Consider the following 55524-nt stretch of genomic DNA (forward strand, 5'->3'; position numbering starts at 1 on the left):
GACCACCGGCGAGGCCGACAGCAGGGCCGCGTCGGCGATCATGAGGGCGCGGGTCTGGCCGCCCGAGAGCTGGGTGACCGAGACCTCGGGGGCGAACTTCTCGCCGGTGAGGTCGTTGGCGCAGGCGATGACCTGCTCGGCCATGGCCTCGGGGTCGGCCACCATGCGGCAGCGGGCGTGCATGTCGATGAACTCGCGCACCGTCAGGTCGACCACGAAGTTCATGTTCTGGGACAGCTGCGCCACCAGCTTGCGGTCCAGGGCGTAGCGCCGGTCCTCGGCCGGCAGCGCGCCGTCGACCAGGACCCGGCGCCCGGTCGGCGTGTCGGCCTGGGCCAGGCATTCGATGTCGGCCAGGAGCCGGCTCTTGCCCGAGCCGGTGGGGCCGACGATGCAGACGATCTCGCCGGCCCGCAGGGTCAGCTCGACGTTCTCCGGCCGACCGCTCTTGTCGCGCCCGCCCATCAGGGTCAGGCTGGCGACCCGCTCGCCGGCGTGCCGGGCCATGGCCGCCACCTCGTCGATCAGGCGGCCGATGTGGGCGAGCATCTGGTCGCGCTCCATGCCGGCGTCGAACACCGCCTCGTCGGGCAGGCGCGCCAGCCAGGTCCCGAGGGGCACCGGCGCCGGCGCGGCGGCCAGGCCCAGGGAGGCGATGAAGTCGGCGACGCAGGCGTGCTCGGCGAGCAGGGCGTCGAGGGGAATCCGGGCCAGCTGGGCGGCGGCGGTCCGGGTCGGGATGGCGGCGTTCATGGCGCCACCTCGGCGAGGTCGGCGAAGCGCATCTTCTTGACGTTGCCCTTCTGGTGGTTCTCGCCGATGGCGGTCTCGCCGACGCAGTAGGGGCACACCGCGGCCGGCATGGGGAAGCGCAGGCGCTGGCCCTCCAGGGCGTCGGTGGCCGGCGCGCGCAGGACCTCGCGGGCCAGGTCGGCGGCGCCCTGGCCGGTGATGCCGTTGCAGAACAGGGCACGGGCGCCGGGGTTGGCCAGGCGCACGTGGTAGGCGAACACCTCGCGCTCGACCTGGGAGACGATGTCGCCCTTGGTGATGGCCACCAGGTCGGCCAGGCGCAGCATGGGGCCGATCTTCTTGGGCGTGTGCACGCCGGCCAGGGCGTCCACCACGCAGATGGCGAGGACGCCGTCGATGTGCGGCGAGCAGCGGTTGCACAGGCCGGCGCTCTCGGACAGCAGGATGTCCAGGCCCTGGCGCGCGCCCCAGGCCAGGCAGTCCTCGATGTTGGAGACGAAGTAGTGGTCCGGGCAGAGCGCGCCGGCCAGGCCGGTGGCGACCGGGAAGCCCTTCTGGGCGAAGAGGGCGTCGTCCGAGGTGGACAGGGAGTCGAACTTGGCGACGCCGACCTTGAGGCCGTCGTCGCGCAGCACCTCCGCCAGGCGCAGGATGACCGAGGTCTTGCCCACCGAGGGCGACCCGGCGACGGTGATCAGCCGCATGCCCGCACCTCCCGGCCGCGCTGCCAGGCGGCGAAGAAGATGTCCGCGGCGCGCCGGCTCTCGCGGGCGACGTCGTGATGGCGGGCGTAGTCCCAGCCCGGCCACTTCAGGCGCGCCCCGTCCGGGAAGGCGCCGGCGACGTCCGGGTGGCTGGCGGGATAGCGGTTGTGGGCCAGCACCCGGCCCAGCTCCGGCCCGGCGACGTAGTCCACCAGGGGCGCGACCCGGGCCTCGGCGGCGGCCTTGACCAGGTAGCCGATGGGCATGGCGATGGCGCCGTCCTCGGGCCAGACCACGCGGGTGCGTTCCCGGCGCGGGCACAGCTCGGCCTGCAGCCAGGGCAGCACGGCCACGGCGCCGACGTCGCGGCTGTTGGAGCCGGCCTGGGTGGCGGTGCGCACGTTGTGCTGCAGGTGCTTGACGTTGGCGGCGAAGGCCTCCAGGCCGGCCAGGCCGTATTCCCGCACTAGGTTGAGTAGCAGGTAGCTGTTGTATTCCTGGTAGGGCACGCGTTCGTTCGGGCGCCAGCCGCCGAACACGACGTCGCCGGCCCAGCGCGGGTGCAGCAGGTCTTCCCAGACCCGGGGCGCCGGGCGCCCGGCCAGGCGCTTCTCGTCGACCAGGAAGACGAACGGGATGGCGGCGAAGGTGCGGAACACGTGCTCGGGGTCGGCCAGGCCGGCCGCCGCGCAGGCCGGGTGCATGGGGCTCCGGCGCGCCGCCGGGCCGGGCGCGTAATGGCCGAGCAGGCCGGGCGCCAGGATGTCGTGGTAGAAGGTGGTCACCAGCATGCCGGGCAGGCCCTCGGCGGGCGCCCGGGCGAGGCCGTCGAAGGGCGTGTACCACTCGGCGCCGGACAGGAAGCAGCAATCGAGTTCGGTACCGTCGGCGGCGCGCCGTTCGGCGACCGTGCGGTCGAGGCCGGCCTTGAAGGCGCGGCGCAGGGGGATGGGCATGCGGCCGAGGAAATCCAGCCGGCCCAGGTCGGGCGCGGCTCCGCTGCCTAGGCGGGTGGGGGGGCTGGCGATCATGGGCGGCTCCTTGCCGTGACGGCGTTCAAGGTCTCGGTGGCCGTCCCTGCAAGACCCGGGCCAGCTCATCGTCGGTGAGGGCGTAACCGTAGAATTCTGCGTAGAAGCGGCGCGTTTCCCGGTCCAGGTCGAGGTCGGCGAATCGTTCCGGATGGAACACTTTGGCGGCCCAAAGTACCTGCAGGGCCGCCTCCGCGGCGCGCGTGCACCAGGCGTTGATGCCCTTGGGATTGACCAGCACGCGGCCGTCCCGCACGGCCCTGATCCGGCGCCAGCGCGGGTCGGCCAGGATGGCCCGCTGCTGGGCCGCGTCGAGGCTGACGATGACGTCCGGGTTCCAGGCCAGCAGGTCCTCCAGGTGGACTAGGCCGTCGCCGTGGAGGCCGGCCCGGGCGGCCACGTTGACGCCGCCGGCCGCCTCGATCCAGGCGTTCACCATGGACTCGGCGCCCTCGGTGTAGAGCGGCATCACCGAGGCGTAGTAGACGCGCGGCTTGGCCGCCTCGGGCAGGCCGGCGAGGCCGGCCGCGACCCGGGCCAGGTTGCCGCGGTAATAGGCCGCGAAGGCCTCGGCACGGGCGGACTCGGCCGGACCGAGCGCGCGCCCGAGCCGGAGCGCGGCGGCGATCAGAGCCTCCGGCGTCGTGTAGGACAGGCCCAGCACGGGGATGCCGACCTGCGCCAGGCGCCGGCCCAGGGGCGTGTCGTCGCCCCACAGGACCACCAGGTCGGGCCGGGCCGCGAGCAGGGCCTCCAGGTTCGCCCCGGCCGGCCGGGTGAACGGCGTCGCCAGGCCGGCGCTGGCCGGCGCGACCCGGTTCAGCCAGGGGTTGGCGCGCACCTCCGGAGTGATGGCCACCAGCTTGTCGCGGCCGCCCAGGGCCAGCACCAGTGAGGCGAGCGAGATGCCCGGCGTGCCCACCCGCTGCGCGGCCCCGGCCACCCGGGCCGGGCCGGCCGGCGCGGCGGCGGGCGCCGGCCCGGCGGCCCGGGGCAACTCGCTCAGGCAGACCAGCCCGGCGAGCAGGATGGGCAGGGTATCCAGCAGGCGGCGGAAGCGGCGGTTCCGGCGCGCGGCGGCGCTGTCGGGCGGGATAGGCAACGTTTCGGTCATGGGCGCCAAGGGGGTCCGGGTGGGTCGGCGGGAACGCCCCGCCGTCCCCGGCACCCACGCAAGATGCGGACCAGCCGCCCGGCCGGGAACGGCGCAAAAACGGAGTAGATCGTCCGAAATTTGCGCAATAATGCGTGGCCTCGTAATGAGGAAATCACCATGGCGATCAAGCTCGTCCCCTCCGCCCCCTCGGCCTACCGCTTCCCCCTGCTCATCAAGCACCTGCTGACCACCCCGAGGACGATCGCGCCGGATCAGGAGATCACCTATCAGGGCCGGGTGCGCTACACCTACCGCGAGCTCGACCGGCGCATCGGCCGCCTCGCCAGCGGGTTGGCCGGGCTCGGCGTCGAGGCGGGCCAGACGGTCGCCGTGATGGACTGGGACAGCCATCGCTACCTGGAATGCTTCTTCGCCATCCCCATGATGGGCGCCGTCCTGCAGACCGTGAACGTGCGCCTGAGCCCGGAACAGATCCTCTACACCCTGAACCACGCGCGCGCCGACGTGCTCCTGTTCAACAAGGAATTCATCCCGATCGTCGAGCAGATCGCCAGCCGGCTCGCCACGGTGCGCACCTTCGTGCTGATGGCCGACGACGACCTGCGCCTGGACCTGCCCGTGCCCCTGGCGGCCGAGTACGAGGCCATGCTGGCCGCGGCGAGCCCCGACTACGACTTCCCCGATTTCGACGAGAACGCCCAGGCGACCACCTTCTACACCACCGGGACGACCGGCGAACCCAAGGGCGTCTACTTCAGCCACCGGCAGCTGGTGCTGCACACCCTGGGCTGCGCCGCCTCGCTCGGCCCGGCGCCCCGGCAGGGCCACATCCACCGCGAAGACGTCTACATGCCGTTGACGCCCATGTTCCACGTGCACGCCTGGGGCTTCCCCTACCTGGCCACCATGATGGGCCTGAAGCAGGTCTACCCGGGGCGCTACCAGCCCGACGTGATCTGCCGGCTGATCGGCGAGGAAGGCGTCACCTTCTCGCACTGCGTGCCGACCATATTCCACATGGTGCTGGGCCACGCCCTCGCCAAGACCACCGACTTCTCGCGCTGGAAGGTGCTGATCGGCGGCTCCGCCATGCCCGAGGCCATGGCCGTGACGGCGGCCAAGCGCGGCATCGACCTGTTCACCGGCTACGGCATGTCGGAGACCTGCCCGGTGCTATCCGTCGCCCACCTGTCCAGCGCGCACATGGGCCGGTCGAGCGAGGAACAGGCCATCATCCGGGCCAAGACCGGCCTGCCGCTGCCGCTGGTCGACCTGCGCATCGTCGACCACGCGATGCGCGACGTCGCCCACGACGGCAAGAGCACCGGCGAGGTGGTCGTGCGCGCGCCCTGGCTGACCCAGGGCTACGTCGGCGCCGCCGAAGCCTCCGAGGAACTCTGGGCGGGCGGCTACCTGCACACGGCGGACATCGGCAACATCGACCCGGCCGGCTACCTGAAGGTCACCGACCGCATGAAGGACGTCATCAAGACCGGCGGCGAATGGACCTCCTCGCTCCAGCTCGAGGACGTGCTGGCCAAGCACGAAGCGGTCAACGAAGTCGCGGTCATCGGCATCCCGGACGACAAGTGGGGCGAACGCCCGCTCGCCTTGGTGCTGCTGAACCCCGAGTTCGTCGGCAAGATCACCGAGCACGCCCTGCGCCACTTCGCGGCCCAGGAGATCGAGGCCCAGGGCATCTCCCGCTACGGCGTGCTGCTCCAGGTGCGCTTCGTCAAGACGCTGGTCAAGACCAGCATCGGCAAGATGAACAAGCGCCTGATGCGAGCCGACCCGGACGCGCTGACGTTGTGAGTGGGGGGCCGCGGGCGCGGGCCGAACCGGTTGGAGTTGGGAGGTCCCAAAAGGCCGAGGTGGTGTGAGGCGCCTGTGCGCTGGACTTCGGCCTCTTGGCCAATCCGGTCCGTTAGCAGGCGCCTGATGAGCGGCAGCTCTGGTGCGGATTGCAGTCGTTCACGACCTCGGGGGCGGGAACGTCAGCTTTCCTCTGAAGCGAACTCACCATTTCGCCTCACACCGGACTGCCACTGCGTGAAAGGCTGTAGGGCCGGTATCTGAGGGAAGCGGTCGCCTAATGCATCTGCCAGCAGAAAGCTGGTTGCCCAAAGCCGGCCTTGGGCCTGCGGCCCAAATCAGTTGGTAATAGGACGATGACCTGCCGCTTGGCCTCAATGAGTACAGAAATCCACGCGATGTCGATCGTCTACTCGGCCATTAAGAGCCCTAACGCAGGAACTGCATGCAGTCCGGCATTAGGTAAATATTTCCTAACCCAACGTTGCCGCTCCTCCCGGTCGAAAACTTCGGGATCATTCGCGAGTATCGCCAAGGCTTGGGGGAAATACTGTGGAGTGCAACCCCAATACAGCGCATTCCGCACATTAGTGGCCACAGCGTCCTTGTCACCCAGAAGATTAAGCGCACGCTTCGGATTCCAACGCCACAGATATTCACCAGCGAGACTGCCGAGCAGCGTTTCCTGCCCGAGGAAAACCTCTACTGCAGAGGCAGCGTGAAATCCGAAACGTTCGAAAAAACTCCGACTCTCTCGACCCCCCATAAAGGGCAGGCAGTCCTTCACGGACAACAGTAAGTCCGCTCTTACCTCCGGTGGCAGAGATTCCGGCCGATGCGCCAGATAGACGAGGTCGTCTTGGCTCAGCCCACGCAGTACTTCTGCAGGCTTCAGGTGTCCAACTAGCCAGAATCGAATACGGGAATGCTCGAACTTGTACAGGGGTGGTTCGTTATCCTCTTCCTTGTTTGGTCTTTCGGCCACTTCCCGCTCTGCCATAACGAAGCTCGGCCACACGTGCGAAGCGGCATCCTTACCAATCTGCTTGCAGCATTCGAGGAGCAACTTTTCAGCCCAATTCTGCCCGATCAATTTCCTCCACCAAGTACTTTGGGCCGGCAAGCCGCCTTTCATTGCCTTGACCAGGAACGGGGCGACCATCATCGCCGGCCATGATTCACCGGGACAGTCAATTTCTTTGGTCCACTCAACCAACACCTGCCAATACGCCATCAAGCCAGACGACAATTCCTCGGCCTTCCTATCAGGCATCAACTGCTCAAGCCAATAGGGCACGTCTGTCGCTCCCTTCACCCAACCCGGAAACAACCAACCAGGAACACCATCAACAGCCGTTTCCGGCAACAGACTCCATGACCAGCACGCACATAGCCAAGCCAGCTGGTCATCGAAGGTTTCCATTGGGTGGGTCCAAGGCTTGACCAACATCAAATCGTCAGACGTATCGAGGTGCCGGATCACCTGACTCGCTACGGAATGTAAGGTGCTCGGAATGTCTTCCTGCTTTGCAATTCGTCTTCCGACTGCAATAAACAGCGCCTCGGCGCCGGCCAAGGACTGAGCCGAATCGCCGGACTCGTCTCTTAGACGGTTAGCGGCCTTGATCAGTGAATCCATGGGGACTGCGTCCAGTGCAGCATCGATAAGAGTGCGCCGAGTCGGGTCGAAACAATTCAGCGCCCAAGTGCTTAATGGATCATTAGCGATTTGGGCCATCAGTTTGTCCCTGACCAGCAAACGAACAAAGGTACGGTTTTGGTAATCGAACGCCCCTCGCGTAACTTCCTTTAGCAGGCCGCTTTCTAGTAGGGCATGCGGATTGCCGAGCGCCATCAAGACAGCGACGTGATCCGCGATTTCTTTCCGTTCCCGAACAGTCTTTCCGGCAACGATCTCGTCGAGATTTGTTCGAGAAGCAATAGCTCTCGTTCCCCCCGATATTTCTAGCCATTCCCTAAGTGATAATGTCCCCGCCCAAGGCAGCTTACTTTGCCACCGCAACCCCGACAGCTCTTCCATCGCGTACAGCTTGGCTACCGGTTCTTTCTCGAATAGCATCTGAGCCAAATGGGCGCCAGCTTGTGTATCTGTAGCCTTCGGCAGACGCTTCTCCGAGTGGCGGTGCACAAGGTGGCACAGTTGCAGTAAGTCGGACGTAGTACAGAACCATAGTTCCGCCGGATCAAAGGATTTCAGCCATTCTCGGACAGCCTCCGCACTAAAGTGGGTATCAACATTGCGGCGGTCTAGGCGATGTTCAACCCAAGAAAGCAACTGCTCCCGCCAGTCAATGATCTTCTTGAGTTCCCATCGTTTAAGTGGATGTCGTAGTGACCAACGCCTCGCCGTAAGGTCGAATTTCCGCCCTTCTTTTCCCCAGGCGGTTCTCGCTTCCCAACTAATCCATTCCGCAGAACTTGTTTCTGAACCGCCCCGGGTTCTGTGGAGGCTGATTGGTTTAAGTTAAGAGGCTTCCACGGTGGTGTCGGCGAGCCGACGGTAGTAGTTTGCCTCAGCCTCGGCCGGCGGGATATAGCCGATCGATTCAAGTAACCGGTGGTTGTTGAACCAGGCTACCCATTCGAGGGTGGCGAGTTCAACCGCTTCCCGACTCTTCCAGGGTGCCCGACGGTGGATCAGTTCCGCCTTGTACAGGCCGTTGATGGTCTCGGCCAGGGCGTTGTCGTAGCTGTCGCCACGGCTACCCACTGAGGGTTCGATCCCGGCCTCGGCGAGCCGCTCGGTGTAGCGAATGGAGACGTACTGCGAGCCCCGGTCGGAGTGGTGCACCAAGGCATCGGCTCGTTCCGGTTGCCGGGCGTACAGCGCCTGCTCCAAGGCATCTAGGACGAAGTCCGTGCGCATCGAATGACTGACCCGCCAACCCACGATGCGTCGGGCGAACACATCGATGACGAAGGCCACATACAACCAGCCTTGCCAGGTCGAGACGTAGGTGAAGTCCGATACCCACAGCTGATTCGGACGGTCCGCCTTGAACTGCCGGTTGACCCGGTCAAGCGGGCACGGGGCCGCATGGTCGGGAATTGTGGTGCGCATGACCTTGCCGCGCCGCACGCCTGCCAGTCCCAGCCGCCTCATCAGGCGCTCGACCGTGCAGCGGGCGACCTGGATGCCTTCGCGGTTCAGTTGGCGCCAGACCTTGTCGGCCCCATAGACCTGCATGTTGGCGTGCCAGACGCGCTGGATTTCGGGGATCAATTCAGCATCGCGCTGGGCCCGAGCCGAAAGCAGGCGGGGGTCGCGTTGCTGCGCCGTATGGCGCCGATACCCGGACGGGGCAATCCGCAAGACCTTGCAGATCGGCTCGACCCCGTAGACCTCTCGGTGCCGGTCGATGAAGTCGATCAGGACTTGAGTCGGCGGTCGAGCTCCGCCTGGGCGAAAAACGCGCTCGCCAGCTTGAGAATCTCGTTGGCCTTGCGCAGCTCCTTGTTCTCGCGCTCCAGGGCCTTGAGGCGTTCGCGCTCATCGGTTGTGACGCCATCGCGCAGGCCGGTATCGATCTCGTGCTTCTTGACCCATTCGTGCAACGTCTGCGGAACGCAGCCGATCTTCGGGGCAATCGATTCGATGGCCGCCCACAGCGAGGGATACTCGCCACGGTGTTCCTGCACCAGGCGGACGGCCCGCTCACGGACTTCAGGGGAATACTGCGGAGTGGGTTTCTTGCTCTTCATGGCTTCATTCTCTCAAGAGATGAAGCCTCCTCAAAACCCGGGGCGGTTCATTTCCTCGCGTGGTTCAAACATGAAGGAAGCAATAATCAGGATGCCAGCATCCTCCGGGCGCTCCACCAATGCAGCCAAGTCATCGCCCCCTTCATCCTTCTCCAACGCGACGATGATCGGCTTCGAGTTCTTCAGCCGTATTGCTACGGCAGCCAGGGTCTCCGCAACTACAACTTCGTAACGTCCAGACGCCCTTAGTTTCTGCACGAGTAGCTGCCGGCTCAAATCGTCTGAAACCTTCAGCCAGTTGAAGCCGATCGGCGGGTGCCTAATCCAGGCGGGGTAAGGCCCCAGCCAATCGTCTAGGGTCTCCTTGCGAAATCCCTCACTGCCCACGTCCTGAAGTGGATCAAGTTCCTCAACTCCAATCTTCCAACCGTCATCGCGCTTCAAATCAAGCGGTGGCAGTTCAGGAAACTCCAGAAAGTGGAAGTCACTATTGCCAGCCTTCTCATGCAACCCAAGGTCTTCCAAGGTGATTTCTAGGAGTTCCGCCAGGCACTTCGCCTTGTCTGGGTTGTTGCGCCACCAAGTCGTGGTGCCTCTGTCCAGTTCACCGAGTTTGTTCCCAAGAGAGCGGTTCTTCATTCCCCACTTGGAGCTAGGGTAATGGTCAAGTAATGCCTTACCCAGTTCATTGAAAGATTCGTACTCTGAAAATTTCTTGGCATCACGGATTGGCCCCGGCATCGCATTTCTCCAACTTGACGTGATGTGAACTATAGCGATACCGACCCATGATATGCACGGATATTGCACCAATGCACAGCGGGTGCAGATAATGTGGCGGTGGTGAAACTTCCAATCTAGTGTTCTCTTCATCAGGCGCATGAGCGACTGACCTGGCGGGAGCCTCCTCTAGCTAACGCAAAGAATTCATCGAGAGGACATAAGGAGAAGTTCCATGAGCAACAGCAACCCCAACTGGTCCAGCAAGACCCCCAACCCTTCTGGCAAGGGGCGTGGTAACACCCCCCCGCTTTGAAGAAATAGGTGCTCGCCGGCATCCGCCTGAATGCAGCGGGTGCCAGCTACCAGTCAGATAACCTGGAGGAAAGCCGAAATGAGGCGCCGCTTAGTAATCATTGCCCTTCCATGGATGCGCAAACACGACGATCTTGCGCCACTCGGGCATGCGTCGTTGGTTGCCGCTCTCAGGCTTTGTACCAACGTGGACGTGCGTCAAGTTATCAACCCTGTCAACCACGATGGGTTCTCGCTTGACGGCTTGGTAGCCGGTGTCCTGGCGGAATTGGAGGGTATTCCACAGGAGCATGTTGATATTGGGATTGGGGCTTACGTTTGGAACGACGAATATGTGAAATATCTGCTGCGTAGCCTGCGCAGCCACGGCTTTCAAGGCCGAATTATCATGGGGGGACCGCAGGTTTCATATGCTGGCGCGGGGATTGATCACATTTATCCTGAAGCTGATGTGTTTGTCCGTGGCCATGCTGAACTGGCACTGTGTGCGCTTGTTCAAGCCCGTGGACGACCCCGAATCAAAGGCATCCATTACTCAGGCGAGGATGACTTGTGCGAGCAGGCCGAAACGGACATGGTGAGACTGCCATCGCCGTGGCTGAATGGCACGATTCAGCTCGGCAAACAGTCTTCCGTGCACTGGGAAACACAGCGAGGATGCAACTTCCATTGCTCGTTTTGCCAGCACCGCCAGCCGAATGCACACACAATTGTCTCAAGGATGTCCAACTCGCGTGTCGAAGATGAAATCGATTTGTTTTGCGACGTAGGGGTCAAGCGCATATCAGTACTAGACCCCATCTTCAATAGTGACCCTGTACGTGCGCCTCACATCTTGCAGCAATTCGCTCAGCGAGGTTTTCAAGGTGAGCTGTCGCTGCAGTGCCGGCTGGAGATGGTTGACGACCGGTTTCTGGAAGCGGCAAAGACACTCAACGTGAGCTTGGAATTTGGACTGCAATCGATACATAAGCGCGAATACCTCGCGGTCGGTCGTCCGAACAACATGCGAAAGGTCGAGCAGACATTGCAAAAGGTCAGGCGCGCGAACATCAGGCATGAGGTTTCGCTGATCTATGGGCTCCCTGAGCAGACGCTGGAATCGTTTGAATCCTCAGTGGACTGGTGTCTGAGACAACGCATCCCCGTAATCAAGGCCTTTCCATTACTGCTGCTCCGTGGCACTGAATTGGAAGCGAAGCGCGATGACTGGTCATTCATGACCATGGAGGGGAGGGTGCCAATTGTAGTGAGTGCAAGGAGTTTCAGCCGCATGGAATGGCAGGAAATGGAGCGCATAGCCAGCGCACTGGCCCAAACAGAAGGAAACCACCCCGACTGTTTGCGTGCCTTGATGAGCCTGTCCGGACGTGCGGACTATCCCTCGAACGTTTCGCAATTGCGCGCGCTGGGTAAAGCATGATGAATAGATTGGATGAAAGACCTGTATTCATCGTGTTCGAGGGGCTCGACGGAGCCGGAAAGAGTAGTGCCGCTAAGAGAACGGCCTGTCTACTTGGCGCGCATTACATGACGACGCCAACCCAAGCAGTCCGCATATACCGCGACGAAATTATTGGCAGTTTGAAGGGCAACCAGGAGGCCGCACAACTGTTCTATCTGGCGACAGTAATGGCCGCATCCGCCGACGTCCGGGCGCTTCTCGCCTCCGGGCAATCCGTTGTGCTTGATCGATATTTTCTCTCCACTCAGGTCTACGCAGAATTTCGTGGCTCGACACTCGACGTTGATGATGCGGTAGGAAAGCTCTTGTTACCCGCAGACCTGACGGTGTTCCTCGACGCACCTTGGGCTGTGAGACAAGACAGAGTGCTTGGACGGGGATGTTCAGCGGCTGACCGCGAAACGTTGAGTGCCTTTGCCCACTCTCAACTTCTCAGTGGTTATGAAAGGCGCGCCAATCATCAAGTTACTGGGAGGTTGGTCCGGATCGACTCATCGATTGCGACAATAGATGAGATCGCCTCGATGGTCGTCGCCCACGCTATGCAGCTTGAATAGGCGGTCCTTGATCCGGCTTTGAGTGGCAGTTCGCTGGAGCATTGCGGATCATGTCAGACTCAGCGATCGACGCCGCGCTTGGCCGAGCAGCACGCCTAGGCTTTGGGACAGGTTCCTGAGTACAGCTGCCGGTTGAATGACTCAATTGGCGGCTGCATGACCGGCAGCTCAAGGTTCAGAGTACGCCTTCGCATTCCTTCCTGATAGCTGCCGTAGCTGGTTCGCCAAACAATCGGACCCCCTTCAAGCTGGAGAGCACGGTTCGGTACTGCCTGACGAAAGTCCGGTAATCTGACGTTTCATAGAAGGCGATGATCCTGTTTTCAAGGTGCCGCCTTTATTATGCGGGAGCGTTTCCTGTGGCTTGCGTCGCCACCAGGACTAGAGGACACAAATTTATCGGAGCAGGACGGATGGCTTCTTTGCAGGATCAGTTCTTGAAGGCGGGCTTGGTGGACAAGAAGAAGGTCAAACAGGCCAACCACGAGAAGAGCAATCAAAAGAAGGCGGAACGACGGACCGGTACGGAAACCGTCGACGTGGCCCGCCAGGCCGCTATCGAAAATCAGCGCAAGCATGCTGAGCGCGCGCGGGAACTCAATGCGCAGCGCGACGAGGTTTCTACCCAGAAGGCGATCGCGGCACAGATCGCTCAGATGGTTCAGCAGAATCGCCAGAGCAAGGGGGCTGGCGACATCGCCTACAACTACACCCACGGCAACAAGATATACCGCATCTATGTTTCGGCCGAAGTGCAGGTGCAACTCGTCGCCGGACACTTGGTGATTGTCTGCCAGAACGGCGTCACCGAACTGGTTCCCAAGGTCATTGCGGACAAGATCGCCGAACGGGACGCTTCACTTGTCGTCCGGGTAAACAAGACCACCGATGAAGTGGAGGTAGATGACCCGTATGCCGACTTCAAGGTTCCGGATGACTTGATGTGGTAGCCCGCAGGGGCAGCTGATGGGGTATGCCGCCGGACGCGTACTCCGAACCTAACCCGGACGTTCAGCCCCAGCAGTCACTGGGGCCGGACCACGGCCAAAGCCGCCTCCGATTTTGATACCGTTTCGGCGTCAGCCGCCTCTGAGCCAACCTACAAGGTGGGAGTGGTGTGCGGCCACTTTCGACCCCTTGCAGTCCTTCGCTGACAGGGAAAGTGGACCCTCAACGTAGGACCACCCCGCGGCAATGAAACGTTGCGGAATCGCCGTCCGGTGGAGCGCCTTGTTAGTCCTTAGGCGCTACCGTCAACGGCACATCCAGATTCTGCATTAAGAGACGCAAGACCTCCTTTGTATTCGGGGGGCTACGGGCATCCACTGTGACCGCAAGTGGCGGAGCGGGCGAAGGGCCACATCCCGTTAGCGCACGCCATGCGACGCACAACAGGCCCCACTTCACCTTCATCTTGGAATCTCCCCGTAGAGCAATCCAATGTCAGGCCCTGCATCGTGTCGTGCGGACTGCTCCGACCACCCCTGTTTGCTTAGAAAATTCTCTCCCCGAGGGTCAACCACCACCGTCCCATGCCGGCCAACCCCATCGCAAACTCCGGCATGAGCCAAACAGTCTTTCTTGGACTAACTCAGTCCCCTTGGTCCAGCCGCAATGACTTGAGGTAGAAGTCATAGCAGCGGTCCTTCAGCTCGGGATTGGCACGTATCTTCATGGCATCGCGCGGGTGCTGGTTGAGAAAACCGCTGATGCCGTAGATGTCGTTGAAGCCCCACTCGATCTCTCGGCGCAGGGGCACGAACTCCTCCTGGATCACCTTGTAAACCGGACGCACATCGAACTTGGGGTTCTTGAGGAAGTTCAGCAGCAGTTCCAGGTTGCAGTTGCCGGCGCCGCGGCCGATGCCGTTGATCGTGGCATCGAGCAGGTTGACCCCGTCGATGATGGCTTGCTGGGTATTCGAGAAGGCCAGTTGCTGGTTGTTGTGGGCGTGGAAACCCAGTGGCTTGCTGGGCGCGTGCTGTTGGTACAGCTTCAGATAGTAGGTGACCTGCTCCGAGTAAAAGGCACCGAAGGTGTCCACCAGATACAGGTAGTCCAGCTCGGGAGTCTGTTCGATTTCCTGCAGGCCCTCGATCAGCTCGGACTCGATGGAAGCGGATGCGGCCATGATGTTCATGGTGGTCAGGTAACCCAGGTCCTTGCTGCGCTTGACCAGATCCAGCCCGGCATCGATCTGGTGTACGTAGCAGGCGGTTCTCACCATGTCCACGGGACTCTGGTCGCGGGGCCGCATGCCGCGCACGTCGACCCGGCCCACGTCGTACATCACCGCCACCATGGGCGGCTTGTCGCAGGGGTGGGAATCGAGCACTTCGCGCAGGTCGTCGTCGTCGCAGAAATTCCAGCGGCCGTATTTCTCGCGGGTGTACTCGTCGCTCTCGGCCAGCTTCTTGCCCAGTTCCACGATGTCCACGCCGGCATCGCAGGTGGCCCGCCACACCGCTTTCACGAAATCCATGGAAAACCGGTAGTTGTTGATCAGGCCTCCGTCCCGAATGGTGCAATCCAGGACTTTCAATTCTTTGCGGAACATCTGCTTCCACCTCCAGCCAGGTCAAAGCCGCTGCCAGGGTTCTGAAAGCAGCGGATGAAGTCATTGATTATCCACCAAAGAGGCCGCGGGAATCGGAATGGCTGGATCGGCCGAACGGCGGCAGTCCCGATTCGGCGTGGCGTGGCGTGGCGTGGTGCCAAGAAAGAGGAAGCGGCTTCTGCCGTCAGGTCCAGACACCGCGCGTTCAGCCATGCCTCGCAAGCACGCGACGCCCGCGGGACCGAATGCCGGGGATCATCCGTCCGACCACCCCGGCATGAACACTTCCCCTCCTTCCGCTGGCAGGAAACTTGCTCCTCCTCACCGGTATCCATCAGCCGAGGAGGCCACCATGTCCGAATCCCCCCTCCGCGTCGCCGTCGCCGGCAAGGGCGAAGGCCGCATCGACGTGCATTTCGGCCATGCCGACCGTTTCGACATCTACGAGGTGGACGGCGCCGGGGCGCGCTTCCTGGAACACCGCGAGGTGGAACATTACTGCCAGGGCGGCTACGGCGACGAGGACAAGCGGGAAGTGATCGTGCGCGTGCTGGCGGATTGCGTCGCCTGCTTCGTCGCCCGGGTCGGCGACGGGCCGCGCGCCAGGCTGGCCGAGGCCGGCATCGCCGCGGTGGACGACTACCCGTACGGGGCCGTGCTGGATTCGCCTAATGCTTGGTACGCGGGGCGCGCCGCCGCTTGAGTCAGTGCGGCAGGGCCCGCACGGACGGCTGGCCGGCCAGCCTCAGGCCGGCGTTTCCGGACGCCGGCATGACCCAGCCGCGCGTGCCCATGGCGCGCGCCAGCCAGGGCGGCGGGTGGCCGCGCAGGATGGCCTGCAACGGGCGCAGCCGGTCGCGCGCGGGGCCGCCTTCCGGTGCGCACACCGGATGAACGCCGGCGTGCATCAGTTGCGCGGTGGCCTGGTTGCCCAGGACCCGGCCGTAGACGAGATGGCAGTCGCCGACCAGGGCGACGTGGGCGGCGCCACGCGCCGACTTGGCGCCCGGCTCCGGGGCGTAGCGGTAATCGATGAGACGGAGTTCCCGAGCGGAAACCTGGTAAACGAGGTAGGCGCGACAATGGCCGAAATGGCCGTCGGCCAGCTCGCCACCGTCGCTGGCGACGGCCACCCGGATGGAACCGGGCATGGCGCCGTCGCGGCAAGGGTCGAGGGCCGGCGCCGGGGCGTCGGCGATGACCACCGGGATGCGTCCTTGCAGGTGGCCCAGGGCCTCGCGCAGGGCGGCGCGCGGCGCCTCGGCCAGCACGCCGCCGGCCGCCGTGCGCAGGCGGCCGACGGTGAGCTGGGCGAACTTGGCGGCGCTGAACGGCACGCCCAGGGCGTCGACCAGGGCCGCCATCAGGCCGGGCAGGCCCGGACCCGGCAGGGCCCGGGCCGCGAGGCCGATGCGCAGGGCGAGCTCGCGCGCCAGGCCGGCCATGGCCGGCCTCAGGCCGCCAAAGGCAGGATGCTGCCTTCCATCGGGCACACCGCGAGGCACTGCGGGTCGTCGTAGTCGCCCACGCACTCGGTACAGCTCTCGGCTTCGATCCGGTAGCTGCCCTTCACCACCTTGACGGAGCCGGTCGGGCAGACCGGCTCGCAGTCGCCGCAGGCGGTGCACTGGTCGAGGTCGATGGTCATCGCCATGGCGGTTCCCCTCAGGCGGCGCAGGCCGTGGTTTCCTCGGCGGCGGTCTTGCCGATGATGGAGGTGTCTTCCGCCTCCATGATGCCGAAGTCCATGAGCAGCTGTTCCAGCTCGTCCATGGTGAGCGGGTTGGGGATGACGAACTTGGTGTTGCTGATCACCTTCTGCGCCAGGGCACGGTACTCGTCGGCCTGCTTGGCCTTCGGGTCGTACTCGATCACGGTCATGCGGCGGATCTCGGCGTGCTGCACCACGTTGTCGCGCGGCACGAAGTGGATCATCTGGGTGCCCAGCTTGGCGGCCAGGGCCATGATCAGCTCGTCTTCGCGGTCGGTCTTGCGGCTGTTGCAGATCAGGCCGGCCAGACGTACCTGGCCGGTCTTGGCGTACTTGAGAATGCCCTTGGAGATGTTGTTGGCGGCGTACATGGCCATCATCTCGCCGGAGCAGACGATGTAGATTTCCTGGGCCTTGTTCTCGCGGATGGGCATGGCGAAACCGCCGCACACCACGTCGCCGAGCACGTCGTAGAACACGAAGTCGAGGTCTTCCTCGTAGGCGCCTTCCTCTTCCAGGAAGTTGATGGCGGTGATGACGCCGCGGCCGGCACAGCCGACGCCCGGCTCCGGACCGCCGGACTCGACGCACTTGACGCCGCCGTAGCCGGTGGCGAGGACGTCTTCGAGTTCCAGGTCTTCCACGGAACCGGCCTGGGCGGCCAGGTGCATGACGGTGGTCTGGGCCTTGGAGTGCAGGATCAGGCGGGTGGAATCGGCCTTCGGGTCGCAGCCGACGATGAGGACCTTCTTGCCGGCCTCGGCGAGGGCGGCGACCAGGTTCTGGGTGGTGGTGGACTTGCCGATGCCACCCTTGCCGTAGATGGCGCATTGACGCAGGGCCATGGTGATCTCCTGTGAGTGAATGAATGAACAAGCCAGCGCCCTTTCGCAAGGGCTGTGCCAACTGCCCGGAAATGGCCCGCAGGCCGCTTCAACACTGGATATCGCCGGCTTCCGGCCGGATCGACCGGAAGCCGCGCCGGGCGCCTTACGTACCTGGGCGAACGATGCCGCCGCGAAGGTTCGCGAATGTGCGGCCCGGATTCGCACCCCGCCCGAGCCGCCGTTCAGAGGAACATGCCCCCCGACACCTCGATGCGCTGGCCGGTCACCCAGCGGTTGCCGTCGCCGAGCAGCTGGGCGACCACCGGGCCGATGTCGTCGGCCACGCCAACCCGGCCGAGCGCCGTCACCGAGGCGACAAAGCCGTTGATCCGGGCGTCGTCGCGCACCGCGCCGCCGTCGAAGTCGGTCTCGATGGCGCCCGGGGCGATGGCGTTGACGGTGATGCCGCGCGGTCCCAGTTCCTTGGCCAGGTAGCGCGTCAGCACCTCGACCGCCCCCTTCATCGCGGCGTAGGCGGCGTAGCCCGGCAGGGCGAAACGGGTCAGCCCGCTGGACACGTTGACGATGCGGCCGCCGTCCGCCAGCAGGGGCAGCAGGGCCTGGGTGAGGAAGTACACCCCCTTGAAGTGGATGGCCGAGAGGCGGTCGAACTGGGCCTCGGTGGTCTCCGCGAAACCGGCGTGGACGCCGATGCCGGCGTTGTTGACCAGGAAGTCGAAGCGGTCGCGTTGCCAGTGCTCCAGGAGGGCCGCCCGCACCCGCTCGGCGAAGGCGGCGAAGCCGGCGCTGTCGGCGACGTCGAGCGGCAGGGCCAGGGCGCGGGCGCCCAGGCGTTCCGCCTCGGCCACGACGGCGGCGGCCTCGGCGGCTTGCGTGCGGTAGGTGAGGATGACGTCGACGCCGGCCCGCGCCAGGTTCAGTACGGTGTTGCGGCCCAGGCCCCGGCTGCCGCCGGTGACGATGGCGATGCGCTTGTCCATGTTCATCTCCTTGCTGTCTCGGATGGTCGGTATCGGCCCGCGTCGGGGCCATGGCGCCACTGTATTGGCCGCCCATGCGCGGATAAATCGGCTAGTCTTGATAGGACTGTTTGAAAAATCCGAACAATGCCGGGATGACATGAATCAGCTCGAGGCCATGCGCATCTACCTCCGGGTGGCCGAGACCGGCAGCTTCACCCGCGCCGCCGAGGACCTTGGCCTGCCCAAGTCCTCGGTGTCCCAGGCCGTCCGGCACCTGGAGGGGCTGCTGGGCAGCCGCCTGCTGCACCGCACCACGCGCCGGGTGCGCCCGACCCAGGACGGCCAGGTCTACTACGAGCGCTGCAAGGACCTGCTGGCCGACCTGGAGGAGTTGCAGGGCCTGTTCCGCTCGGCGCCGGCCGACCTGCGCGGGCGCCTGCGCGTCGACATGCCGGTCGGCACCGCCTACGGCATCGTGATCCCGCGGCTGCCGGAATTCCTGGCCCGGCATCCGGGCATCGAGATCGAGCTGAGCGCCACGGACCGGCGCGTCGACGTCGTCAGCGAGGGCTTCGACTGCGTCCTGCGCGCCGGGCCGGTGGACGACTCCAGCCTGGTGGCCCGGCCGCTCGGCGGCTACCGCCAGATCAACTGCGCGAGCGCCGGCTACCTGGCCGAGCGGGGCACGCCGCGGGGCCTGGCCGACCTCGCCGGGCACCGGCTGGTGCACTACGCCGACGCCCTGGGCGACCGCGACGGCGGCTTCGAATACCTCGATGCGGCGAGCGGCGAGACCCGCCGCGTCGCCATGGCCGGACGCATCGCGGTCAACAACTCGGATGCCTACCGCGCCGCCTGCCTGGCCGGCCTGGGCATCATCCAGGCGCCCGACTTCGGCCTGCGGCCCTACCTCGACCAGGGCAGCCTGGTCGAGATCCTGCCCGACTACCGGCCGGCCCCTCTCCCGGTGACCCTGCTGTACGGCAACCGCCGCCACGTCGCCGCCCGGACCCGCGTCTTCATGGCCTGGCTGGAGGAGATCATGCGGCCCCACCTGGCCGGGCGGCCGGCCCCGGACTGAGCCGGCGGCAGCCGCCGCGACCGGGCCCGCCTAGTGGCGGCAACGGCCCCGTCAGCCTTGCATGCCGTTGTTCTTCAGCACCATGCGGACGAGTTCGGCGATCGAGTCGATGCCCAGCTTTTCCCGGATGTGGCAGCGATGCACTTCCACGGTCTTCTTGCTGATGCCCAGCTCCTCGCCGATCTGCCGGCTCGACATGCCTTCCATCATCAAGTCGAGGACCTCGTGTTCGCGCGGCGAGAGTTTCGACAGGTGCTGGTTGAAGTACTGCAGGTGGCGTTGCTGGCGATACAGTTCGGCGGCATGGTTGACGGCCTCCTGGACACGCTCCAGGAGGGCCTGGTCGGAGAACGGCTTCTCGATGAAGTCGAAGGCGCCGGCGCGCATGGCGCGCACCGACATCGGGATGGTGCCGTGGCCGGTCAGGAACAGGATGGGCAGCGGCAGGTTTTCCGCGCGCAGGCGCTCCTGCAGCTCGAAGCCGCCCATCAGCGGCATGCGGATGTCGAGCAGCAGGCAACCCGGTTGCTCGGGGTCGTAGCCGTCGAGGAATTCGCGCGCGTTGCGGAACACCTTGACCGGATGGCCGACCGAATCGAGCAGCCAGCGCAGGGATTCGCGCACGCCGTCGTCGTCGTCGACGACGTATACGCAGGGTGTCGCGGGCGGGTGGACGAGCTTGTTGGTCATGCCGGCTTGTCCGGTACGAGCGGCAGGCTGAAGCTGAACTTGGCGCCCCCGCCGCTGCCCTTGGTCGCCCACAGATGGCCGCCGTGGGAATCGATGATCGAGCGGCACAGGGAAAGGCCGATGCCCAGGCCTTCCTTCTTGGTGGTGTAGAACGCGTCGTAGATGCGGTCCGGGTTGGTCCAGGGCAGGCCGTGGCCGCGGTCCTCGATCGACATGACGACGCTGTGCGCGGCGGTGATGTGGGTGTTCAGGATGAGCTGGCGCTGGCCGATCGGCGTGTCGACCATCGCCTCGATGCCGTTCCGGGCGATGTTCGAGATCACCTGCTCGATCAGCACCCAGTCGCAGTTGACCATGGCGGCCTCGCGGAGCAGGCGATATCGCACCGACACGCGCTGGGCGCGGGCCTCGATGTCGATGAACGGGGCGATCTCCTCGACGATCTTCCGGATGTCGACCAGCTCCCGGTGGAAGTTGCTCTTGCGCGTGAAATTGCGCACGGTGCGGATGATCCGCCCGGCGCGTTCGGCCTGGGCGCGTGTGTTCTCCAGCACTTCGAGCAGGGTGTCGTTGTCCAGCCGGCCCGCCTTGGCGCGGCGGATCGCGCCGCCGAGGAAGTTCATGATCGCGAAGAACGGCTGGTTGAGCTCGTGCGCCAGGGCCGAGGCCATCTCCCCGGTGGTCGATTGCCGGGCCATGTGGCTGAGCTCCAGTTCGCGCTGGCGGATGCGCTCCTCCGCCTCGATGCGGAGGGTGATGTCGCGGAAGGTCACCAGCAGGCCGTCGACGTGCTCGTCCTCGAGCAGGTTGACGCAGGTGCCTTCGATGATCCGCCAGCTGCCGTCGCGGTGCTGGATGTTGTAGCGGAAACAGCCCTCGTTGCCCGAGCAGCGGCCGAGCTGGGCGAGCTGTTCCTGCAACTGCGGGATGTCGTCCTGGTGGACGCGTTCGAAGATGCCGCGGCCGCGCACTTCGCGCTCGCGGAAGCCGAGGACCTTGCGGATCGACGGCCCGACCCAGCGCACGGTGCCCTCGCGGTCGAGGATGGCGATGCCGTCGCCGATATTGGCGATCAGGCGGCGATAGTAGGCCTCGCGCGCGACCAGTTGCTCCTCGGCGCGCTTGCGGTCGCGGATGTCGCGGACCAGGGCGATCACGCGCGGATAACCGTTCGAGATGATCCGCTTCAGGTTGACCTCGGTCGGCAGTTCGCTGCCGTCCGGCCGGCGCAGCCACCATTCGAATAGCTGCGGCCCTTCGTCGACGGCGCGGTGGATGTGCATCAGCGCGCCCAGGCTGTCGCAGCCCTTGTCGCGGGCGCTCAGGTCTCCGACCCGCATCTTGCGCAGGATCGGCACGGGGAAACCGGTGATGCGGCCGGCCATCCGGTTGGCATCGAGGATTTCGCCACTCTCCTCGTCGTGGATGAAGATCGCGTCGTTCGCGTGGTCGAAGACGTCTTGATAGTTGGTTGTGCTGCGCATCCGCATAGTTTCCCGCGACCGGAGCCCGATGCCGATAAGAACTAGTACCTATCGGCTTAGATAAGTCGCCCGATTTACCGGTTCTCCTGCCCTGCTTAGCCTTGGAACCACATTCCGGGCCCTCTCGAAAACGCCGTTCCGGCCAGTTTCCGGCGGCATGTCGAGGCGGGCTTCGGGGGTGCGACCAGGCAGTGCAAACCGAACTTGCCTCTCGGATATTAGCAGGCCCCGACCGGGCCTCGCTGGCCGAAGGCAGCAACCGTTAAGGGAACCATCCTATGGCTCAGAATGACAGCGTGCCGCAGCAGACGGTGACAGTAAGCAGCTACACCCGGGGCATCGTCGGCCCCGGCAACAAGATGTTGGGCCCGGTCGCCAGCGGCGGCACCATCCGGGTCGGCACCCCGCCGGGGTGCTGGGGGCCGATGATCACGCCCAAGTTCCAGGGCGGCCACGAAGTGTCCCAGCCGGTCGCCGTCGACGGCGCCGAGATCGGCGATGCCGTGGCGATCAAGATCAAGACCATGGAAGTCACCTCGCTGGCCACCTCGTCGGGCGTCATGTCCTTCGTCGAAGGCAGCTACCTGGGCGATCCGTTCGTCGCCAAGCTCTGCCCCAACTGCGGCACCATGAGCCCGCCCACCCACCTCGAGGGCATCGGCGACCACGCCGTCCATTGCGACGTCTGCGGCGCCGAGGTGAACGCCTTCCGCTTCGCCAACGGCTACGTGATCGTGCTCGACCAGGACAACCAGGTCTCCCTGACGGTCGACAAGCGCATCGCCGACAAGCTGGCCGAGCAGGCGAGCGAGAAGTCCTGCCTGCCGGCGGCGGCCGAGCAGCATTCCATCCTGGCCCTGGCGCGCGCCGACATCGTCGGCCTGCCGGCCCACATGCAGCCGTTCCTCGGCAACATCGGCACCACGCCCTCGAAGGACATGCCCGACTCGCACAACGCCGGCGACTTCGGCGCCTTCCTGGTCGACGCCCCGCACACCTATGCGATGACCCAGGAGGAGCTGGACACGCACAAGACCGACGGCCACATGGACACCAACTCGGTCCGCGCCGGCGCCATCGTCATCTGCCCGGTCAAGGTGCCCGGCGCCGGCATCTACATGGGCGACATGCACGCCCAGCAGGGCAACGGCGAAGTGGCCGGCCACGCCACCGACGTGTCCGGGGTCACCGAAGTCGAGGTCGAGGTCATCAAGGGCCTGGCGATCGACGGCCCCATCCTGCTCCAGCGTCCCGACGACCTGCCGCCCATGGCGCGGCCGATGAACGCCGCGCAGCGCGCCGCGGTCCAGGCGCTGGCCAAGCGTTACGGCCAGGCCACCATCGAGGAGAACGCCCCGATCACCTTCATCGGCAGCGGCCGCACGCTCAACGAGGCCACCCACAACGGCGTCGACCGCGCCGCCCGGACCACCGGCCTGGCGCCGGACGAGATCCTCAACCGTGCGACGATCACCGGTTCCATCGAGATCAGCCGCCTGCCCGGCGTCGTGCGCGTCACCTTCATGTGCCCGATGAGCATCATCGACCGCCTCGGCATCGGCCATCTCGTGCGCGCCCAGTACGGCCTCGACGGCAACTGACACCCTTCCCCCTTTCCCACTCAAGGAGTTTTCCATGAATGCACCCGCTGAACTGCGCTGGGCGGCGAAGTACCCGGAACTGGGTACCGGCCCGATCCCGGTCGAACCCTGCGTCTCTCCCGAATTCTTCGAAAAGGAGCGCCAAAAGGTCTTCATGAAGACCTGGCTGAAGGTCGGCCGCGTCGAGGAGATCGCCAATCCCGGCGACTTCAAGGTCAAGAAGCTGGCCTTCGCCAAGACCTCGGTCATCCTCATCCGCGGCAAGGACGGCCAGATCCGCGGCTACCACAACACCTGCTCCCACCGCGGCAACAAGGTCATCGTCGAGACCGGCGAGGAGACCTTCGGCCGCAACAAGGCCGCCGTGGTCACCTGCCGCTTCCACGGCTGGGTCTACAACGCCGAGGGCAAGCTGGTGCAGGTGCCCGAGGAGGAGAAGTTCCACGCCTGCTTCGAGCGCGAGAAGAATTCCCTGACCGCCGTCCACACCGACGTCTGGGAAGGCTTCATCTTCGTCAACCTCGACCCCGCCGAGAGCGTCGTGCCCCTGAAGGAATACCTGGACGGCATCGGCACCCACCTGGCCGGCTTCCCCTACCACGAGATTTCCGAGTGCTTCAGCTACTACACCTACCTGGACTGCAACTGGAAGGTGGCGCACGACGCCTTCGCCGAGGCCTACCACGTGGCGACGATCCACGCCGGCTCGTTCCCGAACGTGTTCTCGTCCGGCCTGCAGAACGTCGAACTGTTCGGCCCGCACCGCACCACCGCCATCTGCCTGTCGCTGAAGAACGATCCGACGCCGGTGGCGAAGATCGCCAACGCCCTGGCGACCGGTTCCCTGGTGGCCCGGCGCGGCACCTCGATGCTGCCGCCCTCGGTCAACCCCGAGCGCCGGGAAGACTTCTCGTTCGAGCTCTCGGTGCTCTTCCCCAACCTGCTCCTGCACATCTCCGAAGGCATCTGGTTCACCCACCAGTTCTGGCCGATCTCGCATAACCGTACCCTCTGGGAAGGCAAGTACTACGTCCGCCCGGCCAAGACCAACAGCCAGCGCTGGGCCCTCGAACACGCGCAGTGCCTGCAGCGCAACGCCTGGCTGGAGGACACCGCGACCATGGAAGACACCCAGACCGCGCTCGAATCCGGCGCCAAGCAGTGGATGCACCTGCAGGACGACGAGGTCCTGATCCGCCACGGCTACCACGCCCTCGAAGCCTATATGGAAACGAAATAAGGAATCCGATCATGAACGACCTGTCCCTGCCCAAGTCCTTCGAAGTGCTCGAACCGCTGGTCGCCAGCTGGGCGCTGCCGACCCAGAACGCCCGCCAGCAGAAGCGGATCAGCGCCAGCAAGGGCGAGCTGCGGGCCTTCTACGAAGCCATGCTGCCGCGCCTCGAAGACATCCTCGCCTACGTCGACAAGTATCCGCTCGGCGAATTGCCGCCCGAGGCCGAACGCCTGTTCTGCCTGGCCCTGTCGCTGGCCGAGGTGGCGCCGCACATCGAGCTCTACGGCGGCAACCCCAAGGTCCCGCACAGCTTCGACGAAACCCGTTTCGTGGCCGACCACGGCGCGCTGGCCGTCTGACATGGACACGCCAGCCGCCCTCGCCGACCGCATCGCCCGCCTCGAGGACATCGAGGCGATCCGGGCCATGGTCGCCACCTACGCCCTGGGCGCCGACCGCAACAACGACCCGGCGATCCTCGGGCCGTTGTTCGCGGACGACGCCGAGTGGGTCTGCGAAGGCTTCGGCCACTACCGCGGCCGCCGCGAGATCGCCGACGAACTGGCGCGCATCGGCCGGGAGGCCATCCGCTGGTCCCTGCACTACATGGTCTCGCCCCTGGTCGAGGTGGCGCCGGACGGCCGTTCCGCCCGGTGCCACTGGTACCTCTGGGAACTGGCCAGGGTGGCGGACGGCGAGGCCAACTGGATCGGCGGCTGGTACGAAAGCACGCTGAGCAAGGCGGCAGGCAGCTGGTCGTTCAGCCACGTCAGGCTGCACCTGAAGTTGATGAGTCCGCACGCCGAGGGCTGGAAAACCCTGCCGTCGGCGAACTGAATCCAGATTGAACAGAGGTCTTAGACTATGCGAAAAATTTCCATCATCGGCGGCGGACAATGTGGCCTGTTATTGGGCTTCGCGCTGCTCGACAAGGGCTATCCCGTCACCCTGTACACCGACCGCAGCGCGGAACAGGTCCTGAACAGCCGTATCCAGAGCACCGCCTTCATCTTCGACAGCGGCCTCACCGTCGAACGCGAGCTCGGGCTCAACTTCTGGGAGGACCTGGTCCCCTACGGCGAAGGCATGCACGTCGATTTCCGCGGCCCGGACGGCAGCATCGGCCTGACCGTGCAGGGCCGGCTGGACGAGCTGCGCGGCCAGGCGCTCGACCAGCGCACCAAGTTCTCGCGCTGGCTGCAGGAATTCCCGCGCCGGGGCGGCAAGCTGGTCATCCAGGCGGTCTCGGTCGCCGACCTGGAGAAGATCGCCGCCGAAAGCGACCTCACCATGGTCGCCGCCGGCAAGGGCCAGATCAACTCCCTGTTTGCCCGCGACGACGAGCGCAGCGCGCACGCCAAGCCGCCCCGCAACCTGGCCGCCATGCTGCTGACCGGCCCGAACCTGCTCGGCGACCGGCCCTGGCAGCGGGTGCCGTTCCGGCCCCTGCGCTTCAACTTCGTGGCCGGCGCCGGCGAGTTCTTCTCGCTGCCCTTCTACACCCACACCAAGGGCGAATGCCGCAGCTTCCTGTTCGAGGCGATCCCCGACGGCCCCATGGACCGCTTCCAGGACGCCAAGGACGGTGCCGAGCTGCTCGAGATCGCCCGCCAGGTGACCGCCGAATTCGCGCCCGACGACCTGCATCATTTCGACGACGCCAAGCTGACCGATACCGATGCCTGGCTCAAGGGCTCCTTCGTGCCGACCATCCGCAAGCCGGTCGGGCAATTGCCGTCCGGCGCCCAGGTGATGGCCATCGGCGACACCGCGGCGCTCAACGATCCGATCGCCGGGCAGGGCTCGAACAACGCCATCCGCATGGTGCGCCACCTGGTGGCGAGCATCGTCGGCAACGGCACGGCGGCGTTCGACTCGGCCTGGATGAACGCCACCTTCGAGGCCTTCTGGGACAGCTCGGCGCAATACACCACGGCCTTCACCAACGCCCTGCTCAACCCGCCCGGCCCCGCCGTCATGGAGGTGCTCGGCGCCGCCTCCGTGCATGCCCCGGTGGCCGACGCCTTCATGCGCGGCTTCGACAATCCGCGCAACTACTGGCCCTGGATCGCCGACCTGGAAGAGGCGAAGCGCTTCATCGCCGGAAAGGTGGAACGCTGTGCCGCATGATGCCGCCATCCACGCCTGGCAGGGCGAACGCTCGGACGCCGACCCGCGTGCCCTGCGCCAGGCCCTGGGCTGTTTCGCGACCGGCGTGACGGTCGTCACGACCGTGACGCCGGACGGCCGCAAGGTCGGGGTGACCGCGAGTTCGTTCAACTCGGTGTCGATGGAGCCGCCCCTGATCCTGTGGAGCCTGTCCAGCCGCTCGCCCAACCTGTCCGCCTTCCGCGACGGCAGCCACTTCGCCGTCAACGTCCTGGCCGCCAGCCAGGTCGACCTGTGCAACCGCTTCGGCCGCCCGCTCGACGACAAGTTCGCCGACCTGGAGGTGGCCGCCGGCCTCGGCGGCAGCCCGCTCCTGCCGGGCGCGGTGGCGCAGTTCGAGTGCGCCTGCGAGGCCACCTACCCGGGCGGCGACCACCTGATCATCCTGGGCCGGGTCCTGCGCTTCCGCTGGTCCGAGGAGACGCCGCTGCTGTTCTGCCAGGGTCGCCTGGGCGCCGCGGCGCCGGCCGCGCCGGCCCTGGCCGCTTGAGGAGAAAGACATGCAAGGACTGAAAGACAAAGTGGCCATCGTCAGCGGTGGCTCGACGCTGATCGGCGCCGCGGTCGCACGCGCCTTCGTCGCCCAGGGCACGCGGGTGGTGGTCGCCGACATCGACCAGGAAGGCGGCCGCGCCCTGGCCGCCGAACTGGGCGAGGCGGCCCGCTTCGTGACCACCGACGTGGCCGACGACGCGGCCATCGAGGCCTGCGTGGACGACACGCTGAAGGCCTTCGGGCGCATCGACTTCCTGGTCAACGTGGCCGCCCTCTACGCCGACCAGGGGCCGCTTTCCCCGCGGGCCGACTGGGAGAAGGCCTTCGCCGTCAACCTGTTCGGCGCCGCGATGTTCCTCAACGCCTGCCGGCCGCACATGGCGCCGGGCAGCGCGGTGGTCAACTTCGGCTCGACCAGCGCCAGCGTCGCCCAGGCCGGGCGCTGGACCTATCCGGCGAGCAAGGCCGCGGTGCTGCAGCTGACCCGCAGCGCGGCATTGGACCTGGCCGGCGCCGGCATCCGCGTCAACGCGGTGTCGCCGGGCTGGACCTGGTCCGGCATCCTCGACCAGATCTCCGGCGGCGACCGGGACAGGGTCGAACGCGTCGCCCGCCCCTTCCACATGCTCGGCCGCATCGGCGATCCCGCCGAGGTCGCGGACGCCGTCCTGTTCCTGTGTTCCGGCCATGCCCGCTTCATCACCGGAACCAACCTCGCGGTCGACGGCGGCTACACCGCCCTCGGCCCCGAGCAAGCCCTTTCCCCCATCACGGAGCTCCTGTCATGACCCACGCTATCTTCAAGCCCAGGCCCGCGACGGCCGTCCTCGGCGCCCTGACCCTGCTCTGCGCCGCCTCCGCGCAGGCGACCAACGGCACCATGCCGCACGGCTATGGCATCAAGGCCCAGGGCATGGGCGGCGTCGCCATCGCCCTGCCCCAGGACGGCCTGGCGGCCGCCAACAACCCGGCCGGCATGGCCTTCGTCGGCAACCGCCTGGACCTCGGCCTGGCCGTGGTCATGCCCAAGCCGGAAGCCAGCTTCGGCGGCGTGCAATACGACGGCGACGGCGACAAGGCGATTCCGATCCCCGAGTTCGGCTACAACCGCGTCCTGGACGACCGCCAGTCGGTCGGGGTGTCCGTCTACGGCAACGGCGTCAGCACCAAGTACGACACCTCCATCCTGGGCGGCCCCGGCAGCGGCGACGACGGCGCCCAGCTGACCCAGATCATCGCCTCGCCGACCTATGCCTACCGCATCACGCCCCGGCAGGCGATCGGCATCTCCGCCGACCTGGCCTACCAGCGCTTCCGCGTCCAGGGCGTGCCGGACAGCACGGGCGTCGAGGGGCAGGGCTACGACAGCTCCACCGGGGTGGGCTTCAAGGTCGGCTGGCTGGGCCAGGTCTCCGAGCAACTGACCCTGGGCGCCATGTATTCCTCCCGCGTCCGCATGGGCAAGCTGGACAAGTACCGGAACCTGCTCGCCAATTCCGGCCAGTTCGACGTGCCCGAGCGCTACGGCGTCGGCTTCGCCTGGCGCCCGACCCAGGACCTGACCATCGCCGGCGACGTCCTGCGCATCAACTGGGGCGACATCGATTCCCTGGGCAACGCCCTGACCGATGCCGAGCCCGGCTTCGGCTGGCGCAACCAGACCGTCTCGCGCCTCGGCGTCGCCTGGCAGGCGCGCCCGGACCTGGTCCTGCGCACCGGCTACAGCCATGGTACCCAGATCGTCAGTTCGGACAGCGCCACCCTCGACTACCTGGCCCCGGTGACGCCGCAGCGGCACCTGAGCCTGGGGGCGACCTGGACGCTCGACGCCCAGAACGAGATCTCCTTCGTCTACGCGCGGGCCTTCGGCAGCAAGGTCGACGGCACCGGCCCGAGCACGGGCGTCAGCGTCGACATGGCGCAACACTGGGTCGGGGTCGCCTGGGGGCGGCAACTGTAACGGTCTGCTCGGCCGGGACGGGGCGCATGCCCGTCCCGGCCAGGAGGAAATCATGAAAATGCTATGCAACACGGGCGACGTCCCGGCCGGCGAAAGTCGCCGCATCGAACTGCCGGGCCGGCCGCCGCTGGCCGTCTTCAACCTCGACGGCAGCTTCTACGTGACCGACGACACCTGCACCCATGGCGACGCCTCGCTGTGCGACGGCGAGATCGACACCGACGACGGGGTGGTCGAGTGCCCCTACCACCAGGGCGCCTTCGAGATCGCCACCGGGCGTCCGGCCGGGGCGCCGTGCACGGTCGCCCTGCGCGTCTATCCGGTCGAGATCCGGGGCGAGGCGGTCTACGCCGCCGTCGAGGAGGTCGAGACGGCATGCCCCTGATCACGGTGAATGACGGCGAGGCCGCCTTCGTCTGCGAGCCCGGCGATACGCTGCTGCGTGCCGGCCTGCGCAGCGGGGTCGGCCTGCCCTACGAATGCGGCGTCGGCGCCTGCGGCTGCTGCCGCGGCGAGGTGGGGACCGGCGAGGTGATCGACCACTGGCCGGCGGCGCCGGGGCTTTCCGACCGGGATCGGCGCAAGGGCCGGATATTGGCTTGCCAGTGCAGCCCGGTCGGCGACGTCCAACTGCGCCTCCGGCTCGACCCGGCCGCGGTCCCGGCGATTCCGCCGCGGCGCCGGACGGCCACGCTGGTCGCCGTCAACGACGTCACCCACGACATCCGGGAGTTCGTCTTCAGGAGCGAGGAGGCGGCCGCCTTCCTGCCCGGCCAGTTCGCCTTCCTGTCCCTGCCCGGGGTCGAGCGCGAACGCGCCTACTCCATGGCCAACCTGGCCAACGACCGGGGCGAGTGGCGCTTCTACATCCGCCGGGTGCCGGGAGGCGACGCCACCGGCAGGCTTTTCGATACGCTCAAGCCGGGCGCCGAGGTCGGCCTCGACGCTCCCTACGGGCAGGCCTACCTGCGGGCCGAGAGCCCGCGCGACATCGTCTGCATCGCCGGCGGCTCGGGCCTGGCGCCCATGCTCTCGGTGACCCGGGGCTACGCCGCGCGCACGGCCCGGGACGGCCGCCGCCTGGACTTCTTCTATGGCGCCCGGACCCCCGCCGACGTCTGCGGCCAGGCCGAGCTCGCCATGCTCCCGGGCTATGGCGAGGACCTCGGCTTCCAGGTCGCCGTCTCGGACGCGGAGGCGGCCCAGGCCGCCGGCTGGACCGGCCGGACCAGCCTGGTGCACGAACTGGTCGAGGCGACCCTGGGCGACCGGCTGGGGCAGTGCGAGTTCTACCTGGCCGGCCCACCCGGCATGATCGAGGCGCTGCTGCAACTGCTGCAGACCAAGCACCGCATCCCGCCCGAACGCATCCACTTCGACCGCTTCTTCTGACCGCCGGGGCGGCCGCGGCGGACGCTCAGTCGAGCGGGGCCGGCACCACCCGCACGGGTTCGTTCAGCTTGGCCATGAGCAGGCGGCGGACGCCGCCCAGGGTCTGGCCGGCCAGGCTGCAGGTGGTGCATTTGCCGGACAGGCGCAGGAAGACCCGGTCGCCCTGGACGTCGACCAGTTCCAGGTCGCCGCCGTCGCGCTGGATGCCGGGACGGGCGGCCTCGACGGTCTCCCGGATCAGGCGCAGGCGTTCGGCGGGGTCGAGTTCGGTGACGGTGGCGTCGGACATGATGGGCCTTCCTCTCGTTGACGCGCCTGGTGCTGGCGCAGGCTCAGGTTGTCGGGTCGCTGGTAGACCCGGTCGTACAGTTCCAGGGCGGCCGTCAGGGCCGCGAGCGGCGCCTCCCCGGCCGCCTGCTCGACGACCAGCCAGCCGTCGTAGCGGCTCGCGGCCAGGTGGCGGCGCAGGGCCGGATGGTCGACCGCGCCGCTGCTGCCGAGCGGCGCCAGGCCGGGCTCGTCGGCGACGAACAGGTCCAGGCGGCCGTAGATGGCGGCGAACACGGCATGGCCGGATTCGCCGTTGGCGGCCAGGGCGGCGGCGTTCAGCTGCAGGCCCAGAGCCGGGTGGTCGATGGCGTTGGCGAGCATCCGGCATTCCTGGGCGGTGTGGCAGAACTCGCCCGCCGCGGCCGCCATGGGTTCCAGGCACAGCACGGTGCCGTGCGCCTCGATGCGCGGCAGCACGCGTTCGAGGACGGCGGCCAGGCGGGTCCAGGCGCGCGGCTTGGCGAGCCCGCCGCGCCGGCGCCCGGCCGCCAGGGTGAGGGTGCGGCCGCCCAGGTCGCGACAGACCGCCGACAAATGCACGATGTGGGCCTCGGCGCGCTTGGCCTCGGCCTGGTCGCCCAGGAGGTTGAGTTCGGGGCGGCCGCGGAACAGGCCGCCCAGCCCGACCACGGCGAGCCCGGCCCGGGCCGCGCCACGCCGGTAGCGTTCCACCTCGGCGGCGGCGAGGCCGTACCAGGTGTCGCGCCAGGCGTGGTCGGGCACCACCGTCAGGCCCCCGATGCCCAGGCCGGCCAGGGCGGGCAGGAGGTCGAGCTGGCCGGCGGCCGGCAGGCCCAGGTTGCTGGCGGCGAGGCGCACGGGGGGATCAGGCCCGGGCCTGCCAGGACTCGTCCTCGACCCAGGGCTCGCGGGCCATGGCCGCGAAGCGGTCGGGCCGGCGCGTCTGCGCCCGGTTGGCGGCGCGCACCACCCAGGACATGCCGCCGTGGTCGAGGGCCGCGGCGATCTCGCGCAACAGGCTCTCGATGTCCTGGCCGTTGCGCGCGATGACCGGCTGGATGCCGGCGCCCATCAGGCGCTTGAGCGACGAGTTGCCGATCGCCACGGCGTAGACGGCGGCGCATTCCTGGAGGAACTCCAGCTTGGCGGTGACCTTGTCCTCGCGTTCCTGGGGGTCTTCCGGAATCACCGGCTCGCCCAGGTAATTGGGGTCGTCGGGACTCAGTTCGGGCACGGCGTAGTCCTTGAGCTGGCCGCGCATCTCGCGGCGCGCGAACTGGCCGACGCCGAGCAGTTCGGCACTGTCCGGGCCGACGTCGTAGAGGACGAAGGTCTCGGCGGCGCCGAAATGCAGGTCGACGTGGGTACGGTCACTGGATGCGAATGCGACTTTGATCATGGCGGTTCTCCGGTATCAGCAGCAGGGGTCGGCGCGGAAGCAGCCGGCGGCGTCGGGACCGCGCGGGGCGTCCGTGCGGTAGATGGAACGGTAGGGCGCGATCTCGTTGCGCTGGCCGGCGAGCAGGTTGGCCAGCTCGAACAGGCTGTCCCGGCTGCCGGCGTAGCCGACCCGGGCGCGGGCATGGGCGCCGTACTGGTCGTGCAGCGGGAAGCCGGCGCGCACCAGCGGCTTGGCCAGGCGCAGCGCCGAGGGGGCGGCGTGGGAGTTGCCGACGAGCAGGTCGACGCCCAGGCTGCGGGCCATGGCCTCCAGGTCCTCGAGGTCGCCCACGACGACCTCCTCGGCCGCGACCCGCTGCAGCGACGGGGCCTGGGCGGCCGCCACCGCGACCGGCGTCGCGGCGCCGAGGCCGGCCAGGTAGTCGGTCCAGGCCAGGAGCAGGTCGGGGTCGGCGGCGACGGCGACGCGGGCGCCGCCGAGCGGGAAATGGCAGTCGACCATGGCGTCGGCGAGCTGGGCGCGCGCCCGTTCGATGCGTTCCGGCACCGGCCGGCCGGTGATGTCGACCAGAGCCTGGGTGAAGGCGTCGCAACGGGCCAGGCCCATCAGGCTGTCGAAGCGGTAGTCGGGCACCCCGGTGCGCGCCTTGAGCAGGTCGGCGGCGCGCGCCATGGAGGCGCCGATCACCAGGGTCGCGGCCGACTCGCCCAGGCCGGCCAGCTCGCCGCGGCCGATGCCGCCGGTGGTCAGGTCGCTGTAGCCGCCGGCATCCAAGTGGCCGTCCAGCGCGGTGCCGAGGTCGGGCAGGATGCGCGCGCGCAGGCCGAAGGCGGCGAGCCAGTCGCGCACGGCGTCGACGTCGCCCGGACTGAGCATGGAAGCGGCCAGGACGTTGACCTGGTCGCGCAGCCGGCCGGCCTGGCGGGTCTCCGGCACCAGGTTGACGATCATGGCCTCGACCGCCAGGGCGTAGCCCGACTCCAGGCAGCCCTCGGTGTCCGGAGTGTTGACCGGCACCACCGCCAGGCCGGCGAACTCGGGCCGGCCGGCGCGGAACTCGGCCAGGCAGCGCAGGATGTCGACGCCCTGGGTCTCGGCCAGGCCGGTGGTGACCAGGCCGACCACCTCGGGGGCGTGCCGGGTGGCCACGGTGGCGAGCGCCTCGACGACGTTGTCGTCCGCACCCATGACCGTGACCGTATGGTCCATGGCCGTGGTCTGCAGGGGGATGGGCTCGCGGAAGTGGCGGGTGAAGAACACCTTGCTGAAGGCGGTGCAGCCCTGGGCGCCGTGCTCGAGCGGCACGGCGCGCGCCAGGCCCATGAAGGCGAGGCTGGCGCCCATCGGCTGGCTGACCCTGAGCGGGTTGACGGTGAGGGCCTTGTTGGACTGGCGGATGGTGGGCATGGCGGCCTCCCGGGGTTCAGGCGACCAGGGCCAGGCGGGGCGCCGTCCAGGACGGCCGGGCGCGCACCTGGGCCCAGATCGGGTTGGCGATGGCGTGGCCGAGCTGGCGCGCCAGCTCGACGATGCCGGCGTAGCCCTCGTAGCCGAAGTCGCGTTCGTGGTTGATGTCCAGGAAGGGCAGCTTGGACTTCAGGGCCGGATACAGGTAGCGGCCGCCGGCGATCAGGATGTCGACGCCGTAGTCGCGGCAGGTGGCCATCAGGGCGGCCTGGTCGTTGTCCTCGATCATGCGGGCGTCGGCGCCCATGAGGGCGCGGATGCGCGCCCGGTCCTCCTCGGTGGACTTCTCGGTGCCGGTGGCGACCACGTCCATGCCGAGGTCGTGCAGGGCCGAGATCACCGACCAGGACTTCACCCCGCCGGAGAAGATCAGCGCCCGCTTGCCGGCCAGGCGTTCGCGCCAGGGCGCCAGGACGGCCCGGGCGGCGGCCTCCTCGCGGGCGATCAGCGCCTCGGTGCGCCGGGCCAGGTCGGGGTCGCCCAGGCGGGCGGCGATGTCGCGCAGGGCCTGGGAGGTGTCGGCGATGCCGTAGAAGCTGCCCTCGAAGAAGGGCGTGCCGTAGTCGTCCTCAAGGCGGCGGGCGACGTTGAGCATGGCCTTGGCGCAGACCACCATGTTGAGTTCCGCCCGATGCATGGTCTGGACCTCGTGGAAGCGCACGTCGCCGGCCAGGGTGCACAGGATGCGCAGGCCGAGCTCGTCGAACAGGGGCGCCACCTGCCAGAACTCGCCGACGATGTTGTATTCGCCGATCAGGTTGATGTCGTGCACCCGAATGCCCGGGCGCTGGGCCGATTCCGGCACCGGGTCCGGCTCGCGCGTGCCGATGACGTGCTTGTACAGGGTCTCGCCGGCGATCCGGTTGCCGAAGTTCTTGCTGCCGTAGAAGCCGGCGCAGTCGACCGGCACCACCGGCACCCCGAAGCGTTCGGCGGCGGCCTTGGCCAGGGCCTCGATGTCGTCGCCCTGGAGGGCGGTGATGCAGGTGTGGTAGACGAACACGGCGGCCGGGTCGTACTTGTCGACGGCCTCCTTGACGGCGTGGAACAGCTTCTTCTCGCCCCGGCCCATGACCACGTCGATGCCGGACAGGTCGGTGGTCATGCCCATGCGGTACAGGGTGGCGCCCGAGGACCGGGTGCCGCGGGCGTCCCAGGAGCTGCCGGCGCAGCCGATCGGGCCGTGCACGATGTGGGCGGCGTCGGCGATCGGCAGGAGGGCGATCTGGGCGCCGTCGAAGGCGCAGCCGCCCTGGGTGGCGCCGGGCTTGCCCTTGGCGCAGCCGGTCTTGCCCTTGGCATTGTGCGCGCAGGCCGGCTCGTCCATCAGGGCCTGAATTTCGCTGGGGGTCATGGCGGTTCTCCGATTCCTCGATGCAACCGCCTTCGCAAGGCCCGTGCCAGTCGTCCCGGCGGGGCGGGAAGCCCGCCCCGGCGCCGTTTCCGGCCGGATCCGGGAAACCGGCGCCCGAACGCGCGGTTCGCGCCGGTACGATTTTCAGCGATGTGTACGCGCCGGAACGCTCAGCGGAAATCCTTGTAGCTGAGCTTGTAGCGCTCCATGCGCAGGCCCAGCACGCGCCGGGTCAGGCCCAGGCGGGTGGCGGCGTCGGTCATGTTGCCGTGGCTGATCTGCAGGGCCTCGACGATCATCTCGTACTCGACCGCCGCCAGCTTGGTGTCCAGGCTGCCGGCGTCGTCCACCTCGGACACCACCGGGGCCTGCAGCGAGGGCGGCAGGTGGTAGCCGTGGATGGTGCCGTCCTCGGCCAGGATCACCGCCCGTTCGACCACGTTCTCCAGCTCGCGCACGTTGCCGGGCCAGTGGTAGCACTGCAGCATGTTGAGGGCCGGGGTGGACAGGCGCTTGATCTCCAGGCCCAGTTCCTCGGAGAACACGCGCACGAAGTGGTCTGCCAGCATGACCACGTCGCTGCCGCGCTCGCGCAGGGGCGGGATGGTGATCGGGAAGACGTTGAGCCGGTAGTAGAGATCCTCGCGGAAGCCACCCTTGGCGACCATGTCCGGCAGGTCGCGGTTGGTCGCCGCCAGGATGCGCAGGTCGACCTTGATGGGCGTGTTGCCGCCCACCCGCTCGAAGGTCTTCTCCTGCAGGACGCGCAGCAGCTTGGCCTGCATGGGCAGGGACAGTTCGCCCACCTCGTCGAGGAAGATGGTGCCGCCGTGCGCCTCCTCGAAACGGCCCTTGCGCTGGGCCGTGGCGCCGGTGAAGGAGCCCTTCTCGTGGCCGAACAGTTCGCTCTCGATGACGCTCTCGGGCAGGGCCGCGCAGTTGAACTTGATGAACGGCCCGGAGGCGTTCGGCCCGCTGTAGTGGATGGCGCTGGCGACGCGTTCCTTGCCGACGCCGGATTCGCCCAGGATGAGCACCGTGGCCTTGGCCCGGGAGACCTTCTCGATGAGCGCATAAACCTCCTGCATGGCCTTCGAGTTGCCGATGATGTTGGCCGGCTTGAACTTCTCCTTGAGGGCGTTGCGGAGCCGGTTGTTCTCGTCCTCCAGGGCGCGCCGCTGCACCTTGTCGACCAGGAACAGCTCGACCGCCTGGGCCGTGGTGGCGGCCAGGATGGCGAGGATTTCGACGTCGAGGTCGAGCAGGCGGTTGTCGTCGTAGATGCGCTCGGCGCAGATGGTGCCCATCACCTTCCTGCCGCGCAGGATCGGCACGCACAGGAAGGACAGGGGCGAGTCGGCGATCTCGCCGCGGCCGCCCACCCGGTTGAGGAAGTTGGGCTCCTCGCCGATGCGCGGCACGACGATGGCGCGGCCGGTCTCGACCACCTTGCCGGTGATGCCCTCGCCCAGGAAGTAGACGCCGCGCGCCTCCTCCTCCTCGGTGAGGCCGAAGCTCTCGTGGATGAATATCTTGCCGGACTCGGTGTCGTACAGGTTGACCATGCCCCGGATCACCTTCATGTGCCGGCGCATCAGGCGGAGCAGGATGTTCAGGGTGCCGGACAGGTCGCCGCTGGAGCTGGAGATCTGGCTCATTTCGTAGAGCAGGGGCAGCAGGTTGGTGCGGCACTCGCCCAGGTTGCATTCGCACAGGTGTGGTTCTATCGCCATGTCCATTCCTCAGGCCGCTTCCCGGCCGTGCCAGGTGCCGGCCAGCGCGCGCCGGCGCAGCAGGTAGCGGAAGTTCACGGCACGGGCATCGGTCAGGACGTGTTCCGACAGGGCCTCGACGGCATCCTGGTATTCCCGCGCCAGTGCCCGGTAGAAGGCCACGACGCGCACGCCGTAGGGGGTGAGCGAGGTGCCGCCGCCGCGGCGGCCGCCGACGTTGCGGACCACCAGCGGGCCGGGCGCCTGGCGGTTCATGGCGTTGACCTCGTCCCAGGTCCACTTGTAGGACATCGCCATGGCGCGCGCGGCGCCCGAGATGGAGCCGCAGCGCTCGATGCTCTCGAGCAGGCGGACCCGCGTCTCGGTCAGGAACACCCCGGATGCGGTATTCACCGAAAAGGTACATTGCAAACAAGGAAGGGTAGCCACCGTTCTCCTCGCCAAAAAAGGTTTTGAGCCGTTCGATATGTCACTGTACTACATAACGGTCACGTAGCAGGAACCGTACCAGCTCGCGGTGGGAAGGGCGGTCGGGGTGCCGCCCCGGACGTCGGGGCGCGATGCCCGGCAGGGCCGGGTGGGAAACCTTCGGAGACCAGACTAGTCTACCGTCCTACATCAATATCAAGTTGTTCTGAGCGTAGATAATACATATATAACAAACACTTACTTTATAATCACTGCTGCTTGCAATGCGGAATCAAGATCATATGACACAAATAAATCCAAAAATCGATGGTTTTTTAATGTTGTTAACTTGAACGTCATTTTTGACCCCTGCTTTCACGTCGCAAGACAGCGGCGCGCCGCCTGCCGCAAGCACCTTCACATCAATCGGAAATTTCGGCTCCCCTTTGTTAACTAGTGCGGACGTGCTATTTGTTTATCGCCGCACTCCAAATCCATATTAAATAGCGCGCTCTGATTATTTATTGCGGAGTCTCTGCGCTCAATGCTATAAATGGCGTGTTCTCGCCATTTATAGGGCAGCCATGCGCACTATCGTCCACTCTCCGGAAGACATTGGCCTGCTTGTCCGCGCCACCCGTATTGCCCAAGGCATCCGCACGCAGGATCTGACAGGCACCGCCTCGGTACGCTTTCTGACCGACTTGGAAGCAGGGAAGCCCACCGCGCAAATCGGCAAGGTGTTGGCCGTACTGGAAGGACTGGGTATCCACGTCTATCTCGACATTCCCGACGATGTAACCCTGCCCGAGAATCTTTCCGACATACGCGGCAGGCGGATTTCGCGATGAGCACACGCGAACTGGTCGTCTGGCTGGACAGCGTGCGCGTCGGCAACCTATACGATGAAGGTAGCCATTGGTCATTCGCGTATACCGCCGAATGGCTGTCCGATCCACGGGGCTTCGATCTCTCTCCAGGATTGAAGCGGGCCGACTCACCCGTCGTTGACGGCAGCAACCAACGCCCTGTGCAATGGTTCTTCGACAACCTGTTGCCCGAGGAAAACGCCCGCCTCGCTCTGGCCAAGGCCGCCAACACGGACGTGGCCGATGCCTGGGGCTTGCTGGCCTGGCTGGGCGCCGAATCGGCCGGCGCGCTCACCCTGTTGCCACCCGGCGCCACCACCGGCGCGCCAGGCCAAGTCCCCCTGTCGGATGCCGAACTGGACCGCCGCATTCGTGACCTGCCGCGCCAACCGCTGCAAATGGGCGCGCCCAAGCGCATGTCCCTGGCCGGTGCCCAGGAAAAGCTGGCGGTCATCCTGACGGGTGACCAACTCTATGAACCCAGTGGCGGCAGACCCTCGACCCATATCCTGAAGCCTAACACCACCGCGTACGGATATCCCCATAGCGCCGTCAATGAATGGTTCTGCATGCAGTTGGCGGCGGCCTTGAAACTGCCGGTCCCTGAAACCCGCTTGTTGCACGTTCCCTCTGCGGTCTATTGCGTGGCCCGCTTCGACCGGCGCATCGATCCCGGTTCCGGCGAAACGCGTCGTCTGCATACCCTGGATGGCGCTCAACTGCTCTCGCTCTCGGGGCATTACAAATACGCCGAGAACAACCTGGATTCGCTACTCGCAATCATCGGTCACTGCCGAGCCAAGGTGCAGACCCGCCGCGACCTGTTCCGTTGGCTGGTGTTTAATGTACTGATCGGAAACGGGGATGCCCACCTCAAGAACCTGTCGTTCTATCTCGATGCCGGCGGCGTGCGGCTTGCACCGCATTACGACCTGGTCAGCACCGCCATCTACAGCACGCCGGACCTGGATCCACAGCCGCCCCACTGGCCGGAAGTGGCCTTGTCCATGCCCCTGGGCACCGCGAAGCAATTTGCTGAAATCCGGCGCGGAGAGGTCCTGCAGGCAGCCGAAACGCTGGCCATTCCAGCCAGGCTGGCGGCGGGCTATCTCGATGAACTGTTACGCCATATCCCGACACGGGCGGATGCGGTCCTGGAAAGCTACCGAGTGCTGGAAGGGATACAGGGAGAGATGCGGCACGGGGAAGAAAGGACCTTGAGGGCAATACGGCATATGGCGATTGCAGAGATGTCACGGCAACTGGCAGCCTGATCCGTCGCCTGTTACTGCCTTGGTTCGACTCACTACGGACGGAGCCGGGGTCCACGACCCAATCCATTCAATGGCCACTCAGGCGGTGATTTCGCGGTAGCATCAACAAAAGAAAGAAATGCCGTTCGTCGGCCAATACTCACGGAGGTAGTGTCGTGCTTAGATTATTTTTGCCTGTGGTTTTGCTGCTCGGAGTCACAGCCTGTAGTGCAAGCGGGCCTTCGGAAAGCGAGATTCTCAAGGCGCTTTCCGGCTATACAAACGCCAAAGGGTGCGCCACATCCGTGTTGTTCAAGACCTTCCCCGTAAAAGGATCATTTGCTGCGAGCAATCAAGGCATCTTGGATGCGTTCATCCACGTCGGGCTGATCGAGAAGACAGGTGGCGAATTTGCCCCGACCGCCCGAGGTAAGGCGGCCTACGACCCGAAGGTATCAGGCTTCTGCTATACGGATCACTACTTGGTGAAAGATGTCTCGGTAGTCAAGGAGGAGCCGAAGAGCAGCTTGCCGCCAGCCTTGTCCGGTGCGTGGTACGTGTCATTCAAGATTGCGCCGCAAAGCGTGGCCGACTGGGCAAAGGACCCACAACTACTCAAGGAAGCCAGCCTGGCAACGGTCGAGACGGTTGCAGGCACCCAGCAATTCACGGTACGCATGGCCAGGAAGGTGGGCGAGAACAAGCTCATCATCGCTGACCCCAGGTTTTCCTTCACGCCTGGCATCCACTTCAACATGGGGTGGAGTTTATAGCAGGCAAGCTGGCCAGCACGATAGTTGTGGTTTCGTTCCAGGATTTCGACTGCGAATGCGTCCGGATGCGGTCATCCCCGGCAGGGGGCGGCATCTTGAGGATGTTGGACCGATAGCCTGGCAGGACTGCTTTGACGTACGCAGGATGCCCAAGACAGAGCCTCCATGAACAACACGAATAAATATGCGGCCTATTGGCGTCACTCGCTCGCCGACGCTGAACTTGGAAAAGGCGCTTGGAAAAGGGCTGAGCTCGACAAGGAATTCACAGCGCGGCCATCGGACTCGCTGACGAATGGCGTCCTCGACGAGGACACATTGGCTGCCCTTTTCAAAGGCGAGCCCGACCACATCGAGGCGGTTGATCTCATCATCAAGCCTTGGGCATTCGTGCAGCAGTTTGCGCATGGCAAACGTCCCGGAGGCGGCCTGCCCGAGATCGTTACCCCGTTGTCCTGCACAGTTCGTGCCAATCGCTCTGGCGAGATGCTGCCGTCCGGCAAGACAGTAATTGCACGCGATATTCTCGATCCAGTCGATAGAGGCGCATTTGCCATCGGCCAGGTGTCGGCGATGGACGAATACCTGACCCGGCATGGTCATTCAATCAATCCTGAAGATGACCGCCCACATGCCGTGATATGGAAGGAATACCTGAACTACTGCACTCAATTCATGAATGCAGTCATCGGAGATTGGCCCCAGGACACCGACAAGCATGTGAAGGCAGGTACTTGGTATCTGAAGAAGGTGGACAACACGGGTTCGCCCAGCAAACACATCATCGCTGTCTACGATGACATCTGCCAGACGACGCCCGACGCCCCGCTGTTTGCCACCTATGCGCTTGACCGCACCACACCGGATGAGCCGTGTCGTGCGTCCGAGGCCACCTTTGGCAAGCGGCTCGGCCATTCGGGGGACGAACACCCATTGGCCGATGCCCAGCGCGACGCGCTTACCCATCTGGTGGTTTCCGTCCCTGGTGAAATCGTCGCGGTCAATGGTCCTCCCGGCACCGGGAAAACGACGATGTTGCTCTCGGCCGTGGCCTCCCTGTGGGCTCAAGCCGCTTTGGAGCAGGGCGACCCGCCTGTCATTGTCGCGGCCTCGACGAACAACCAGGCCGTAACCAACATCCTTGACGCGTTCGGCAAGGATTTCAAGGCTGGAAATGGCCCCTTTGCTGGAAGATGGTTACCCGACATCAAGAGTTTCGGTGCGTATTTCCCTTCATCCAGCAAGCTCGGCGAGGCCGCCGCCAAATACCAGACTCCGGGGTTTTTCGACACCGTTGAAGCCCCGGATTATTTTGCGTCGGCGAGCAAGGCGTTCATCACTGCCGGCAAGCAAGCTTTTCCAAGCCTGGCCAAGACAGATGTGTCCAGCATCGTCGAGGCGCTACACGCCGAACTACGCGCGGAAGCGGCCAAGCTCTCTCGAATGGCATCTACTTGGACCAGGTTTCAGGCGGAAAAGCGCAGTGCTCGGAATACGCTCGGCACCGATCCCTACACCACCTTGGGCCATCTCAAGAACGAAGCGGCGCGTGACGAAGCCTTGCTCAATGATGTTCGAAAGACGCTTAAGCACTGGAATGACCACCTCGCCAGCGAGTCCTTCTGGCTGACATTTTTCAGTTGGATTCCCGCCGTCGAGAAGAAACGCGTTGCCATGGCCCGGAGAGAACTTGGCACGATGGGCATCGCCATTGATGACGACATCCGCTCTGTGGACTCAATCAGCCATCAACTGAAGGGCCACGCTGCGGAGTTGGCCACGGCGGCGAGTAACAGCGCTGCCTGCGCCATGTCGGCTCAACGGGTCATTGACGCCTTTGAAGCGGCCTATCGTCACTGGAAAGGCTCCGTCAGAGAGATTGATAGCGAAGAGCACCCCATCAGGACATTGGCGGATGCCGACCGGAAAGCCGATACGACCATCCGTTTCCGGATGTTTCTACTGGCGACGCACTATTGGGAGGGCCGCTGGCTGCTGGAAATTGAGAAACTGGGTGCCCAGCTCGAAGAGTTGAAAGGCAAGAGAGGCCGGCAAGTCATCATGGACCGGTGGCGGCGGCGCATGATGCTGACACCCTGCGTCGTCAGTACGTTCTTCATGCTCCCGACACACCTTAAGTGCCGTCGCCGCGAGGGAGAAGGATTCACCGACGAATACCTTTACGACTTCGCTGACCTGCTCATCGTCGATGAGGCCGGACAAGTTTTGCCCGAAGTGGCGGGAGCCTCGTTCGCTTTGGCGAAACGGGCATTGGTCATTGGCGACACGCTGCAAATCGAACCCATCTGGGCAATGCCAGGCCCCGTTGATGTCGGCAACCTCATTTCCGCAGAAATCATGTCGCCAGCATCGCCTCGTACAGAATTTGAGCGTCTGCGCGAGCTTGGCATTACGGCATCCTCCGGCAGTGTGATGAAGATCGCCCAGAACGCATCCCGCTACCACTATGACCGCGACCTGGCACGCGGCCTTTTCCTGTATGAACACCGACGTTGCCTCAGCGAAATCATTGATTACTGCAACCAGCTTTGTTACCACGGGAAGCTGATTCCGAGCCGAGACGAGAACAAATATCCATCGAAGGTTGACCTCCCTGCCATGGGATATCTGCATATCGACGGCATGTGCACGCAGGGAAAATCGGGAAGCAGGCAAAACAAGGTTGAAGCCGAAACGATAGCCGCGTGGATCTCCGAGCATCGCGAAATGCTTGAGCAAGCCTACGGGGAACCGCTGCACAAAGTCATCGGCGTGGTTACGCCTTTTGCTGGCCAAGCTGGACTCATCTCCGCCGAATGCAAGAAACGAGGTATCGCAGTCGGTCCCGGCGAGTCGTCGATGACCATCGGCACTGTTCATGCGCTCCAAGGTGCGGAGCGATGGGTCATTGTGTTCTCCCCGACGTATTCGAAACACGCGGATGGCCGCTTCATCGACCGCAATACGAGCATGTTGAATGTGGCGGTTTCCCGGGCCAAGGACAGTTTCCTCGTCTTTGGGGACATGGACATGTTCAATCCCCGGTTGAAGCAACAGCCTCGGGGGTTGTTGGCCTCGCATCTTTTCCGCAGCATGGGTAATGAATTGAGCTACCCAGCAATTCAACGCGCGGACATGGCTGACTTGGGCGCGACCATTCAGGTGCTGCACGATGCCGAAGAGCACGATGCATTCCTGCTTGAAGCCATTGAATCGGCAAAGCGAGAGGTGTTGATCGTGACGCCCTGGTTCAAGCAAGAAAAACTTTCGGCCTCCGGCGTTCTTGACCCAATGCTCGCAGCGATATCGCGCGGCGTGAAGATCGCGATCTACACCGATCTGGAATTCAACCGTGGAAACAAAAGCGCGCAGGACCAGGAAGCGAATGAACGCACCTTGATGGAAGCCAGGGAGGCCCTGGAATCCTCCGGAATTCAACTGGTGATCGTCAACAAAGTCCACAGCAAGATCGTTGCCTGTGATGACGATCTTCTGTGCATGGGGTCATTCAACTGGTTCGGTGCGGCCAGAGAAGGGGATTACAAACGGCATGAAACGTCGCTCGTCTACAAAGGAAGCGCGGTCAGCAACGAAATCGTGATCAACCGCAACAGCCTTCAGGCGCGGCAGGACAAATTCACCGACAAACGGACTTAACCCTTGCCACCTCTCGAAATGAGAAAAGGAATTTCATGATGACTTTATCGGCAGTTGACGCACGACTCCGAGCAGTTGATCAGGCTATCGCCAACAATGGCCTGAGTGGGTTCCAGCCCAGCGAGTTCGGCCGCAACGTGTTCGAGCAATGGATCGGTGGCCACTGGACCACGGATGAGGCCGTGGCACTTGTCATTCAGCACTACCGGGATAACCCGATCCAGGACAGCGACAATGCTGCCCGAGAGAACCGGATGGGCCTGACGGACAGCCAGCAGCTTCGCTTGGCCGAAGCCGATATCACGGCCTTGCGGATGGCGGACCTCGATGTTGATCCTGCTTGATCAGGATGGCGTGCTGGCCGATTTCGAACGTGGTTTCCACGAAGCCTGGGATACCCGCATGGGTAACCTGCACCCAGCATTGCCGCTTGAGCAGCGGCGCGCCTTCTACGTCCGGGATGATTACCCGGACACCTACCGCAATGAAGTGGAGGCCGTCTATCATGCTCAAGGTTTCTATCGTGACCTACCAGTCATCTCAGGCGCTATCGAAGCCATACAGGCGCTTCTGGAGTTTGGCCATGACGTGCGCATCTGCACTTCACCGTTGAACCAGTACCGCTTTTGCCTGCCCGAGAAATACGAATGGGTTGAGCGAAACCTTGGCCCTGATTTCGTGCATCGAATGATCGTCACCAAGGACAAGACCGTCATCCTTGGCGACGTATTGGTGGACGACAAACCGTCCGTCACCGGCACGCGCACACCCGCTTGGCAACACGTGATCTTCGACCAGCCCTACAACCGTCAGGCCGACGGACCGCGAATGACGTGGGAGAACTGGAATGCGGTATTGGGAACAGTCAGGACTTTTGATGGCAAGCACTAGGTTTTTCAATTGAAAACCATCATTTTCGTCCGTCATGGGGAGAGTGTATCCAACGCCGGGGGAATTACGATGGCACACGATGCGATCCCTCTGAGCCCGCATGGGCGAATGCAGGCCGCAACACTTTCGGCGGTCTTATCTGTTTCACCCAGTCGAACCTTGGTGTCCCCCATGGTGCGAACAGGACAGACAGCTGAACCATTTTGCGCTCGCTGGGGCATACAACCCGAACAATGCTCCGCGCTGGCCGAATTTTCCGTGATCGATCCGGTATTGATTGACGGACTGAGCGGTGAAGAACGAAAACCTTTCGTGACCGCGTACTGGAACGCCCAGGACCCAAAGCTACGACAGGGGCCGATGGCCGATACGTTTCGTGAGTTCAACGAGAGAGTCAGCGAATTTATTAGGCTCATGCCGGACCTGCCGGATCGAACGGTAGTATTTGGTCATGGGATTTGGTTTGGCTTGCTGCACTGGCGATTACTGGGATATGGCGCCGACAGCGCCAGCGACATGGCCCGATTCCGGCGCTTCCAACAAGGACTTCCCATGCCGAATTGCGCCACCTTCTTGCTGAAGAACAACGAGGGGGTGCACTGGTGCATCACAGCCGATGAAGCCATAAACAAGGCAATTGCGGCAATCCCACGAATCTAGCTCACTCAGACCGAGTTATCGCGAAAGTTCGCCCCCCGAACTGACCGAGCCGTTCTACCCGGAAGGTGAAGACCGGCATTGCGAACTGTTCAGGTGCCCGGTCGGCGAGTTGTTTGAATGGATTCCTGAAGCCAAGCAGCCTGAGGGCAAACCTTAGCTCAAGGCGAAATAACTACACTCATGGCACAGAACGCGGGGGCCCAAACAGAAGGCGTACCGCGCGGCCCGAAAGAAGTTGGCGCGGGTTGGCACAAGAGGCGAATGGGTTAGTGCTAGCGTCACTAACCCATTGATTTATTGGCGCGCCCGAGACGATTCGAACGTCCGACCCCTGCCTTCGGAGGGCAGTACTCTATCCAGCTGAGCTACGGGCGCGTGGAGCGACAACCGGGCATTGCAATAGGCCAAGGACCGGCTTGCGAATGCCCCGGAAGGGCGCGAAGGATACCATAGGCGCCTTCCGGTTGGCATTGTTTTACTTCTATAATGCGGCGGTTTTGCAATCCCGCTGCAAAGGATAATAGAAAATGACGGACCACCACGAAATGACCCCCACGACGGTCAAGGATTTCCTGCTCGCCCTGCTGGGCGGGCTGGCCGCCCCACTCTTGGCGATCAGCATGATCGTCGGCCTGGTGGTCAGCATCCAGGCCAGGCAGACCGACAGCAACCCGGCCGACGTCAGTGACCAGGAAGTGCGCGAGCGCATCCAGCCGATCGGCAACTCCGTGGCCATCGACCCCAACAAGCCGCACATCGACATGACCGGCGAGCAGGTCTACACCGAAGTCTGCTCGGCCTGCCACGGGTCCGGCGCGCTCGGCTCGCCCAAGTTCAAGGACACCGCGGCCTGGGGCAAGCGCATCACCCAGGGCTACGACACCCTGCTCCTGCACGCCTTCAACGGTATCCGCAAGATGCCTCCCCGCGGCGGCGAGCCCGACCTGACCGACCTCGAAGTCGCCCGCGCCATGGTCTACATGGCCAATGCCGGCGGCGCCAAGTTCGAGGCCGTCCTGCAGAAGGAAGTGGAGCCGACCGCCGCCGAGCTGGCGCGCGGCAAGACCGTCTACGCCGAGAACTGCGCGAACTGCCACGACACCGGCGTGACCGGCGCCCAGAAGCTGACCGATCCGGCCTGGGCCGGCCTGATCAAGCAGGGCAAGGATTACCTGTACACCGCCGCCATCAAGGGCACCTTCGGCGGCCCGGCCAAGGGCGGCAACGACCAGTTGTCCGACGCCGACGCCAAGGTCGCGGTCGACTACATGGTCAACGAAGCCAAGGCCGCCCTGGCCAAGGCGCCGGCGGCCGCCGCCAAGAAGTAGGCGCGACGCCGGCAAAGAAAAAGCGCGACCCCGGTCGCGCTTTTTTTGTCCCCGGGCGGCGCCGCTCAGCCGCCCAGCATGGCCTTGAGGTCGGCCAGCCGGCGCTTGCCGGCGGCCTTGGCCGCCTCGGGGGCGAGGGTGTCGCCGGCCCGCTTGACGTCGCCGTCGTCCAGTTCGGCCAGGAAGCGCGAGGGGTCGCAGGGCAGCCATTCCTGGCCGCGCTTGCGCCGCTTGCACCAGGTCAGGGTCAGGCTGCGCTGGGCCCGGGTGATGCCGACGTACATCAGGCGGCGCTCCTCCTCCAGGCGGCTGCCTTCCAGGCATTCCCGGTGCGGCAGGATCTCTTCCTCGACGCCGACCAGGAACACGTGCGGGAACTCCAGGCCCTTGGCCGCGTGCAGCGTCGATAGCCGGACGGCGTCGACCTCGTCCTCGCTGCGGCCTTCGAGCAGGCTCATGAGGGCGACCGTCTGGGACAGCTCGACCAAGCTCTTGCCCTCCTCCTCGCCCTTGCGGGTCAGCCAGTCGACGAACTCGCGCACGTTCTCCCATTTGCCGCGCGCGGCGCGCTCGTCCTCGGAGTCGTACAGCCAGGTCTCGTAGCGGATGGCGCCGAGCATTTCGTCGAGCACGGTCCCGGCCGCCTCGCGCTCGGCCCGGAAGGCCAGGCGGTTGATGAACTCGCCGAACTCGAGCAGCGGGTGCAGTTGCTTGGCCGCCAGGGCGGCCTTGGCGCCTTCCTCGAACATGGCCGCGAACAGGCTGACGTGGCGCTCGGCCGCGTAGTGGCCCAGGCGTTCCAGGGTCGACGGCCCGATGCCCCGGCGCGGCGTCGTGGCGGCGCGGATGAAGGCGGGGTCGTCGTCCGGGTTGGCGATCAAGCGCAGGTAGGCGGTGATGTCCTTGATCTCGGCGCGGTCGAAGAAGGACTGCCCACCCGACAGCAGGTAGGGAATCTTGGCGGCCCGGAACGCCTCCTCGATCACCCGCGCCTGGTGGTTGCCGCGGTACAGCACGGCGTAGTCGGCGTAGCGGCCGCGAACCTGGAAGCGGTGGGCGTCGATGCGCACGGCCACCGTCTCCGCCTCGTGGCGGTCGTCCTTGCACTCGACGGTCTGGATCGGATCGCCATGGCCCAGTTCGCTCCACAGGTTCTTGTCGTGCAGGCGGCTGTTGTGCCGGATGACCCGGTTGGCGGCATCCAGGATGCGCCGGCTGGAACGGTAGTTCTGGGTGAGCGGAATCAGCTTCAGGTTCGGGTAGTCCTCGCCCAGCCGGCGCAGGTTCTCGACGTCGGCGCCGCGCCAGGCGTAGATGGCCTGGTCGTCGTCGCCCACGGCGGTGAAGCGGCCCATGGGCCCGGCCAGGAGCTTCATCAGTTCGTACTGGGCGCCGTTGGTATCCTGGTATTCGTCGACCAGCAGGTAGCGCAGGCGGCCCTGCCAGCGGGTCAGGACGTCGGCCTCGCTGCGGAACAGATCGACCGGCAGGCGGATGAGGTCGTCGAAATCCATGGCCTGGTAGGCCTTCAGGGTCGCCTGGTAGGAATGGTAGGCGCGCGCCACCTGGGCGTCGGCCTCGTCCTCGGCGGCCTGCTCGGCCCCGGCCGGGGTGAGCAGGGCGTTCTTCCAGTTCGATATCCGGCCGGCCGCCCGGCGCAACACCTGCTTGTCCGTGGTCTTGATGATCTCGGCCAGGATGCCGGCCGCGTCGGCGGCGTCGAGCACCGAGAACTGCGGCTTGTAGCCCAGGGCGCGGGCCTCCTGGCGCAGGATGGCCAGGCCGAGCGAGTGGAAGGTCGAGATGGTCATGCCCTTGGCCTGCTTGCCGTCGAGCAGCTCGCCGACCCGCTCGCGCATCTCGCGCGCCGCCTTGTTGGTGAAGGTGATGGCGGCGATGTGGCGGGCGTCGAAGTCGCATTCCCGGACCAGGTAGGCGATCTTGCGCGTGATCACCCGGGTCTTGCCCGAGCCGGCGCCGGCCAGGACCAGCAGGGGCCCGTCCAGGTACTTCACGGCTTCGCGTTGGGGGGTATTGAGATTGGATAACACGGCTGGGGCAGGCCCGGTAAAATCGGGGCCAAGTTTACCATTCGGGGGAAACCGGCTTGGCCACCTATGCGATCGGCGACATCCAGGGCTGTTTCGAGGCGTTCAAGGAACTCCTGGTCGCGATCGCCTTCAATCCGGCCGAGGACCGCCTCTGGCTATGCGGCGACCTGGTCAACCGGGGCGAAGACTCGATCGGCACGCTGCGCTGGTGCATGGCCCACGACGACCGCATCGTCGCCATCCTGGGCAACCACGACCTGCACCTGCTGGCCGTCGCCGAGGGCTTCGTGCCGCCCCACCGCAACGACACCCTGACCGAGATACTCGAGGCCCCGGACCGCGACGCCGTGCTCGACTGGCTGCGTCGGCGCCCCATGCTGCACCGCGAGGGCGACTGGCTGATGGTGCACGCCGGCCTGCTGCCGGAATGGACCCCGGACCTGGCCGAGTCCCTGGCGCGCGAGCTGGAAACGGTGCTGCGCGGCCCCGGCTACCGCGATTTCCTGGCCCGCATGTACGGCAACGAGCCGCGCCGCTGGCACCCGGGCCTGGCCGGCCAGGACCGCCTGCGCCTGGTCGCCAACGCCATGACCCGGCTGCGCTACCTGCATCCGGACGGCGACATGGAATTCCAGCACAAGTGCGCCCCGGCCGACGCGCCGGCCGAGCTGATCCCCTGGTATGCCATGCCGGACCGGCGCTCGCGCCGGGTCCACGTCCTGTTCGGCCACTGGTCCACCCTCGGCCTGCTGGCCGGCGAGGACGTGGTTTCGCTGGATACCGGCTGCCTGTGGGGCGGCCAGCTCAGCGCGATCCGGCTTGAAGACAGCCGTCTGTTCCAGGTGCGCTGCCAGGCGCGCCGGCAACCAAAGCCGCACGGATAGCCGACTCCGCCCGGGCGGCCAGTTCCTTGCGGCCGAGGCCGCGGGCGGCGATCGCCGGCAGGAATTCGATCTCGGCCACCAGGCCGGATGCCCGGGTGATGTTGCGCACCGAGGTAAGCAGGCTCATGTCGCCGAAATAGGCGGCCGCCGTCGAGTGCCCGCCCTGCGCGTCGAGGTAGCGGATGCGCGCCGGCCAGACTGCCGCCTCGGCCGCCACGGCGGGCTGGAACAGGCCCGGATAGAACGGCAGCAGACCGCCGCCGTCGCTCGTGGTGCCCTCCGGGAACAGGGCCAGGCAATCGCCGTCGCGCAGGTGCCCGGCCATCAATTCGTTCATGCGCCGGGCGTCCGACTTGCGGGTGCGCTCGAGGAACAGGGTGCCGCCCGCCTTGTCGGCCAGCCAGCCGATCACCGGCCAGTCGCGCACCTCGGCCTTGGAAATGAAACGGGCCGGCAACAGGCTGTGGATGACGTGGATGTCGAGCCAGGAGACGTGGTTGGCGACGATCAGGGCGCCGCCGCCGCGCACCGCCGGCGGCCGGCCCTTGACCGCGATGCGCACGCCGACCACGGCGAGCAGGCCGGCGGCCCAGCGCACCAGGCGCTTCTCGCGCTCGCCCCGGTCCAGGAACGGAAACAGGAACAGCACGGTGGCGACGCCGGCCAGGAGGTGGCCGGCCAGGCGGATCTGGCGCAGGTTGGCGGCTAGGCTGGGCATGGCTCGGGAACGGGCTGGCGGTCGGCGGAGCTTAGCCCGGCAGCGTGACGATACGGTAACCGGTCCGTGACAGACCGGTTACCGGGTGCGCTCAGTGGGTGACGCGGGATTCGCCGCCGGATTCGAGCAGGCGCACGCGGTCGCCGACCCGGAAGCTCTCGCCGGTGTCTTCCTGGACGATGGCGATGGTGCGGCCGGAGTCGAGGCGGACCGTCAGTTCCAGGCCGTTGGTCTTGGTGGCGTGTTCCTCGATGGCCTTGCCGGCCACGCCGCCCGCCACCGCGCCGAGCACGGCACCGACGATGGCGCCCTTGCCCTGGCCGATGTTGCTGCCGGCGACGCCGCCGACCACGGCACCGGTCGCCGTGCCGACGCCGGACTTGGAGCCTTCGATCTTGACGTTGCGCACGCTCTCGACGACGCCCATCTTGACCTCGTAGACGCGCCGGGCGTCACTGCGTTGATAGTCGTCGCTGCCCAGGCCGCTGGCGCAACCAGTGGCCAGCAGGGCCACCATGGCCAGGGCGGGGAAGGTATAGCGGTTCATGTTTCACTCCTTATAACGAATAGCCGTATTCGGCCTTGAATCGATCCGAAATCTCCGCGAAATCGAAGCTGTGGTTCTGCCCGCCCCGGCTGGCAATCTTGACGCTGCCCAGAAGGCCGGCCAGGCGACCCGCCGTATCCCAATCATAGCCGCTCAGCATGCCGAACATCAGGCCCGCCCGATAGGCGTCGCCGCAGCCCGTCGGGTCCATGATCGCATGCGGCCGGGCGGGCGGGATGTCGTGCACCTTGCCGCCGGCATAGATGCGCGAACCCTGCGCGCCCAGGGTGACGACCAGGGCCTTGACCTGGTCCGCCAGGACCTCGAGCTTGCGGCCGGTACGTTCCTGCAACAATTCCGCCTCGTAGTCGTTGACCGCCACGTAGTCCGCCAGTTCAACGAATTGCTGCAATTCGACGCCGCTGAACATCGGTAGGCCCTGGCCCGGATCGAAGATGAACGGGATGCCGGCCTCGTGGAACTGGCGGGCATGGTCCAGCATGCCCTGGCGGCCATCCGGGGCGACGATGCCGAGCTTGATGCCAGCGGCATCGGCGACCCGGTTCTCGTGGGCGTGGTTCATGGCGCCGGGATGGAAGGCGGTGATCTGGTTGTCGTCCAGGTCCGTGGTGATGAAGGCTTGGGCGGTATAGCTGCCCGGCACCGCGCGAACGTGCTCGCGACCGATGCCGAGGCCGTCCAGGCGTTCGGCATAGGGACCGAAATCGTCGCCCACCGTGGCCATGATCACCGGCTCGCCGCCGAGCCGCTTCAGGTTGTAGGCGATGTTGCCGGCGCAACCGCCGAATTCGCGGCGCAATTCCGGCACCAGGAAGGCGACGTTCAAGATGTGTATCTGGTCGGGCAGGATGTGGTGCTTGAAGCGGTCATGGAACACCATGATGGTGTCGAAGGCCATGGAGCCACAGATCAGAGTACGCATAGTCCGGTTCCGTATGTAAGCGACCGGGGGATTTTCGCCTTTTCGCGCCGTTTTGTCCCGAAAACCGGCGTCGTCGCGCTTGACTGCGGTCCCGATTCGGGCTTTAATTCGCGGCTCTTCGGTCGGGAAATCCGGCCGCGCAGCAAGGCTGGCCAGGTAGCTCAGTTGGTAGAGCAGCGGATTGAAAATCCGCGTGTCGACGGTTCGATTCCGCCCCTGGCCACCACCTATTCAGGCACTTGGGCCACTCTTCGGGGTGGCCTTTTTGCTTTCCGGCGTCACGATGGACCCGCCGTCCGCGTGTCGCCCTATTGATCCCCATCGCCTTATCCTGACGAAGCCATCCGGTGGAAGTGTGAACCGCCCCGGGTTCCGTGGCGGCTGTTCTGTTCAAGCCAAGTGCCTTCCACGATGGCGCCGGCGAGCCGACGGCAATGGTTGACCTCACGGCGGGGCATGGCCGATGAGTTCGAGCAGTCGGTGGTGGTCGAACCAGGCCACCCATTCCAAGGTGGCCAGTTCGACGGACTCCGGGCTCTTCCAGCGCGCCCGGCGGTGTATCCGCCCGGTCTTGTAGGGGCCGTCGAGGCCGCACCGCACCCATCTGGCCCATGGCCACTGGCACATTCATTCATGCCGACGCCGGGAGGCACATGCACTTCCACAGTGGCATCGGGCATGGTGTGTGGTAACGGTCGACCGGCACGAAGGAGCCAGTCGGGTCGAAATACTTGCCGCGGCCCGCCGAAGCACGGCGTGTGCTGAACCTGCCGAATGGCCTATACGCAAGCCAGTCCGGTCGAGGAGGTCGCACTACGGTCTTGCCCATCACGGGTGATAAGCCTACAAAAAAGCATGGATAACAAACATATGGAGACACGACATGGGAACTTGGACGCTTGAAAGCGTCTTGCACTCCACGCGACTGCACGATACCGCCGAGTTGTTCGGAAACCACTACATCGTCAATTTCCGGCTGCGCTACACGCCTGCTGTCCTCGGTGGTTTCAAGGAAGTGCCCAAGCTGGACTGGCACGAAATCATCATGATGAACGAACATCACAAGGGCGAGTCTTGGGTGTTCGAGGCCAACATGTATCAACACAACCCGCTGTCAAAGACGCTGGAAATCTGGGCCAAACGCTACGTCGAGGCCTACGACAATGCCGCTGGCCAGCCGGACACCACGATCAAGGGCAGTTCCAAGCTGATGGACAAGAATGGTCGGCCCGTGCCGGTGGCTGCCTTGGAGCGCGGCCTTACCGACGACGGCGACAAAGCGGACGCGGTGAGGGACTACCTCAAGAGACACGGCGGCGTGATGTTTATCGAGATCGACGATATCCCCTCCATCAACCACCCCAAGAACGGCGAGCACAAAGAACGTCTGCTCATCTTCAATTGCGGCGTGGTTGGCGGCGGCCCCCGTACCAAGGCGATCCAATACCTGAATGTGGATGCGGCACGGCCGAAAATCAATTGGACACGCCGTTTTGACCTATCCCATACCCTGACCCATCTCAACACCACCGGCTTCAGACGGGTGCTACCGCCGCCGCTGGTATCGATGCCCAGAGCGCCGGTGTTCGTCAGCGGCGAATGCTGGTGAGCGCTTGGCAGACGCCGGGCGGGCAGAGAGCCGGCGCGGGGATGCGCCGGCCTGATGCGAGGCAGCCGGACGCCACGCCATTGGTCCGGCGGTCCAGGTTCCGCGCGTGCATGCCTTTCCCGCCTGAAGGCGCGATTACTTGATGTGACCCCAGTCCTTCAGCCCTGACACCGCGTTTTGGCTCTCCCGCCCGCTGCCCAGCATCCGGGCGCGGTTGTAGTGCGGCCGGCGAAAGGGAAGTCGGCCTCTCATTCGACGCCCCAGACGACCCGTCGACCTGCAGCGAGCCATGAGCGGCCACACCGTCGAAGTGGTACCGCCTCGGCCGTCACGAAGGAACCGCGCGTGGATCGACGCTCGAGGCCGGCGGGCAGCCCCCGATTTTCGCCCACCTCGGAGACAGGACGATGGATCATAGGGCAACACGCCGTCCCCGACCCCGGCCGTCCCCGATCACGCCCGCAAGGAGCTTTCCCACCATGGACATCCCACGGATATTCAACATCACCGAGAGCGCTCACCGCATCCACAACCCGATCACCCCTGACAAGCTCGCCGCGCTCGGCGCCGCGCTGCGTCTGCAACCGGGGACCCGGGTGCTCGACCTCGGCAGCGGCTCCGGGGAAATGCTGTGCACCTGGGCACGCGACCACGGCGTCGTCGGCACCGGTGTCGACATGAGCCGGTTGTTCAGCGAGCAGGCGAAACGCCGCGCCGAAGAGCTCGGCGTCGCGGATCGGGTCGAGTTCATCCACGGCGACGCCGCCGGCCATGTCGCCGCCGAGAAGGTCGGCGTGGCCGCCTGCGTCGGAGCGACCTGGATCGGCGGCGGCGTCGCCGGGACGATCGCACTCCTGGCGCGGAGCCTGCGCGCCGGGGGCATCATCCTCGTCGGCGAGCCCTACTGGCGGCAGCTGCCGCCGACCGAAGCGGTCGCCAAGGGCTGCCTGGCCAACGCCCTCTCCGACTTTCTCATGCTGCCGGAGCTTCTCGCGTCCTTCGGCCAGCTTGGCTACGACGTCGTCGAAATGGTTCTGGCCGACCAGGACGGCTGGGACCGATACGAGGCGGCGAAGTGGCTCACCATGCGCTACTGGCTGGAAGCCAATCCCGACGACGAGTTGGCACAGGAAGTCCGTGCCCAGCTGAGCTCGGAACCGGTGCGCTACGCCACCTACACGCGCGATTACCTGGGCTGGGGCGTGTTCGCACTGATGGCGCGCTGACGCGTCGGCTCGCGGCCCGGTTCCGGCGGCGCCGGGGTGAGCACCGTGGCCCGGAGGCGGGAAATCGTTGCGCCGGCAGGAACCAGCATTTTTTTCTAGGCTTGGTTTGGCCAGATCAGTTGGTTGCAGTAAATTTCTAGGGCCACATCCGCAAAAATCATCAGGGAGTCCATGGACTCAACTAGGTTAAAGACAATGGAGGCATCCGGCGTAGTCGGACGGCGAAGGAGTATTTGTGGATAAGTCCAATTTCACCCCTGCACAACTTGAAGCGATTAATCACGTCACTGGAAACTTGCAGCTGATCGCTTGTGCTGGATCAGGCAAAACTGAGGTTGTAGCTCAGCGAGTAGTGAATCTACTCCGGCCAAAGATAAGCGGCGGGGCAGGTTGTTTCCCGGAAAACATCGTCGCGTTCACATTTACAGACAAGGCCGCGGCCGAGCTCAAGGAGCGCATTCACACGCGGTGTCGTGAAGCGCTAGGAGATGTGACGGGGTTGGCCGATATGTATGTCGGCACGATCCACGGTTTCTGCCTTGAGTTGCTGAAATCCGAAGTGCCCGAGTATATGAAGTACGAAGTACTCAACGAGGTACAGCAGTCGCTGTTCGTGGATCGTCATTCTAGAGCCTCGGGGCTAACGCAGAGCACCACGCTCACCGGAATTGCGCTCAAGCGTTACACCGATACCCGCCACTATGTGTCCTCCCTCTCCATCTTGCGCGAGGACAAGGCAATCGATCAGCCCAAACTACTGGGCAACACGGTAGCGACCGGGCTCCAGACCTATGAGCACCTGCTGCACGACAAAGGCTACCTCGACTACTCGAGCATCCTCCGCGAGGCGGTCAACGAATTGCACAGCAATGGTGCCCTGCGCAAACGCCTGGAGGAGCGCATCCGGCATGTGATCGTGGACGAATACCAGGATGTCAATCCGATCCAGGAGGCCGTCGTCAGCGAACTGCACACGCTTGGTGCCGACATCTGCGTGGTCGGCGATGACGACCAGACGATCTACCAGTGGCGCGGCAGCGACGTGCGCAACATCCTCAGTTTCGATCAGCGCT

At 65.3% G+C, this 55524-nt stretch carries 53 protein-coding genes, 2 tRNA genes, 1 pseudogene and 1 other annotated feature (1 of these 57 only partly in view); of the genes and pseudogenes, 29 read left to right on the forward strand and 27 right to left on the reverse strand.

The window, feature by feature from the left end; all coding sequences use genetic code 11:
* The 4 genes from EZJ19_RS08320 to EZJ19_RS08335 all read right to left on the reverse strand — a co-directional run.
* On the reverse strand, positions 1-753 hold a 753-nt coding region (locus EZJ19_RS08320; RefSeq protein ID WP_131446533.1), incomplete at its 3' end, for an ATP-binding cassette domain-containing protein.
* The gene (locus tag EZJ19_RS08325) at positions 750-1457 is read right to left on the reverse strand and encodes a GTP-binding protein (protein ID WP_131446535.1); all 708 of its coding nucleotides are present in this window, start codon (positions 1455-1457) and stop codon (positions 750-752) included. The genes EZJ19_RS08325 and EZJ19_RS08320, both read right to left, overlap by 4 nt.
* The gene (locus EZJ19_RS08330; RefSeq protein ID WP_131446537.1) at positions 1448-2488 is read right to left on the reverse strand and encodes an ABC transporter substrate-binding protein; all 1041 of its coding nucleotides are present in this window, start codon (positions 2486-2488) and stop codon (positions 1448-1450) included. The genes EZJ19_RS08325 and EZJ19_RS08330 overlap by 10 nt, the downstream gene beginning before the upstream one ends.
* 25 nt (positions 2489-2513) lie before the next feature.
* Entirely contained in the window at positions 2514-3602 is a 1089-nt protein-coding gene (locus tag EZJ19_RS08335; RefSeq protein WP_131446539.1) for an ABC transporter substrate-binding protein, read from the reverse strand.
* A 159-nt stretch (positions 3603-3761) separates the two neighbouring features.
* Here EZJ19_RS08335 and EZJ19_RS08340 point away from each other — a divergent pair, with 159 nt between their 5' ends.
* Positions 3762-5420: a fatty acid--CoA ligase gene (locus tag EZJ19_RS08340; RefSeq protein WP_131446541.1), complete on the forward strand. Its 1659-nt coding sequence runs from the start codon at positions 3762-3764 to the stop codon at positions 5418-5420.
* Between the two features lie 409 nt (positions 5421-5829).
* On the opposite strand, the gene EZJ19_RS08345 is transcribed toward EZJ19_RS08340, so the two are convergent.
* From EZJ19_RS08345 to EZJ19_RS08355, 3 genes are all read right to left on the reverse strand, one after another.
* The gene (locus tag EZJ19_RS08345) at positions 5830-7500 is read right to left on the reverse strand and encodes a hypothetical protein (RefSeq protein WP_131446543.1); all 1671 of its coding nucleotides are present in this window, start codon (positions 7498-7500) and stop codon (positions 5830-5832) included.
* 405 nt (positions 7501-7905) lie between these two features.
* Positions 7906-9143, reverse strand: a protein-coding gene (locus EZJ19_RS08350) for an IS3 family transposase (protein WP_131444734.1) whose coding sequence is annotated in 2 segments (ribosomal slippage) — positions 7906-8846 and positions 8846-9143 — 1239 coding nt in all. Because the reading frame shifts where the segments join, the coding sequence is not laid out codon by codon here.
* Positions 8740-8856, reverse strand: a sequence feature (AL1L pseudoknot). Its footprint overlaps the gene before it by 117 nt.
* 30 nt (positions 9144-9173) lie before the next feature.
* Positions 9174-10025, reverse strand: coding sequence for a hypothetical protein (locus tag EZJ19_RS08355; protein ID WP_131446545.1), 852 nt, complete (start codon positions 10023-10025; stop codon positions 9174-9176).
* A gap of 232 nt (positions 10026-10257) precedes the next feature.
* On the opposite strand from EZJ19_RS08355, the gene EZJ19_RS08360 reads away from it, so the two are divergent.
* The 3 genes from EZJ19_RS08360 (at position 10258) to EZJ19_RS08370 (ending at position 13150) form a co-directional block, all read left to right on the forward strand.
* On the forward strand, positions 10258-11601 hold the full coding sequence (locus EZJ19_RS08360; protein ID WP_165873520.1) for a B12-binding domain-containing radical SAM protein: 1344 nt from the start codon (positions 10258-10260) through the stop codon (positions 11599-11601).
* Positions 11598-12200 carry a dTMP kinase gene (locus tag EZJ19_RS08365; RefSeq protein ID WP_131446549.1) on the forward strand — a complete coding sequence of 201 codons (603 nt, stop codon included), beginning with the start codon at positions 11598-11600 and terminating at the stop codon, positions 12198-12200. The genes EZJ19_RS08360 and EZJ19_RS08365 overlap by 4 nt, the downstream gene beginning before the upstream one ends.
* A 413-nt stretch (positions 12201-12613) precedes the next feature.
* Complete coding sequence (locus EZJ19_RS08370; protein ID WP_131446551.1) at positions 12614-13150, forward strand: DUF2058 domain-containing protein; 537 nt, start codon at positions 12614-12616, stop codon at positions 13148-13150.
* Positions 13151-13791: 641 nt separating this feature from the next.
* On the opposite strand, the gene EZJ19_RS08375 is transcribed toward EZJ19_RS08370, so the two are convergent.
* Positions 13792-14757, reverse strand: coding sequence for an aldolase catalytic domain-containing protein (locus EZJ19_RS08375; RefSeq protein WP_131446553.1), 966 nt, complete (start codon positions 14755-14757; stop codon positions 13792-13794).
* A 352-nt stretch (positions 14758-15109) separates the two neighbouring features.
* Between EZJ19_RS08375 and EZJ19_RS15855 the strand changes: the two genes are divergently transcribed.
* Positions 15110-15460 carry a NifB/NifX family molybdenum-iron cluster-binding protein gene (locus EZJ19_RS15855; RefSeq protein WP_165873521.1) on the forward strand — a complete coding sequence of 117 codons (351 nt, stop codon included), beginning with the start codon at positions 15110-15112 and terminating at the stop codon, positions 15458-15460.
* 1 nt (position 15461) lies between these two features.
* Here EZJ19_RS15855 and EZJ19_RS08385 read toward each other — a convergent pair whose 3' ends face one another.
* The 4 genes from EZJ19_RS08385 to EZJ19_RS08400 all read right to left on the reverse strand — a co-directional run bounded on the left by EZJ19_RS08385 (position 15462) and on the right by EZJ19_RS08400 (position 18296).
* Positions 15462-16202 (reverse strand): dinitrogenase iron-molybdenum cofactor N-terminal domain-containing protein, encoded by a 741-nt coding sequence (locus EZJ19_RS08385; RefSeq protein ID WP_131446557.1) that lies wholly within the window; start codon positions 16200-16202, stop codon positions 15462-15464.
* 8 nt (positions 16203-16210) lie between these two features.
* A complete protein-coding gene (locus tag EZJ19_RS08390) occupies positions 16211-16411 on the reverse strand; it encodes a 4Fe-4S dicluster domain-containing protein (RefSeq protein WP_131446559.1) in 201 nt (66 codons plus the stop codon).
* An 11-nt stretch (positions 16412-16422) separates the two neighbouring features.
* Entirely contained in the window at positions 16423-17313 is an 891-nt protein-coding gene (nifH, locus tag EZJ19_RS08395; RefSeq protein WP_131446561.1) for a nitrogenase iron protein, read from the reverse strand.
* A 224-nt stretch (positions 17314-17537) separates the two neighbouring features.
* A complete protein-coding gene (locus EZJ19_RS08400) occupies positions 17538-18296 on the reverse strand; it encodes an SDR family NAD(P)-dependent oxidoreductase (protein WP_206199370.1) in 759 nt (252 codons plus the stop codon).
* Between the two features lie 139 nt (positions 18297-18435).
* Here EZJ19_RS08400 and EZJ19_RS08405 point away from each other — a divergent pair, with 139 nt between their 5' ends.
* Positions 18436-19359 carry a LysR family transcriptional regulator gene (locus tag EZJ19_RS08405; RefSeq protein WP_131446565.1) on the forward strand — a complete coding sequence of 308 codons (924 nt, stop codon included), beginning with the start codon at positions 18436-18438 and terminating at the stop codon, positions 19357-19359.
* A gap of 51 nt (positions 19360-19410) precedes the next feature.
* On the opposite strand, the gene EZJ19_RS08410 is transcribed toward EZJ19_RS08405, so the two are convergent.
* Complete coding sequence (locus tag EZJ19_RS08410) at positions 19411-20049, reverse strand: response regulator transcription factor (RefSeq protein ID WP_131446567.1); 639 nt, start codon at positions 20047-20049, stop codon at positions 19411-19413.
* Complete coding sequence (locus tag EZJ19_RS08415; protein ID WP_165873522.1) at positions 20046-21533, reverse strand: PAS domain S-box protein; 1488 nt, start codon at positions 21531-21533, stop codon at positions 20046-20048. Before EZJ19_RS08415 ends, EZJ19_RS08410 begins: the two co-directional genes overlap by 4 nt.
* Before the next feature lie 278 nt (positions 21534-21811).
* On the opposite strand from EZJ19_RS08415, the gene EZJ19_RS08420 reads away from it, so the two are divergent.
* The 10 genes from EZJ19_RS08420 to EZJ19_RS08460 are packed head-to-tail and all read left to right on the forward strand — an operon-like array spanning position 21812 to position 30387.
* Positions 21812-23134 carry an acetamidase/formamidase family protein gene (locus EZJ19_RS08420; protein ID WP_131446571.1) on the forward strand — a complete coding sequence of 441 codons (1323 nt, stop codon included), beginning with the start codon at positions 21812-21814 and terminating at the stop codon, positions 23132-23134.
* Positions 23135-23168: 34 nt separating this feature from the next.
* Complete coding sequence (locus tag EZJ19_RS08425; RefSeq protein ID WP_131446573.1) at positions 23169-24374, forward strand: aromatic ring-hydroxylating oxygenase subunit alpha; 1206 nt, start codon at positions 23169-23171, stop codon at positions 24372-24374.
* Positions 24375-24385: 11 nt separating this feature from the next.
* A complete protein-coding gene (locus EZJ19_RS08430) occupies positions 24386-24730 on the forward strand; it encodes a hypothetical protein (protein ID WP_206199371.1) in 345 nt (114 codons plus the stop codon).
* Between the two features lies 1 nt (position 24731).
* The gene (locus tag EZJ19_RS08435; RefSeq protein WP_131446575.1) at positions 24732-25208 is read left to right on the forward strand and encodes a nuclear transport factor 2 family protein; all 477 of its coding nucleotides are present in this window, start codon (positions 24732-24734) and stop codon (positions 25206-25208) included.
* A gap of 27 nt (positions 25209-25235) precedes the next feature.
* Positions 25236-26501 carry a styrene monooxygenase/indole monooxygenase family protein gene (locus EZJ19_RS16055; RefSeq protein ID WP_206199372.1) on the forward strand — a complete coding sequence of 422 codons (1266 nt, stop codon included), beginning with the start codon at positions 25236-25238 and terminating at the stop codon, positions 26499-26501.
* On the forward strand, positions 26491-27030 hold the full coding sequence (locus tag EZJ19_RS08440) for a flavin reductase family protein (RefSeq protein ID WP_206199373.1): 540 nt from the start codon (positions 26491-26493) through the stop codon (positions 27028-27030). The genes EZJ19_RS16055 and EZJ19_RS08440 overlap by 11 nt, the downstream gene beginning before the upstream one ends.
* A gap of 10 nt (positions 27031-27040) precedes the next feature.
* Positions 27041-27823, forward strand: a complete 783-nt coding sequence (locus EZJ19_RS08445) for an SDR family oxidoreductase (RefSeq protein WP_131446579.1) — start codon at positions 27041-27043, stop codon at positions 27821-27823.
* On the forward strand, positions 27820-28995 hold the full coding sequence (locus EZJ19_RS08450; RefSeq protein WP_131446581.1) for an OmpP1/FadL family transporter: 1176 nt from the start codon (positions 27820-27822) through the stop codon (positions 28993-28995). The genes EZJ19_RS08445 and EZJ19_RS08450 overlap by 4 nt, the downstream gene beginning before the upstream one ends.
* A gap of 52 nt (positions 28996-29047) precedes the next feature.
* Positions 29048-29380 (forward strand): non-heme iron oxygenase ferredoxin subunit, encoded by a 333-nt coding sequence (locus EZJ19_RS08455; protein WP_131446583.1) that lies wholly within the window; start codon positions 29048-29050, stop codon positions 29378-29380.
* Positions 29371-30387: a 2Fe-2S iron-sulfur cluster-binding protein gene (locus tag EZJ19_RS08460; protein ID WP_131446585.1), complete on the forward strand. Its 1017-nt coding sequence runs from the start codon at positions 29371-29373 to the stop codon at positions 30385-30387. The genes EZJ19_RS08455 and EZJ19_RS08460 overlap by 10 nt, the downstream gene beginning before the upstream one ends.
* A gap of 25 nt (positions 30388-30412) precedes the next feature.
* Here the strand turns inward: EZJ19_RS08460 and EZJ19_RS08465 are convergent, their stop codons facing one another.
* The 7 genes from EZJ19_RS08465 to EZJ19_RS08495 all read right to left on the reverse strand — a co-directional run bounded on the left by EZJ19_RS08465 (position 30413) and on the right by EZJ19_RS08495 (position 37027).
* On the reverse strand, positions 30413-30676 hold the full coding sequence (locus tag EZJ19_RS08465) for a NifU family protein (protein WP_131446587.1): 264 nt from the start codon (positions 30674-30676) through the stop codon (positions 30413-30415).
* Positions 30625-31536, reverse strand: a complete 912-nt coding sequence (locus tag EZJ19_RS08470) for a sugar phosphate isomerase/epimerase family protein (protein ID WP_131446589.1) — start codon at positions 31534-31536, stop codon at positions 30625-30627. Before EZJ19_RS08470 ends, EZJ19_RS08465 begins: the two co-directional genes overlap by 52 nt.
* Before the next feature lie 7 nt (positions 31537-31543).
* The gene (locus EZJ19_RS08475; protein WP_131446591.1) at positions 31544-32077 is read right to left on the reverse strand and encodes a NifB/NifX family molybdenum-iron cluster-binding protein; all 534 of its coding nucleotides are present in this window, start codon (positions 32075-32077) and stop codon (positions 31544-31546) included.
* Between the two features lie 15 nt (positions 32078-32092).
* A complete protein-coding gene (nifN, locus tag EZJ19_RS08480) occupies positions 32093-33487 on the reverse strand; it encodes a nitrogenase iron-molybdenum cofactor biosynthesis protein NifN (protein ID WP_131446593.1) in 1395 nt (464 codons plus the stop codon).
* A 16-nt stretch (positions 33488-33503) separates the two neighbouring features.
* Positions 33504-34901, reverse strand: a complete 1398-nt coding sequence (nifE, locus tag EZJ19_RS08485) for a nitrogenase iron-molybdenum cofactor biosynthesis protein NifE (RefSeq protein ID WP_131446595.1) — start codon at positions 34899-34901, stop codon at positions 33504-33506.
* A gap of 170 nt (positions 34902-35071) precedes the next feature.
* Positions 35072-36634, reverse strand: coding sequence for a sigma 54-interacting transcriptional regulator (locus EZJ19_RS08490; RefSeq protein ID WP_131446596.1), 1563 nt, complete (start codon positions 36632-36634; stop codon positions 35072-35074).
* A gap of 9 nt (positions 36635-36643) precedes the next feature.
* Positions 36644-37027, reverse strand: coding sequence for a winged helix-turn-helix domain-containing protein (locus tag EZJ19_RS08495; RefSeq protein ID WP_206199374.1), 384 nt, complete (start codon positions 37025-37027; stop codon positions 36644-36646).
* Positions 37028-37626: 599 nt separating this feature from the next.
* Here EZJ19_RS08495 and EZJ19_RS08500 point away from each other — a divergent pair.
* From EZJ19_RS08500 to EZJ19_RS08530, 7 genes are all read left to right on the forward strand, one after another.
* Positions 37627-37893, forward strand: a complete 267-nt coding sequence (locus EZJ19_RS08500) for a helix-turn-helix domain-containing protein (protein ID WP_131446598.1) — start codon at positions 37627-37629, stop codon at positions 37891-37893.
* A complete protein-coding gene (locus tag EZJ19_RS08505) occupies positions 37890-39185 on the forward strand; it encodes a HipA domain-containing protein (RefSeq protein WP_131446600.1) in 1296 nt (431 codons plus the stop codon). The genes EZJ19_RS08500 and EZJ19_RS08505 overlap by 4 nt, the downstream gene beginning before the upstream one ends.
* 176 nt (positions 39186-39361) lie before the next feature.
* Positions 39362-39937 carry a hypothetical protein gene (locus EZJ19_RS08510; protein WP_206199375.1) on the forward strand — a complete coding sequence of 192 codons (576 nt, stop codon included), beginning with the start codon at positions 39362-39364 and terminating at the stop codon, positions 39935-39937.
* A gap of 165 nt (positions 39938-40102) precedes the next feature.
* The gene (locus EZJ19_RS08515; protein WP_131446602.1) at positions 40103-43594 is read left to right on the forward strand and encodes an AAA domain-containing protein; all 3492 of its coding nucleotides are present in this window, start codon (positions 40103-40105) and stop codon (positions 43592-43594) included.
* A gap of 35 nt (positions 43595-43629) precedes the next feature.
* Complete coding sequence (locus EZJ19_RS08520; RefSeq protein ID WP_131446604.1) at positions 43630-43938, forward strand: antitoxin VbhA family protein; 309 nt, start codon at positions 43630-43632, stop codon at positions 43936-43938.
* On the forward strand, positions 43922-44485 hold the full coding sequence (locus EZJ19_RS08525) for a 5' nucleotidase, NT5C type (protein WP_131446606.1): 564 nt from the start codon (positions 43922-43924) through the stop codon (positions 44483-44485). The genes EZJ19_RS08520 and EZJ19_RS08525 overlap by 17 nt, the downstream gene beginning before the upstream one ends.
* 9 nt (positions 44486-44494) lie before the next feature.
* Complete coding sequence (locus tag EZJ19_RS08530) at positions 44495-45145, forward strand: histidine phosphatase family protein (protein ID WP_131446608.1); 651 nt, start codon at positions 44495-44497, stop codon at positions 45143-45145.
* Positions 45146-45443: 298 nt separating this feature from the next.
* Here EZJ19_RS08530 and EZJ19_RS08535 read toward each other — a convergent pair.
* Positions 45444-45520 (reverse strand) — tRNA-Arg (locus EZJ19_RS08535).
* A 152-nt stretch (positions 45521-45672) separates the two neighbouring features.
* Between EZJ19_RS08535 and EZJ19_RS08540 the strand changes: the two genes are divergently transcribed.
* A complete protein-coding gene (locus EZJ19_RS08540) occupies positions 45673-46473 on the forward strand; it encodes a c-type cytochrome (RefSeq protein WP_131446610.1) in 801 nt (266 codons plus the stop codon).
* Positions 46474-46538: 65 nt separating this feature from the next.
* Here EZJ19_RS08540 and EZJ19_RS08545 read toward each other — a convergent pair whose 3' ends face one another.
* Positions 46539-48524: a UvrD-helicase domain-containing protein gene (locus EZJ19_RS08545; protein WP_131446612.1), complete on the reverse strand. Its 1986-nt coding sequence runs from the start codon at positions 48522-48524 to the stop codon at positions 46539-46541.
* A 56-nt stretch (positions 48525-48580) separates the two neighbouring features.
* On the opposite strand from EZJ19_RS08545, the gene EZJ19_RS08550 reads away from it, so the two are divergent.
* Entirely contained in the window at positions 48581-49408 is an 828-nt protein-coding gene (locus tag EZJ19_RS08550) for a symmetrical bis(5'-nucleosyl)-tetraphosphatase (RefSeq protein ID WP_131446614.1), read from the forward strand.
* Here the strand turns inward: EZJ19_RS08550 and EZJ19_RS08555 are convergent.
* From EZJ19_RS08555 to EZJ19_RS08565, 3 genes are all read right to left on the reverse strand, one after another.
* Positions 49329-50126, reverse strand: coding sequence for a lysophospholipid acyltransferase family protein (locus tag EZJ19_RS08555; RefSeq protein WP_131446616.1), 798 nt, complete (start codon positions 50124-50126; stop codon positions 49329-49331). The two genes, EZJ19_RS08550 and EZJ19_RS08555, sit on opposite strands and share 80 nt — an antisense overlap.
* 91 nt (positions 50127-50217) lie before the next feature.
* A complete protein-coding gene (locus EZJ19_RS08560) occupies positions 50218-50673 on the reverse strand; it encodes an outer membrane lipoprotein (protein WP_131446618.1) in 456 nt (151 codons plus the stop codon).
* Positions 50674-50683: 10 nt separating this feature from the next.
* On the reverse strand, positions 50684-51616 hold the full coding sequence (locus tag EZJ19_RS08565; RefSeq protein WP_131446620.1) for a carbohydrate kinase family protein: 933 nt from the start codon (positions 51614-51616) through the stop codon (positions 50684-50686).
* 150 nt (positions 51617-51766) lie between these two features.
* Here EZJ19_RS08565 and EZJ19_RS08570 point away from each other — a divergent pair.
* Positions 51767-51842, forward strand: a tRNA-Phe gene (locus tag EZJ19_RS08570).
* A gap of 100 nt (positions 51843-51942) precedes the next feature.
* On the opposite strand, the pseudogene EZJ19_RS16365 reads toward EZJ19_RS08570, so the two are convergent.
* A pseudogene (locus EZJ19_RS16365) lies at positions 51943-52204 on the reverse strand (hypothetical protein); the annotation flags it as partial.
* A 295-nt stretch (positions 52205-52499) separates the two neighbouring features.
* On the opposite strand from EZJ19_RS16365, the gene EZJ19_RS08575 reads away from it, so the two are divergent.
* The 3 genes from EZJ19_RS08575 to EZJ19_RS08585 all read left to right on the forward strand — a co-directional run.
* On the forward strand, positions 52500-53225 hold the full coding sequence (locus EZJ19_RS08575; protein ID WP_131446622.1) for a hypothetical protein: 726 nt from the start codon (positions 52500-52502) through the stop codon (positions 53223-53225).
* Between the two features lie 479 nt (positions 53226-53704).
* Positions 53705-54451, forward strand: coding sequence for an SAM-dependent methyltransferase (locus tag EZJ19_RS08580; protein WP_131446624.1), 747 nt, complete (start codon positions 53705-53707; stop codon positions 54449-54451).
* Positions 54452-54686: 235 nt separating this feature from the next.
* Positions 54687-55524 carry the start of an ATP-dependent helicase gene (locus tag EZJ19_RS08585; RefSeq protein ID WP_131446626.1) on the forward strand. 1922 nt of this gene lie beyond the right edge of the window, so 838 of the gene's 2760 nt are visible here — the first part of the coding sequence; its start codon is at positions 54687-54689; its stop codon lies beyond the right edge, outside the window.

Origin of the sequence: Parasulfuritortus cantonensis (genome assembly GCF_004337445.1) — a bacterium.
GTDB classification, from domain to species: Bacteria; Pseudomonadota; Gammaproteobacteria; order Burkholderiales; family Thiobacillaceae; genus Parasulfuritortus; species Parasulfuritortus cantonensis.

What these genes read in the sequence shown, in the direction of transcription:
- nifN (WP_131446593.1), bottom strand. Translation starts at nt 33,487, where the DNA reads ATGCCCACCATCCGCCAGTCCAACAAGGCCCTCACCGTCAACCCGCTC.
- EZJ19_RS08455 (WP_131446583.1), top strand. Translation starts at nt 29,048, where the DNA reads ATGAAAATGCTATGCAACACGGGCGACGTCCCGGCCGGCGAAAGTCGC.
- EZJ19_RS08335 (WP_131446539.1), bottom strand. Translation starts at nt 3,602, where the DNA reads ATGACCGAAACGTTGCCTATCCCGCCCGACAGCGCCGCCGCGCGCCGG.
- EZJ19_RS08490 (WP_131446596.1), bottom strand. Translation starts at nt 36,634, where the DNA reads ATGGCGATAGAACCACACCTGTGCGAATGCAACCTGGGCGAGTGCCGC.
- EZJ19_RS16055 (WP_206199372.1), top strand. Translation starts at nt 25,236, where the DNA reads ATGCGAAAAATTTCCATCATCGGCGGCGGACAATGTGGCCTGTTATTG.
- EZJ19_RS08525 (WP_131446606.1), top strand. Translation starts at nt 43,922, where the DNA reads ATGTTGATCCTGCTTGATCAGGATGGCGTGCTGGCCGATTTCGAACGT.
- EZJ19_RS08505 (WP_131446600.1), top strand. Translation starts at nt 37,890, where the DNA reads ATGAGCACACGCGAACTGGTCGTCTGGCTGGACAGCGTGCGCGTCGGC.
- EZJ19_RS08500 (WP_131446598.1), top strand. Translation starts at nt 37,627, where the DNA reads ATGCGCACTATCGTCCACTCTCCGGAAGACATTGGCCTGCTTGTCCGC.
- EZJ19_RS08325 (WP_131446535.1), bottom strand. Translation starts at nt 1,457, where the DNA reads ATGCGGCTGATCACCGTCGCCGGGTCGCCCTCGGTGGGCAAGACCTCG.
- EZJ19_RS08475 (WP_131446591.1), bottom strand. Translation starts at nt 32,077, where the DNA reads ATGATCAAAGTCGCATTCGCATCCAGTGACCGTACCCACGTCGACCTG.
- EZJ19_RS08575 (WP_131446622.1), top strand. Translation starts at nt 52,500, where the DNA reads ATGGGAACTTGGACGCTTGAAAGCGTCTTGCACTCCACGCGACTGCAC.
- EZJ19_RS08460 (WP_131446585.1), top strand. Translation starts at nt 29,371, where the DNA reads ATGCCCCTGATCACGGTGAATGACGGCGAGGCCGCCTTCGTCTGCGAG.
- nifE (WP_131446595.1), bottom strand. Translation starts at nt 34,901, where the DNA reads ATGACCCCCAGCGAAATTCAGGCCCTGATGGACGAGCCGGCCTGCGCG.
- EZJ19_RS08450 (WP_131446581.1), top strand. Translation starts at nt 27,820, where the DNA reads ATGACCCACGCTATCTTCAAGCCCAGGCCCGCGACGGCCGTCCTCGGC.
- EZJ19_RS08365 (WP_131446549.1), top strand. Translation starts at nt 11,598, where the DNA reads ATGATGAATAGATTGGATGAAAGACCTGTATTCATCGTGTTCGAGGGG.
- EZJ19_RS08520 (WP_131446604.1), top strand. Translation starts at nt 43,630, where the DNA reads ATGATGACTTTATCGGCAGTTGACGCACGACTCCGAGCAGTTGATCAG.
- EZJ19_RS08435 (WP_131446575.1), top strand. Translation starts at nt 24,732, where the DNA reads ATGGACACGCCAGCCGCCCTCGCCGACCGCATCGCCCGCCTCGAGGAC.
- EZJ19_RS08555 (WP_131446616.1), bottom strand. Translation starts at nt 50,126, where the DNA reads ATGCCCAGCCTAGCCGCCAACCTGCGCCAGATCCGCCTGGCCGGCCAC.
- EZJ19_RS08565 (WP_131446620.1), bottom strand. Translation starts at nt 51,616, where the DNA reads ATGCGTACTCTGATCTGTGGCTCCATGGCCTTCGACACCATCATGGTG.
- EZJ19_RS08360 (WP_165873520.1), top strand. Translation starts at nt 10,258, where the DNA reads ATGAGGCGCCGCTTAGTAATCATTGCCCTTCCATGGATGCGCAAACAC.
- EZJ19_RS08340 (WP_131446541.1), top strand. Translation starts at nt 3,762, where the DNA reads ATGGCGATCAAGCTCGTCCCCTCCGCCCCCTCGGCCTACCGCTTCCCC.
- EZJ19_RS08390 (WP_131446559.1), bottom strand. Translation starts at nt 16,411, where the DNA reads ATGGCGATGACCATCGACCTCGACCAGTGCACCGCCTGCGGCGACTGC.
- nifH (WP_131446561.1), bottom strand. Translation starts at nt 17,313, where the DNA reads ATGGCCCTGCGTCAATGCGCCATCTACGGCAAGGGTGGCATCGGCAAG.
- EZJ19_RS08355 (WP_131446545.1), bottom strand. Translation starts at nt 10,025, where the DNA reads ATGCGCCTGATGAAGAGAACACTAGATTGGAAGTTTCACCACCGCCAC.
- EZJ19_RS08415 (WP_165873522.1), bottom strand. Translation starts at nt 21,533, where the DNA reads ATGCGCAGCACAACCAACTATCAAGACGTCTTCGACCACGCGAACGAC.
- EZJ19_RS08465 (WP_131446587.1), bottom strand. Translation starts at nt 30,676, where the DNA reads ATGTCCGACGCCACCGTCACCGAACTCGACCCCGCCGAACGCCTGCGC.
- EZJ19_RS08580 (WP_131446624.1), top strand. Translation starts at nt 53,705, where the DNA reads ATGGACATCCCACGGATATTCAACATCACCGAGAGCGCTCACCGCATC.
- EZJ19_RS08330 (WP_131446537.1), bottom strand. Translation starts at nt 2,488, where the DNA reads ATGATCGCCAGCCCCCCCACCCGCCTAGGCAGCGGAGCCGCGCCCGAC.
- EZJ19_RS08375 (WP_131446553.1), bottom strand. Translation starts at nt 14,757, where the DNA reads ATGTTCCGCAAAGAATTGAAAGTCCTGGATTGCACCATTCGGGACGGA.
- EZJ19_RS08400 (WP_206199370.1), bottom strand. Translation starts at nt 18,296, where the DNA reads ATGGACAAGCGCATCGCCATCGTCACCGGCGGCAGCCGGGGCCTGGGC.
- EZJ19_RS08560 (WP_131446618.1), bottom strand. Translation starts at nt 50,673, where the DNA reads ATGAACCGCTATACCTTCCCCGCCCTGGCCATGGTGGCCCTGCTGGCC.
- EZJ19_RS08445 (WP_131446579.1), top strand. Translation starts at nt 27,041, where the DNA reads ATGCAAGGACTGAAAGACAAAGTGGCCATCGTCAGCGGTGGCTCGACG.
- EZJ19_RS08540 (WP_131446610.1), top strand. Translation starts at nt 45,673, where the DNA reads ATGACGGACCACCACGAAATGACCCCCACGACGGTCAAGGATTTCCTG.
- EZJ19_RS08430 (WP_206199371.1), top strand. Translation starts at nt 24,386, where the DNA reads ATGAACGACCTGTCCCTGCCCAAGTCCTTCGAAGTGCTCGAACCGCTG.
- EZJ19_RS08345 (WP_131446543.1), bottom strand. Translation starts at nt 7,500, where the DNA reads ATGCTATTCGAGAAAGAACCGGTAGCCAAGCTGTACGCGATGGAAGAG.
- EZJ19_RS15855 (WP_165873521.1), top strand. Translation starts at nt 15,110, where the DNA reads ATGTCCGAATCCCCCCTCCGCGTCGCCGTCGCCGGCAAGGGCGAAGGC.
- EZJ19_RS08410 (WP_131446567.1), bottom strand. Translation starts at nt 20,049, where the DNA reads ATGACCAACAAGCTCGTCCACCCGCCCGCGACACCCTGCGTATACGTC.
- EZJ19_RS08425 (WP_131446573.1), top strand. Translation starts at nt 23,169, where the DNA reads ATGAATGCACCCGCTGAACTGCGCTGGGCGGCGAAGTACCCGGAACTG.
- EZJ19_RS08405 (WP_131446565.1), top strand. Translation starts at nt 18,436, where the DNA reads ATGAATCAGCTCGAGGCCATGCGCATCTACCTCCGGGTGGCCGAGACC.
- EZJ19_RS08515 (WP_131446602.1), top strand. Translation starts at nt 40,103, where the DNA reads ATGAACAACACGAATAAATATGCGGCCTATTGGCGTCACTCGCTCGCC.
- EZJ19_RS08420 (WP_131446571.1), top strand. Translation starts at nt 21,812, where the DNA reads ATGGCTCAGAATGACAGCGTGCCGCAGCAGACGGTGACAGTAAGCAGC.
- EZJ19_RS08385 (WP_131446557.1), bottom strand. Translation starts at nt 16,202, where the DNA reads ATGGCCGGCCTGGCGCGCGAGCTCGCCCTGCGCATCGGCCTCGCGGCC.
- EZJ19_RS08370 (WP_131446551.1), top strand. Translation starts at nt 12,614, where the DNA reads ATGGCTTCTTTGCAGGATCAGTTCTTGAAGGCGGGCTTGGTGGACAAG.